The organism is Streptomyces sp. NPDC056296 (assembly GCF_042268605.1).
GTDB lineage: Bacteria > Actinomycetota > Actinomycetes > Streptomycetales > Streptomycetaceae > Streptomyces.
The window spans coordinates 20,350-64,169 of sequence record NZ_JBHJRX010000044.1 but is presented as its reverse complement, the minus strand read 5'-3'; the positions used below and the strand labels follow the sequence as shown (position 1 = coordinate 64,169).

Sequence of the window (43,820 nt, the reverse complement as noted above, 5' to 3'; positions counted from 1 at the left end):
AACTCCAACTGGCGGGGTGCCGCACGAAAAAAAGAAAAGGACCCGACCAAGAGCGAAACACCGACGGATGGGGCCCCCCCCCCCGCCTCCCCCCCCCACTGCCGTGCATGAGGCGCCGCTGACTACGCCTCCTCTGGTAGCTGTTGCAGCCCCGGGACCACCCTTACTCCGTATGCCCCTCAGCGAGTGTGACCGTGCAAGAGAACAGCCCGCGGCCGCCCTGGCTGCCGGTTACGGAGAACCGCGAACGCCCCATGGCGTCCCGCCCGGACCGTCGAGCCTCGATCCAGCTGGGGGCGTCCAGTTCCGCGTACCGCTGGAACCGCGTGTCCATCGCCGTCACGCACGCGGCCTGCCGGTCCGCCAGGGCATGGACCGCCTGCCTCGCCGCTTCGAGCATGAGCATGCCCGGCGCATGATCGACAGGATGATCGAAGAGCACGGGATGCCCGGTGTCGACCCTCAACTGCCAGCGGTGCGGGGCGTCGCCGGGCGCCAGGACGACGTGACGGGGGTCTGTCCGGCCCGTTACGTAGGCGGGGATGCCGGACGGCACCGGTATGGGCCGCACAGCGGCCGGGTCGCCATGGTCACCCCGCAGCCGCAGGTAGACATGCGGAGTCTGGACCGTGAAACGGCTCGTGGCTGCCGCCAGCGGCATCCCGTCGCGCACGACGTCATAGGTGAGCGATAGCGCCACGACGCTCCCCCGGCGGCGCACCACCTCGTTCGCCGCCACCTGGAGTTCGAACTCGGTTGACGCGCCATCGGCGCGCAGCACCTCGGGGTTCGCGCACCAGGAGTACGTGTCCCAGACCAGGTGGTGACCGAAAGGGACTCCGTACGCCTCGTGACAGAGCAGCGGGAACGTCTGGCGTATGGTCTCACTGAGCAGCAAGGGGTCGCGACGGCCGTCGCGCACCGTGTAGAAGGAGTGGTCCCCCGGCCAGCGTGCGGTGACGACGAACCGGTCTTCCCCGGTACACCGCCATCCGGTGAGCAATACCTCCGCGGCGTTCCTCTTGTGCACGGACTGCTGCGACACCCTGGACAGGCTCTGAACGACAGGAACGAGGGTCAACGGCCTGGACAACGTCACTCCCAACCGAGCGGAACACGGCATAAACGGTGACTGCGCTGGACTGCGTGATCAGTCGGTGTAAACATAAAGGACGTTCTATTTGCTGTCGAGGATGGTCCAGGCGGAACGATGACGCGACCGACCCAAGAGAGAGCTCTGCGCACCCGCGAGGCGTTGATGCACGCCGCGGCGGAGGTGTTCGACGAGTACGGCTACGCGGGAGCGGGCATCAACCGCATTCTCGAGCGGGCGGGAGTCACAGCCGGGGCCCTGTACTTCCACTTCAAGTCCAAGGAGGGCCTGGCCATCGCCATCATGGGCGCACAGCCCCAGCAGATAGAGTCGAAGCTGACCTCCCACGGACTGCAGCGGCTGGTCGACATCACCTTCGTGTGGGCACTCGAACTGCAGGTGAACCCCCTTCTCCGCGCGGGTGTCCGCCTCTCGGTGGAGCAGGGGAGCTTCGGTGTCCACGACACCTCTTCGTATCTGGGCTGGCGGGAAATAATGGCCGCATGCCTTCAGGTGGCCGAAGACGAGGGCGAGTTGCTGCCCGGGGCGCGTACCGAGGACATCGCGGAGTTCCTGGTCGGCGCGTGTACGGGCATCCAGCTGTACTCCCAGCTGGTAAGCGCCCGACGGGACCTGCCGGAGCGCACCGTGCGCATGTGGCGGATGCTCCTGCCCGGGATCGCCTCCTCCGAAACGATCGCCCGCATGGACCTGGACGTCCACCGAGGTGAGGGGAGGTGAGCCTGCGCATCGCCGTCGCCGGGGCAGGTGGCACCGTCGGGCGCCGCCTCACCTCGATACTGGCCGCCGACCACGACGTACTGGCCTTGACCAGATCCCCGGTACGGGCGGCGCGGCTCGGGGTCAGGGGCCGCCTCGTCCCCGCGGACTTCGGTGTCCGCGCCGGCCTGGACCGCGCCCTGGACGGGGCGGACGCGCTGTTCGTCGCGACCTTCGATCCGATGGACCCGCGTCACGACGAGCATCTGGCGTCCGCGGCCAGGGCTGCCGGGGTGGCGCATGTGGTGAAGCTGAGCGCCCTCGCCGTCACCGACCCGGCCGCACAGGACCTCGTCACCCGCTGGCAACGGGACTGCGAGCAGCTCTGGCAGGCTTCGGGGCTGACATGGACGTTCCTGCGGGCCCGCGCCTTCATGTCCAACTGCCTGGCCTGGGCGGGCGCCGTGCGCTCCGGTGCGCCGGTGGCGACTCTCTACGGTGACGCTCCCAACGCCTGTGTCCACCCGGCGGACCTCGCCGAGACCGCAGCCCGCGCGCTCACCGGCCCCGGGCACGCCGGCCGCGCGTACGCCTTGACCGGGCCGGCGGCCGTCTCGGCTCGCGAGCAGGTGGCGCACCTCGCGCAGTTGCTCGACCGTCCGCTGCGCCACCAGGAACTGTCCGAGCAACAGGCCCTCGACAGGTGGTACGCCCGGTATCCGCAGGCGCTCGCCCACGCGCTGCTGGAGAGCGCCCGCCGCCAGGCCGCAGGCGCGAAGGCGTCCGTCGCGCCGGACGTGAGACTAGTCACCGGTCGCGCGCCGGCCACCTTCGGCACCTGGGCACGCCGACACCTCGACGCGTTCCGCTGAGCACGCGGCACGAGTGCGAACGACGGCCGCACGGCACGAACCGGCGGCGAGCACAGGACATTCGACGACCCCGCCGGGGTGAGGCCCCGGCGGGTGGAGGGACCCACCCATGTTGCTGGACGGCAAGACCATCATGATCACCGGGTGCTCCAGTGGTATCGGAGCGGCCGCGGCCCGGCTCTTCGCGGCCGAGGGTGCCAACGTGGTGCTGATGGCCCGGCGCGAGGAGCGACTGCGCGCCCTGGCGCAGGAGATCGCGGATGAGGGCAGCGAGGCACTGGTGGCGGCGGGTGACGTGTCGCGCACGGACGACGTCGACCGCGCGGTGACGGCCGCGGTGGAACGGTTCGGTCGGCTCGACGCGGCGTTCAACAACGCCGGGTGGGCATCGGTCGGCCGTCTGCTGCACGAGACCGACGATGCGGACTTCGACCGTGTCATGGACGTGAACGTCCGGGGGGTGTGGAACTGCCTGCGCCGGCAGATACCCGCGATGCTCGCCGACGGGCGGGGCGGGTCGATCGTGAACGTTTCCAGCGTGGCGGGGGTCCAGGCACCCGGTTCGGGCGCGCCCTACGTTGCCGCGAAGCACGCGGTCCTGGGGCTGACGCGCGCGGCGGCGGCCGAGTACGGCGAGCGGGGCGTCAGGGTCAACGCGCTTGTGATGGGCAGCGTCCGGACCGAGCTGATGGACCAAGTCCTCGACAAGGCCCCCGAGCTGGAACACGCGTTTGTGCACCGTTCCGTCCAGAAGCGCATGGCGGCGCCGCGCGAGGCCGCCGAGGCAGCCGCCTGGCTGTGCAGCGACCGGGCGTCATTCGTCACCGGGGCCGCCATGGCGGTCGACGGGGGCTGGACCGCAGCGTGATCCCCGCCCCGTCACGCGCTCAGGCGATCCATCACGGGACGGGGCAGCCTGCTGTAGGCGTACGCGGCGGACACCATCGTCATGTGATGGTGCCAGCCCGGGAAGGACCGCCCCTCGAAGTCCGTCAGCCCGAAGCCTTCACCGAGGACGCGGACGGTGGACCGCACCGCCCGCAGCCGACGCATCAGTGACAGCACGTACCCCGAGTCCCGCCGACGCAGCGAGCTGATCCAGTACTGAGGCTCGTGCGGTCCGCCCGGGAGACCGAGGGCGAACAGCCGGTAGACGGGCTCGACATTGCCGGGGGTGGCGTGATGGGCCCCGGGCAGGCGCACCGGCGCGGAGCGCAGCCGTGACGGCCCAGCTCCGGCGGCGTATCGCGCCGGCACGCCCTGGGGCCGTTCGGCGCCGCCCCGGCCGATCAGCTGCTCGGCCGTCGACACAGCGGCGAAGACGGGTGAGCCCACCCTGCGGGCGAGTTCCACGGGCTGGTCCGGGTGGACCCGCGCGAGGATCTCCCGAGTGCGGTCTGCCATGGCGGCAGTGAAGCCGGTGAAGTCCCCGGTGGCCGTCAGGTCGACGACGAGCGGCGCCCGTCTCCCGCCCGACAGCGCGTCGGCGGCGTGCGCCATACCGACGGCTCGCTCCCATGCCGACGCGGCACCGACCGTGTCGGGGATCCGCGCCCGCCGCCGCAGCGCCTCGTCGTCGCACCACCCTCCGTCCAGTACGAGGCTCCAGTCCACGGGAATCGCCTCCGCCTCGGAGGCCAGGAACAGGCCGATGCCCACCTGGCAGTTGACCGTCGCTCCCAGTTCGGGCACGAAGCGGCGGTGTACGCCGACCGACCGGTCCCCTCGTTTCACGGACACGAAGGTCCCCGTGACCCAGGCGTGGTCCGGGAGACGCTGGGCCGCCGCCCGCGCCAACGCGGCCCGGGGGTCGCGCCAGTCCCACGGGCTGGACGTAATGAACTGCTGCAGTGCCTGCGCGATGTCCGCCTTTCCGGACGCCTGAAGCGCGATCCGCTTCATCGTCTTGCGGCCCGGTGTGTTCAGCAGCCCGCACAGGTACACGCCTGCCCAGCGCCTTTGGTCGGCGCGAGGCAGACTACCGAACACGGTCTGTGTGAACTCGGCCAGCGGCCGCCCGCCGCGCTCCGGCAATGGTCCTGCCATGCAGGGAGTGAGCATGGTGTGCGCGTCCCCCTCGAAGCGGTTATGAGATCCTCGACCGCCAAGAACATAGCAAACATTCTCTTTCTTTGAGGTCCCGTTTCAGCCGATTGCTCGCCGATCCGCCCTACTGGACTTGCCATGAGCGACAAGTAGGTGGAATGTTTGTCTCAACATTCGGACTTCCGTCATGGGCCCGTCACCCGCGCGTACCGCAACACGCCCGGCCCGCACCGAGCAGCGCACGAGGGCATCCGTTGGGAGAGAAAGTCGCAGTGAAGCAGGTACGAGCCCTGCGTACGCGTCGCCTGATCCTGCAGGCCGCTGCCGACGAGTTCGACCGCCAGGGTTACGCCGGCACACCGCTGACCTGCGTGATAAAGGCCGCCGGCATCTCCATGGGCGCGCTGACCTTCCACTTCCCCGCCAAGCAGGACCTCGCGGACGCCGTCCAGGCGGCGGGCATCGAGATGACCCGACAAGGTACGGCCCACGCCCTCGATCTGCCGGTCTCCCCTCTGGCCAAGGCGCGTGCGCTCGCCCTGGCGATCGCCCGGCTCCTTGAGCAGTCCACCATGGTCCGGGCGGCGGCACGGCTGACCCGGGAGCGCTCGGCCGACCGCCCGTGGACGGGCGCATGGCTCATGTGCATGACCGAGCTGCTGAGCAGAGCACACGAGGAGGGGCGGCTGCGCGGCGAGGTGACGCCGGAGGCATTTGTCGAATCCGTTCAGTTCCTCATCACGGGCATCGAGGAATACGCGCGGTGTGCCGTTCCGGGCGCGAAGGGGGGCGGCACGGCCGTATGCCGCGCTGCACGCGCATGGGACCTGCTGCTGTACGGCGCCGCGTGTACCAACCGGGCCGGTTAACGGTCAACTTGACCAAGTAGACGCGAGCTCACCGTCCGCGCTTGCGCCGTAGCCTGCCCCGCGTGAACGTTTACTCGGCAACGACGCCGACGTACGGCCTTTCGCACCGCCATCACCTCTTAGCGGTGACCGCCCTGGCGCACCCTCGACCGACCAGAGCACTGGCTCTACGACCCAGTTCTCCTCTTCCATTCCTTGTCGACAGAAGGTGGCTGACACGTGAACACAGTACTGGAGGCCGGACCACGCCCTCTACACGGTCGCGTACCGGTGGTCTCCGCGCTTCGTCATGCGATCCGGTCCGCGCACCGGACGGGTGGCCTGCGGATCTCCTTCGAAGGGACACCGGGCCTGGGCAAGTCCCGCCTACTCGCAGAGGCGGGCGCCATAGCGGAGGCGGCCGACGCGACGGTGATCCGCAGCCTGCACCGAACTCCGGAAGTCTTCGACAGCCCCCTCGTCGTGCTGCTGGACGACATCCATTGCTCGGACACGGCTGATGTGCGAGCGCTGGCCCAGATGCAGCTAAAGGCTACGGGAGTACCCGTCGTGTGGTGCACCGCCCGGCGTTGGGGCAGGCCCAACAGCCCGTTGGACGTTGCTCTGAGCTCTCTGCCGGAACCCCACCGGCTGTTCCGGCTAGGCCCACTGGACGACCGGGCGGCCCGGGAGATGGCCCACGACCTACTCGGCGCAGAGCCGGAGGCGGCAATCGCCCGTATGGTGTCGTGCGTGTCCGGCCACCCCCAGGCCCTGCGGGTCCTCCTCGAAGGGTTCCTGGAGGAGGGCCGGGTGGAGGTCGGCTCGTTCGCGCGCCTGACGAGCACCGGGCTCCCCGAGCAGTTCCGTGGACTGGTACGACGGTATCTGCAGGACTGCTCGCCGTCCTGCAGTCATATGCTCCTTGTCGCCTCCGTTCTGGGCACCCACTTGGCCTTCGGAGAACTCGCAGAGGCGCTCGGGGCGAAGCCGTCGCGTCTGCTGCCCGATCTCCAAGAGGCCGTCGTCTCCGGCCTGTTGGTCCAGGACGGCGACGACGTGCGGTTCGCGAACGGGCTGTTCCGCAACGTGATCCTGAGCGGCGTCCCCGCCACAGCGCAAGCTGCCGTGCGCGAGCAGGCACACCACCACCGTGCGACTCACAGAGACGAGACGACCGAGCACTCAGGCAGGCACACACGACATAGGGCATGGGACTTCTCGGCCCGCCCTGCGAGAGCCCTGACGGCGCTGCCTCCGCTCAACGGGGACATCGCCGCACCCGCCATGCGGCCCGTCCCCAAGGTCGTGACCGTCCTGAACGAGCACTTCGCAGCCACGGCCGGGAACGCCTCCGCGGAGGGCTACGCGGTACCGACCCCGACCGGCATACCGGGCTGGGACCTGCTGACGGAGAAGCAGGTCGTCATCGCCGACCTCACGGTGCAGGGGCTGACGAACAAGGAGATCGCCGAGCGCCTCTACCTGTCCCCTCACACGGTCAATTACCACCTACGCAAGATCTTCCAGGCCCTGTCGATCCGCTCCCGGACCGACCTGGTGCGCCTCACCCACACCGAATCCGCCAGCCCTGCCCCAGCTCACGAATCCCGTCCGGCGGCCGGCTAGCGACAGGCGCCCGGCAGCCCTTTGCCACCGACGGAGGACACGCGGCGCAGCCGGGTCGAGGCACCCGGCCGAGCGTCGGTCCCCGTGCCGAAGGCCCGGTCCGCCTCCAGCGGGGGGCGGTCAGGCGGACTCGCCGAGAGAAACCGTTCCATGCCGATCACTAAGGCCCCTCTGCACGGTCGCAACGCTGCGTCTCGCGGTACTCGACTGCCAGCGCGACGTCGTTGGCGATTTCGGTGTCGAGCGCACGGCTACAGGCCACGCACGGAATTCCCCGCACCCCTCCGCCCCCCGTAGACCGAACCAGCCCCGGACCAGGCTGCTCCGCAAACCACCGGCAACTCCGACCGCCCCGCCGGGCACGACGGTGGCTGGAGGGCCGCGTGTACGGTCAGCCATCCACGAGCATAGACAGTGCATTGGAGTTGCAGGAGCGAAGGGCGTGTGTCAGTCGATCAGCGTGGAGTTGCCGGGCCACACCTGCGCGGCTTCTCGTCGAACGTCTCTCTCACACACCGATCACCAACTACGTCGACTCCGCTGGACTTAATCGCTCTGACCTGGGTCTATACGGTCACCTTGGACTGACCTAGACGCCCGAAGACGGCATCTACAACCTGTGCCATGTGATACCGAGGGACGGCCCCAGGATCAGAACCGGAGCGTCCTCCGGCCCGTCAAAGCGGTATTGCAGGGTGTTCGGCGGTGTCTCACTCACGCCCCAGAGCCTCTCACGTCTCATCTTCAGTTCTACCGCCAGGGCCAGAAGGTCTGGGGAGACGCGGGCATGGACGCCATGTGGTCCGCTTCGACCGTCAAGGTCATCGGCTCCGGCATCGACGACCCCGACTTCGCGGACAAGCTCAGCCGCTTGATCGGTGACCACGATGTGCAGACCACGTCCACCTCTCACTCGGAGTCCGGGAATTCGACCTCGGTCGACATGCGGCAGGAACGGATCCTGCCCGCCGACGCGATCCGCGCCCTGCCCAAGGGCACCGCACTGTGCTTCGCCCGGTGATCGCCTTCGAGGCGCGGGCAGACGCCGCGGACAGCTCCTCCGCTCCTGGCTCCCGGTACCACGGCCGCAGGTCGAGCAGCGAGGCCCGCATGCCGGTCCGCTCCCGTGAGGCGAAGGACTTCGTGCGCGCCTGGCACCGTCACCACTCGCCGCCTGCGGGACAGATCTCCGCGGTCGGCGCCGCCGACGAGACCGGCACGCTGCGCGCGGTGGCCATCGTCGGCCGACCTGTGGCCCGTCACCTTGGACGACGGCGCCACCCTCGAAGTCACCCGGACCGCCGGCGACGGCGCCCGCAACGCCAACTCGGCGCTCTATGGCACCGCGTGGCGGGTGGCGAAGGCCCTCGGGTACCGACGGCTGGTCACCTACACGCGGGACGGCGAGAGCGGCGCATCACTGCGCGGCGCCGGGTGGCGCGGGATCGCCGGCCGGCCGCGTGGCTGCGAACGCGTCGAGCCAGCTGCCAGTCCGAGTTGCCCAGGTGCAGTCAGCTGTGACGTGACGCTGTGTGAGGCATTCCTGGGTCGTAGAAGGTGCTCAACCGATAGAGGGACGCGGATCGTTCTGGCAGTTGATGTCGCGCCGCTGCGGTCGGTGCGACGTTCGGTGCATGGACGGTGCGACAGAGACGACGAGAGCGCGTTGGCGCACGTGGGGGCAGCAGTGGCCATGCTGGGTGGGCCGGGCCACGCTGGCGTGGGCGGTGGTGTACGCCGGCTTCGGCCTGGCATGCGCACTCAGTGGGACGCCGCTGTTCTACCTGGGCGGCGACCACCCGGGGCCCTCGGCGCTGGGCTGGGGGGTCGTGGCGGTGGGGTCGCTGGCGGCGGTCGCATGCGGTGCGGTGGCGCGGCTGGGGCCGCGGCCAACTCTGCGGGTGCTGCTGTGGGTGGGCTGTGTGCTGGCCGGGATCGCCGCGTTCGGCCTGTTGATGGACGTCGTCACACTGGCATTCGGTCAGGGGGTGGACAGCGGGGTGGCCGCCGCGCATCACGTACTGGCGGCGGCCGGGGCCCTGCTGCTCGCTGCCACCGCCCGATCCGTCCGCCGCCCGTCCGCCGCGACCCTGGTAGCAGCCTCGTCCGCCGCGTCCCGGCCGGTGCTACTCACCGCCTGCGCCGGGACGGTGGCCTTCCTCCCCTACGCGGCGATGAAGCTCATCTGGACATCCGGCGGCACCTTCGCCGGGATCACCGGCGAGGAGATGCTCGCGATCTCCAAGCGCAACGGTGCGTCGGGAATCTGGCTCACCCTAGAGTCCTGGGGCTTGGATGCCACCGTGCTGCTGGCCGCGCTCGGCGTCTTCCTGCTGTGGGGCCTGGTCCGCCCGTGGGGCCGGACCTTCCCGCGCTGGACGCTGTGGCTGCGCGGTCGGCGCGTCCCCCGCTGGCTCCTCCTGGCCCCGGCCTTGATCGGCGCTGCCACCCTGGCTCCGTACGGGGTCTTCGGGGTCGGCTACGCAGCCCTGGCCACGGCCGGCGTGGTCACGATGCGGCGCGGCGACTTCCACTCCTCGAGCGATGCGCTGCTGGTCGGCTGGATCGGCATGGCCGCGTTCGCCGTCTACGGGGTCGCGCTGATTGTCGCTACCCGCTCGTACTGGCTCCGGACCCGTTCCATGCTTCCGGCATGACCAGTGCCTTTCACTAGGAGCATCCCGATGCTGCCCTGGCAAGAGACCACGGTGCCTCCCGAACTCATCCGGCCACCGCTGAAAACCGGCGAGAGGCCACATCCCCTGTCTCGATTCTCAATAACTCGGCCCTGTTCTCGTACAGCTACGGCCAACGGACAAGTAGCGCTGCGTGACGGCGGGCCGGTATGAACCGCGTCACCAGCCGCGGACGGCGGTGATCATTCCCTGGACTGTGATCTTCGTGGGCTGGGCGGCTCGTACACTGACGAAAATGGAGGACCACACGGCCACCGGGATCGGTGCACGTCCGGCGCGCGCCTTGCGGGAGTACGTCGACTCGTATGTCGGCTTCGACCTCCGCGGACTCCCGGCGGGGGTGCACTGCGGCCCGCCGGGCCGCGCGCTCACCGCGGTGATCAGCCTGTCAGATCCTTTGGAGGTGGCGGCGGGTGTTGACGACGGGTCACCGGTCACCCGATTCGGCAGCGTGGCCGGCGGTCTGATGTGCCGGTCCGTTGCGATTCACCACGACGGACGCCAGCAAGGTGTTCAGGTATCGCTGACACCGCTCGGGGCCCGGGCCATCTACGGCATGCCGTCCGCCGAGCTCGCCCACCGGCTGGTCCCACTCGACGAGCTTCTCGGAGCGCTTGCCTTCGAGTTGGTCGACCGGCTCCGATCGGCGAAAACATGGGCGGTGCGGTTCGCCGCGCTGGACGAATTGCTCCTCCGAGCTGTCGGCCGTGGCGCCTGCGGCGACCATGTGCGTTGGGTGCGCCCCGAGGTAGCCGAGGCATGGCGCCGCCTCGTCGCCGCGCGGGGTTGCGTCCAGGTTGGTGCGGTCGCCGCGGAACTCGGCTGGAGCCGTCGGTACCTCACCGAGCGGTTTCGCGATGAGGTGGGCCTGTCGCCGAAGACCTTCGCCCGAGTCCTGCGCTTCGAGCACGCGCATGAACTGGCAGCGACGCAGGATCCGCTCCCGTGGGGCGATGTGGCAACCGTCTCCGGCTACGCCGACCAGGCCCATCTCGTCCGGGACTGGCGCGAGTTCACGGGCCGATCGCCGACGGCCTGGCGTCGCGGCGAGGTCCTCCTCGGAGCCGGGTAGCCGCCAACCGTCCGCCCTTCGCGTCGGCTTCTCTTCCCTTTTCTTCAAGACCGCCCGATCGCTGTCGTGGACGATCGTCGGCATGAGACTCGTCAGCCACGAACGCAATGCCATGGACCTGCGGTCCACCCCCGTGCACCTCGGACTGGGATCGAGTGCGAAACCCGTCGAGGGTTTCTCCTGGGACCCGGAGGTGCTCCAGGCCTACAGCGCCGCGGTCGCGGCAGACGGCGCCGAGGGCCGGATGGTGACGATCTTCGACGGCGACGGGCTCGGCGACCATTGGGAGAGCCACCCTGCAGGCGACGAACTGGTCGTTTGCCTCAGCGGGTCCGTGACGGTCACCCGCGACGTGGACGGGGTGCCCGACCACGTTCTGCTCGGGCCGGGCGAGGCCACCATCAACCCGGCCGGGGTATGGCACGTGGTCGACATGGAGGGGCCGACGTCCATCCTGGCCATCACCGCGACCCTCGGCACCGACCACCGTCCGCGGACCGACACCCGCCCGACCGAACGCGTCGGCACGCCCAGCCCGGAGGAAGCGCCGTGACGACACGCATCGCGTGCCTCGGCGACAGCCTCACCCGCGCGCAGTTCAGCGTCGACTACCTGGATCTTCTCGGACGACGCCACCCGCCCGGTGACGTGCGGCTTGCCCGTTTCGGCGCCAACGGCGACTTCGCCTACAACCTCTTGCAGCGCCTCGATGCCGTCGTCACGGACCCACCCGATGTGATCACCGTGTTGATCGGGACCAACGACGCCCGAGCGAGCCTTGCCGGCTACCCCGTCGAGCAGGCCATGAAGCGCAAACAGCTCCCCGATCGCCCGTCGGCCGGCTGGTTCCAACAGTGCCTGGGAGCCGTCGTCGTACGGCTGCGAGCGGAGACCGACGCGACGATCGGTCTGCTGTCGCTACCGGTACTCGGCCAACAACTCGACGGAGCAGCGGCACAGGCATCGCAGGCGTACAGCCGGATGATCGCCGAGGTCGCCGTCACCAACGAGGTGGCCTACCTTCCGCTCCACGAACGCCAGCTCGAGGAACTGCGCCAAGCGGACCCGCCGCCGATTTCCTACCGCGAGGCGACACCCGCAGCGGTCCTCGGCGTCCTCGTACAGCACGCAGTGCTGCGCCGCAGCCTCGACACGATCTCGCGGCGGCGAGGTCTAGTGCTCACGACCGACCACATCCACCAGAACAGCCGCGGCGCCACCCTTGTCGCTGAGGTCATCGACGCCGGTCTGCTGACCCGGAGCGCGTAGCTGGTTCCGGCGCCCGGCCAGTCGGATGCCATCCACCGCGCGGAGGTGGCATCCGACCCAGGCGGTCAACGCCTACGACATCCGGCTCGTCTGGCGTAACGACCTGGCAGCAGAGTTGGCGCAGCGCCTGGAGCTGGACCCCGATACCGATCCATACCCGCGGCTAGCCGCCAGGATGGCGCTCACGACCAATCACGCCGTACTGCAACGGTGGAGCGGAAGCGGCTGAGTATCGGTATCGGCCCGTAGCTCCGGCCGCACATGCCTCGGCCGCCGCGGTTCGACGAGTGCAAACGGCAGTCAGGCCCAGGTGCGGGTGAGGAAGTCGGCAATCAGTACGGCGATTTCGGGCAAGTGGTCTTCCAGGGCGAAGTGACCGGTGTCGAACAGGTGAAGTTCGGCGTCCTGCAGGTCGGAGAGGTAGGCAAGGGCACCGGGTTCGGGGAAGAACGGGTCTCGGCTGCCCCAGGTGATCAGAGTCGGCGGTTTGTGTTCGCGCAGCCACGCCTGCCAGTCGGGGTAGGCGGCGATGTTGCTCTTGTAGTCGTAGGCAAGCGCGCGCTGCGCCTGCTTGCGACCGGGTAGATCAAGAAAGTGCTGGTCGAGCAGCCAGCCCTCGGGGGCGATCAGTTCGGGGTCGGCGGTGCCTCCCTCGTACTGGGCTCGGGTGGCGTCCAGGGTGAACAGGTCGAGGACAGCCTGCTCGGCGCCGGGGGTGTCGGGGGTGAGCGCGGTGAACTCGCGGGCCGCCTCCGACAGCCCCTCGGTGTACGCGTTGCCGTTCTGCACGATGAGGCCCGCGACACGATCCGGGCGTCGGAGCGCCAGACGGAAGCCGACGGGGGCGCCGAAGTCGAAAAGGTACATCGCGAAACGGGTCAGGCCCAGACGTTCGGTGAAGCGCTCGACGATATCCGCGAGCCGCTCGAAGGAGTAGGTGAACCCGTCCGGGGCGCGGGTGTGTCCGAAGCCCGGGTAGTCGGGAGCAATGAGCCGGTAGTGGCGGCCGAGGGTGTCGATGAGGCGGCGGAACTGGTGCGAGGCGGAGGGAAAGCCGTGCAGGAGCAGCACCACCGGGGCGTCGGGACGCTCGGGCAGGGACTCCCGGTAGAAGACCTTCACCTGATCGATCTCGACGAACCGGTGGACGGTCCGGGCCGGAACAGCGATGCGGGGTGGTGTCACGGACATCAAATCACATGCCTCTTCAGCGTGTAGTTGCATTAGTCTTAGCCCTGTCGCGGCTAACGCGTCAAGTGCGCGATGTAGCATTAGGGCATGGCTGACAGTGCACCACTGACCGGTGAGGTCCTGGCCCTGGACTTGGTCAACACCCGCCCGGTGGGCGCCTACGGGCGGGTGGATCTGCTCGCCACCCCGCGGCAGTTGTCCGACTGGTTGATCCTGGAGCGGGGCCGCCTCCAGGGAGAGGTCCGGGACACCGCACCGACCCGGGCCGACCTCGCCCCCGTCCACGCCGTCCGAGCACACACCGAAGCCGCCGTCCGGGCTTTGCTGGACCGAACGGAACCCCCCGGGTCCGCCCTGCTCGGACTCACCGAGGCCCAACGCGCAGCACCACCCGTACGCGAACTCGACTGGGACGGCACCGCAGTCACGGCCGTCCTCCGCCGCACCGGCCCCCTCGGCACCCGCCTCGCCGCACTGCTGGCGGAGGCCGCTGCCGAGCTGCTCAGCGCCCCCGCGATCGGCAGGCTCAAGGAATGCGAGGCCGACGACTGCGTCATGGTGTTCCTGTCGTCGCACCCCCGCCGTCGCTGGTGCTCCCCCACCCGCTGCGGCAACCGGACCCGCGTCGCCCGCTACTACCGGCGCCACAATCCGTAGCAGCGTGAGACACCGGCGTGCCGGGCCAGGCAGTGCACGCAGCCATACTCGCGGAACCAGGGCAGGACCAGGACCGCCTGACGGAATGTGCCCAGGGCTCGCGACCCGCGCGGAGTGTAGAGACGGCGACGCTGCGCGACGAGCAGTCGGGAGAGGTAGACGACGATGCGTCGGGGCACGTCGAGCGTGTCAGCATAGGTGGCCAACGAGAAGCTGCTGGTGGTTCGGACGTGATCTTGTGGTGAGACCTGTCCTACCAGGGACTTCACGCCCTCTCCTGAAGAGGGATCGCCGTCTGTACACGAGAGGTTCCGGTGGGCATCGAACTGGGTTCCGCAGTCGTCCTGATCACCGGTGTCATGGCGGCAGGGAAGTCCACCGTGGCGGAATTGCTGGCCGGGCAGCTGCCTCGTGCCGCCCACGTGCGCGGCGACGTCTTCCGGCGGATGGTGGTATCCGGCCGGGAGGAACTGCTGCCGGAAGAGACCGCCGAGGCCAGAGCCCAACTGGAACTACGGTACCGGCTGTCCGCGCTGGTGGCCGACGAGTACGCGGACCACGGTTGGACCGCGGTCGTGCAGGACATCGTCCTGGGGGAAGACCTGGACGGGTATGTCGCCAGGGTGCGTACACGACCCCTGTACGTCGTCGTGCTGACACCTTCCACGGCAACCGTGCAGAGTAGAGAAGCTCAACGCCAGAAGACCGGATATGGCGGCGCTTGGACGGTCGACGCCCTCGACCGGACTCTACGCGAGGAGACGCCGCGTATCGGGCTCTGGCTGGACACGTCGGAGCAAACCCCGGTCCAGACAGTCTCGTCGATTCTCGACAACCTCTCCACCGCCCGAGTACAGGCCGACTGACCGAGGCTGACGACCTCTCGGACGGCATACGGCTCGAGGTGTCGGTTGGTCTCTGCCCGAACAGCCCAGCGGCCACCCGGTAACCCGACTGCCGAACTCACGGCCCGGCATCAGTCGCAGGGCGACCCGTGAGCCAGTGTTCCAGCGCCTGGGAGGGCGTGATCACGGGGTAGTTGGTGCCGAACAGCACCCTCCTCCGGCCTCGGTCACGCAAGTAGTCGACGAGCTCGCGCGGGTAACGGCGGGCGGTGTAGGCGCTGGTGTCGATGTGGACGTGCGCGTGCTTGTCGGCCACCGCGATCATTTCCGCGGTCCACGGGTAGCCGATGTGACCACACACCTGACAGGCCGGCAACGGCAGCAGGGCCCAAGCGCACGGCGAGTGGAAGGACGTGGCGCACTTCTGACTGGCATGTCAGTCAGGATCTCAATCCTGCCTTTCAGCAGCAGCTTCTCGTCCCGGGTTGTTGAGTTTTTCGCATCGCACCTCTAAGGTCGTGCCTGTGGAAACCGACGATGTTCGCGAAGGCGCACCGACCGCCGACGCCGCCGCCCGCGTCCGCGAGGTCATCGCGGCCGCCGGCGTCAGCCAGCGCGAGTTCGCGCGCCGTGTCGTCATGGATCCGTCCAAGCTCTCGCGTTCGCTGAGCGGCACCCGCCGCTTCACGGCCGCGGAGCTGGCGCGGATCGCCGACGAGGGCCGGGTCGACGCGGGCTGGCTGCTCGGCACCCGTCCCCGCGAGGAGGCCACGGCGCCGGCCACCGGCGTCGAGGGCGGGCGACCGCTGCAGATCGTCCGCGAGACGGTCCGGCTGATCGCGGAGCACGGCTTCCACGCGGTGCGGGTCGCCGACATCGCCCGCGCCTGCGCCACCAGCAGCGCAGCGATCCATTACCACTTCCCGGGCCGCGCCGAACTCCTGGAGGCGGCCGTGCGCTGGTGCATGGACGAGGACACCTCGCGCCGTGCCGCCCGTCTCGCCGAGGCGGACGACGCGGCGGCGGAGCTGCGCCAACTCATCGCGCTGCAGACGCCGCGCACCGCGCAGCAGCGCCGACAGTGGGCGGTGTGGCTCGACCTCTGGGCCGAGGCCGCGCGCTCCACGGCGGTGGGCCGACTGCATTCCGAGTACTACCGGCAGTGGCGGGAGACCGTCGCCGACGTCGTACGCCGAGGTGTCGGACAGGGCGTGTTCCGCGCCGAGGTGGATCCGCAGGCGGCGGCACTGACGCTGACCGCGCTGATCGACGGCCTGGCGACACACGTCCTCTCGGTGAGCGGGCCCTCGTCCGCCGGTGCCGCGGACGCGATGCACGAGGCGCTGACCACCCACGTCACCCACACGATCCTGGCTCGGTAGGCCAGAGGCCACCGAAGTCCCGTACCCGCCCCTGCCCTTCCGGGAGGCTCCCCCATGCCCATGCCCATGCCCATGACCGAGAACGTCATCATCACCTGTGCGCTCACCGGCGCCGGCGACACCGTCCGCAAGAGTCCCCACGTCCCCGTCACCCCGGAGCAGATAGCCAGGAACGCCGTGGAGGCGGCCGCCGCCGGAGCGGCCGTCGTCCACATCCACGTACGCGACCCGGAGACCGGCGATCCGTCCCGCGACCCGAAGCTGTACCGGGAGGTCGTCGAGCGCATCAAGGAGACCGGCACCGACGTCGTCATCAACCTCACCGCCGGCATGGGCGGCGACCTGGTCATCGACCCGGAGGACCCGCTCACCCACCTCCCCGGCACCGATCTCGTCAGCGGTCTGGAGCGCCTTCCGCACGTCGAGGACCTGCTTCCCGACATCTGCACGCTGGACTGCGGCTCGCTCAACTTCGGCGACGGCTCGAACCTCTACGTCTCGACGCCCGACATGCTGCGCGCGGGCGCGCGGCGCATCCAGGAGCTGGGCGTGCGGCCCGAGCTGGAGATCTTCGACACGGGTCAGCTCTGGTTCGCCAAGCAGTTGCTCGCGGAGGGCCTGCTCGACGACCCGACCGTGTTCCAGCTGTGCATGGGCATTCCGTGGGGCGCGCCGGCGGATCCTGGAGTGCTTCAGTCGATGGTCAACATGCTGCCGGAAGGGGCGCGTTGGGCGAGCTTCGCGCTCGGCCGGATGCAGATGCCGTGGGTCGCGCAGTCGATCCTGCTCGGCGGGCACGTCCGCGTGGGCCTGGAGGACAACCTGTACCTCGGCAAGGGCAACAAGGCGACCAACGCCCAGCTCGTCGAGCGGGCCGTGACCCTCACCGAGTCGATCGGCGCACGCGTCGCGACTCCGGACGAGGCTCGCGCCACTCTCGGCCTCAAGCCGCGCCAGTAGTCCGCCGCGACGACGAAGGATCTTTTCCGTGAACTCACCCGAGACGACCTCACCCGAGAACGTCCGCCGTGTCGCCTGTGTCGGCGCCGGAGTCATCGGCGGCGGCTGGGTCGCCCACTTCCTGGCGCGCGGCTACGACGTGACCGCCTGGGACCCGGCGCCCGACGCCGGGCGGAAGCTGCGCCGCCTGGTCGACGCGGCGTGGCCGGCGCTCACCTTGCTGGGTCTGGCCGAGGGTGCGTCGACCGACCGGCTCACCGTGACCGACACCCTCGAACAGGCCGTGGCCGACGCCGAGTTCGTCCAGGAGAGCGCGCCCGAGAAGCTCGACCTCAAGCGTGATCTGCTGGCCCGCCTGGACGCGGCGACACCGCCCGGCGTCGTCATCGCCTCCTCCACCTCCGGCTACCCGATGACCGACATGCAGACGACGGCCGCGGACCCGTCGCGCCTGGTCGTCGGCCACCCGTTCAACCCGCCGTATCTCATCCCGCTCGTCGAGGTAGTCGGCGGCGAGCGCACCGACGCGACGGCGGTCGCCTGGGCCTCCCGCTTCTACGAGGTCGCGGGCAAGTCCGTCATCACGATGGACAACGAGGTACCGGGCTTCATAGCGAACCGCCTCCAGGAGGCCCTGTGGCGCGAGGCGCTGCACATGGTCGCGAGTGGCGAGGCGACGGTCCGGGACATCGACCTGTCGATCACCGAGGGTCCCGGGCTGCGCTGGGCGGTGATGGGGCCGATGCTGACCTTCGCGCTGGCGGGCGGCGAGGGCGGCATGGCGCACATGCTGGACCACTTCGGCCCGTCCCTGAAGTCGCCGTGGACGCGCCTCGAAGCGCCGGAGCTGGACAAGGAGTTGTACGACGCCGTGGTGAGCGGCTGTGACGAGGCGGCGGACGGCCGCTCCATCGCGGACCTGGTGGCCGAACGCGACCGGGGCGTCATCGAAGTGCTGCGCGCCACCGGCCGCCTGGACCGCGAGGAGGGCTCCCGGTGACGAGGCTCCCCCTGTTCCACAGCACGGTCCGCCAGGAGTGGATCGACTACAACGGCCACATGAGCGAGGCCTTCTACGTCCTCGTCTTCGGTCATGCCACGGACGCGCTGATGATCGAGACGGGTCTGGACTCCGGGTACCGCGAGTCCACGGGCTGCTCCCTCTACACGGTCGAGTCCCACATCCGCTTCCTCCGGGACGTGCCCGAGGCCGCCCATCTGGCCATTTGTACACGCGTGTTGGGAGCTGCGGCACGCAAGGCGCGCTTCGTGCACGAGATGTACGTGGTGTCCGAACCGGAGTCGGCGCCGGCGCCGGACGCGGCCCCGGTGGCGACGACCGAGCTGCTCGCGGTCCACGTCGACCAGCAGGCGGGCCGGGCCGCCGAGTTCCCGGCCGCGGTCCGGCACCGCTTCACGGAGCTGACCGAACCGGCTCCGGACTGGGCGGGCCGCTCCATCGCCGCCGTGGCCTGACGCGCAGGGCGGCGAAGGGCGCCTCGGTGTTCAGCTCCTTCCGGTGACCTCACCGGTACGAGGAGCGCGGCCGGGTCGGCTACCGACCGGCATGGTGTACACCGGACTCGTCGTGCTCCGCGCCCTCGGCTGCCACCTGTGTCTCCGCCGCCTGCCCGCGAGCCGCCCGGCGACCGGGCAGGACCGCGAGGACGATCACCGCTCCGGCGGCCATGACGATGCCGCCGATGAGGCTGGTGTGCGCGACACCGTGGGCGAACGACTCGTGCACGGCGGCGAGGAGCGTCTGCGCCTGCTGGGCGCCACCGGCCGGGTCCTTGGCCACCTGCTCGGCGACCGCCAGTCCGCTGCCCACCGAGTCCTGGGCCGCCTCCAGCGCCGGGCCCGGCAGGCGGCCGCCGGCCAGGTCGCCCAGCTTGTCCTGGTACGCCGTGGCCAGCAGGGAGCCGAGGACGGCGATGCCGAGGGAGCCGCCGAGTTCCAGCGAGGTGTCGTTGGCGCCGCCGCCGACGCCCAGTTGGGACTCGGGGAAGGAGTCCATGATCGTGTCGGTGGCCGGGGAGACGCTCAGGCCGATCGCGAAGCCCAGCAGCAGGAGCGACGGCAGGAAGTCGCCGTACGCCGAGCCCTTGTCGATCTGCGTCAGCAGGAAGACAGCCACGGTCCCGATCACCATGCCGGGCACGATCACGGCCTTCACCCCGAGCTTCGGCGTCAGCTTACCGGTGACTGCGGCGCCGGCGAACACGGCTCCGGCCAACGGCAGTAGCCGGACGCCGGTCTCCAGGGCGTCGTAGCCGAGCACGAACTGCAGGAACTGGGTGGCGTAGTAGATCGAGCCGAAGATGCCGAAGAAGAAGAACAGCACCGCGAGCATCGAGCCGCTGAAGCCGCGCAGCCTGAACTTCCGCACGTCCAGCATCGGGTGCGGGTGCCGCAGCTCCCACAGGGTGAAGGCGACGATGCCCACGCCCGCGACCACGGCCGCGGCGACCGGGGCGGTGCCCCAGCCGAAGTGCGGTCCCTCGATGATGGCGTAGACGAGCGCGCCGACGGAGACGATCGACAGCAGACCGCCCACGTAGTCGATCCGGCCCATGCCCTCCGCCTTCGACGGCGGCACGAGGAGCACGGCGCCGATGACGGCGGCCACCGCGATCGGCACGTTGATCAGGAAGGTCGAGCCCCAGGCGTGCTTCTCCAGCAGCCAGCCGGCGACGACGGGGCCGACGGCGATGGCGAGACCTGAGGTCGCGGTCCAGGCCGTGATGGCCTTCGCCCGCTCACTCCTGGGAAACATGGCCACCAGCAGGGAGAGCGTGGCGGGCATGACCACCGCGGCTCCCACACCCATGATCGCGCGCGCGGTGATGACCAGGTCGGTCCCATCGACCACACTGCCCATCACGGAACCGCCGGCGAAGACCAGCAGGCCCGTGACGAGGGCGCCGCGGCGGCTGTACTTGTCGCCGATCGCACCGAGTACGAGCATCAGCGCGGCGTACGGAACGGTGTAACCGTCGATCACCCACTGCAGGTCACTGCTGCTCAGCCGCAGATCCCGGGTCATGTCGGGGGCGGCGACGATCAGGGACGTATTGGCCATGACCACGATCAGCAGGCTCAGGCACAGAACGCCCAGCGCCCACCAGCGCCGTGGGTACGGCCCTGCCATCCGGTCGACAGGTGTATTGGCCGGCAGAGGCACGGAGACTCCAAGGGGACGCATTACTTGCACATCAATGAGCAGAGTAATTGCCTGCACATTGATGTGCAAATAATCGTTCCGGCGATGCCGCGACGAGAGGGCGGCGGGATCAGGCACTCGCCGCGTTCGGTTCAGTTCGGGTTCGGTTCGGCCGCGCAGGCGATGTCGGTACGCGGGAGTTCCCCGGTGACGAGGAAGTTCGTCGTCATGTCGTTGAGGCAGCGGTTCTTCAGGAAGAGGTAAGCGAGGTGTCCGCCCTGGTCCGCGGTGATCATCCGTGCCCGTTCGCCGAAGGCCCTGCGCAGTTCACGGGCGCCGGACAGCGGCGTCGACGGGTCGCGCAGGTTCTGCACGATCAGCACGTTCGACGGCCCTCGGCTGTTGATCCTCACCGGGGGCTCGGACGGTTCCGTCGGCCAGAACGCACAGGGCCAGATGTTCGCCGCGGCCGCACCGAACATCGGGTGGCGGGAACGGTCGACCTCGACGTTGCGCTGGTACGTGGCGACGGACTCCGGCCAGTCGCGGTCGTTGCAGAACACCGCGAGCTGGCCGGCGACGGCGTTGTCGGCCGACTGCCGGGCGGGCGCCTCGGGCGGTGAGGTCCGCGGGAGGGGCTGCCCGGTCTCGACGGCACGCCAGATCTCGGCCAGTTCGGGCAGCCACTGGTCCAGGTAGAGCTTCTCGAACGTGACCTTGCGGAACCGCTTGCCGTCGAAGCCGTCCGACCTCGGCTCCGCGTCCAGCCGGGCGGCGATCTCGAAGTACTTCGTCCTGATCTCTTCCACCGAGGTGCCGAAACCGTACTCGGGATGCTCGGCGAGGAACTTCGCGAAGTCCGGGAACCTGTCCTCGACGCCCTCCCCGAAGCCGCGGGAGGCCGATGGGGCGCTGCCCTCCGGACCCATCGCACTGTCGAGGACGAACTGGGCGCTGCGGCGCGGGAACAGCGTCGTGTAGACCGAACCGAGGTAGGTGCCGTAGGAGATGCCGAGGTAGGAGATCTTCGGTTCGCCCAGCGCCGCGCGGATCCGGTCCATGTCGCGCGCGGTGTTCGCCGTGCTGATGTGCGGCAGCATCGGCGCTGTCGCCGCGGATCCGCACTTCTCGGCGACCTCGGCCGCGTACTCGGCCCGCTCGGCCACGTCCGCCGAGTCCAGTGCGTACTCCGGGATGTTCGCCGTCGCCGTCGACTCACCCTCCAGGTCGCAGGTCACCGGCGCGCTGTGGCCGACCCCGCGCGGATCGAAGCCGATCACGTCGTAGGTGTCCAGGACGCTCTGCGGCATGCCGTAGTACTTCAGCACCAACGGGTAGTTCAGGCCTGGTTCGCCCGGTCCGCCGGCGTTCGTCAGCAGCACGCCGCGGCGCTTGTGGGGGTTGGGGCCGGCCATACGCGAGATCGCGAGATCGATCTGCTTCCCCTCGGGGTCGCGGTAGTCCAGCGGCACCTTGAGCGTGCCGCACTCCAGTCCCGGCAGTGAGGTGCCGTCCGGGCATGCGCCCCAGCTCACCCGCTCGGGTGACGCGCTCGGCGCCGTTTCAGCGGAGGCCCCCTGCCAGGTGAGCAGCGCCATCATGACGGTGGCGAGGACGGCGACGACGTACTTTCGCATTCGGTGTCCTTATCGGTGTAACAGGAAGCGACGGGGCTGCCTCCGCCCGGACCGGTCCGAGGAAGCCGGGTCAGCCCGCCGCGCCGTCGAGCAGTCGGCTGTAGCGCAGCCGCAGCGCTCGCTCCGTGCTGGCCGTCAGAGTGATGAGCCCGAGCACGGTGTTGCTCCACGCCGCCAGATCGACGGGTGAGGTGAAGGTCCCGACGTGCTGGGAGATGCCCGGCGAAAGGGTGAGCTGCTCGATGAGCTGTGCGAGGAGGAGGAACAGGGCGCCGACGAGCACGATCGACGAGAGGAACCCGACCCCGCGGCTCAGTGCGGGGTGCCTGCGGTCGAAGTGGGCGCGACGCCCTTCGGCCGAGTCACGGTCCGGGACGAGTTGATACTCGGCCCCGTCGGCGGTGACGTAGTGGCAGCGCTTGAGCCCGAACGCGCTCATCCTCACCTCGATGGTGCCGCCCGGGACGGGGAAGGCGGCAGGGAGCCTGGAGCGGGCGTGTTGCCTGTCATCGAGGTACAGGTCGGCTTTGACGTTGCCGGAAGAGTTGTTCTGCCAATGCCTGACGTCGACGGCGTAGATCGTCCGCCGGCCGTCATCGTTCGTCAGCCGGAGATAGAACAGTGCCCGGAAAGTCATCTGCCACCAGCGGAACCGCTTCAGTGCCCGTCCGTCCCCGGGCGTGACCCGCCTCGCGGCCCGTCGACGCCGTGTCTCCTCGAACATGCCTCCCACTCCCTCTGCCTGCCGGCTCTCGCGGTCTGCCACGAGCGCGACGAACAGGAACGAGTCTGTCCGTGCGGCACGGCCGGCACATCATCCCGGCGGCTCGACACGTCTTCGACCACGGGCGAGGTAGTGATGCGACTTTGGTCCAGGTGTGCGGTCGGGACCGTTGGACACTGTGGTCAGGCGGGGCATCCGGGGTCCGCGACCACGTAGTGGCCGGGTGCGGTCTGCTGGAGAGTGCGGGTGGTGAACGTGTTCCACAGGCCCATGGACTGCCCGGAGCCCTGTGCGTAGGTGTACCCGCCGTCCGCGTAGGCCCGTCCGGCGACGGTGTGGGCGTAGTTGCTCGCCGTGTGGCACGTGGGCGTGAACCCGGTGGTGGTCGCGGTGACCGCGGACGAGGCCGGGCCCGCCGCGCCCGCGGAGTCGACGGCGGCCACGGTGTAGCCGTACGCGGTGCCGGTGGTCAGGCCGGTGTCGGTGTAGGTGGTCGACGTGGTGGTTGCCACCTTGGTGCCGTCCCGGAGGACGGCGTACGAGGTCGCTCCGGCGACACCGGTCCAGCTCAGGGAGGCGGTGGAGCCGGTGGTCGCGGTGACGGTCAGCCCCGTGGGGGCGGGCAGCGTACCGGGCTCCTCGCCGCCGCCGTCGCCGTCCAGCCCCCAGAAGAGAGCCGTGTGGTAGCTGGAGCAGATGGTGTCGAGGTAGTAGGTGCCGGCGGTGCCGCACTGCTCGGCGCCGCTGCCGGGGTCGACCGCGAGGCCGTGGGCCATGCCGGAGATCGAGTAGACCTCGACCGCGGGCCGGCCGGAGGCGTCGGCGTAGACGCTTCGCGTGGTGCCCCCGGGGAGGCTCTCGGTGCGGGAGGGAGTCTGGCCCGTGCCCCACACGTCGGTCCACTGGTCGCGCAACTCGGTGGCGTTGGCGGGCCGGACGGTGGTGTCGGCGGTGCCCTGCCAGATCGCCACACGCGGCCAGGAGGTGGTGCCCGCGGGGGCGGCGGAACGCACCAGGTTCCCCCACTGGGCCGGTGTCCTGTCGGGCGGGCTGTACATACAGGTGTAGGCCGCGGTCACGCTGTCGGCGCAGGAAGCGGGCAGTCCGGAGTCGACGGCACCGCCCGCGAAGACGTCGGGGTAGGCGGCGAGCATGTTCGCCGTCATGCCGCCGCCGGCCGACAGGCCCGTGATGAAGACGCGCCCGGGGTCGCTGCCGTACCGCGAGATCGCCTCGTCCACCATCTGCTTGATCGACAGTGCCTCGCCACGCCCGCGGGCGCTGTCGCCCGGCTGGAACCAGTTGAAGCAGGAGTTGGCGTTGTTCGCGCCGCTCGTCTGGGGGAAGACCGCCGCGAAGCCGTAGCGATCGGCGAACTTCGGCCAGCCCGAGTGCGCGTAGTAGTCGTTCGCGCTCTGCGTGCAGCCGTGCAGGGCGACCACGAGCGGCGCGCCGGCGGGCAGGGCGTCGGGCACGTAGGCGTACATGGACAGGTTGCCGGGGTTGCTACCGAACCCGGTGACCGGGGTGAGGCTCGCGGCGGACGCCGGCGGGCCCGCGGCCACGAGCGCGGCGGTCAGGGCGAGGGCGCCGGCCGCGGCGGTGACCCAGCGGCGGACGCCTCCGAGGAGGCGGCGGCGGTTCTGCGGGGCGCGGTGCGGAGGGTGCGGCTGTCCCATGTCGGCTGCCTCCTGGGGGTGGACGCGCTCTCGGAGCGATGCCAGGTGCGTGGTGCGTGGGGCGTGGTGCCTGGTGCCTGGTCATCGATGTGTGCGATGTGTGCGCTGTGTGCGCATCATCCGGCGCCCGTGCCGCTGTTGGCATGGTCGGAACAACCAGGGTGGTCGTGGACCGTGTGTGACGGTGGTCCATGGTCCTGGTTCGGCTCCGGCGTGTATGGGGGACCGTGCTCCGGGCGGTCCTGCGCCGGTGCGGCTCCGTACGTCAGCCGTCGTGCGTCGACGTGCTGAGTTCGCGCAGTGTTCCGGTCACCTCGTCGTCGCTCACCTGCTCGAAGTCCTCGTACCAGAGGCCGACCGCTTGGAAGTCCGACGGCTGGTACAGGCAGACGACGTCGTCGGCCACCGAGCGCATCTCGGCGCAGGACTCGGGAGCGCCGACGGGAACCGCCAGGAGCAAACGTGCGGGGGCCAGGCGGCGCAGGTGCCGCAGGGCGGCGCGGGCGGTGGCCCCGGTGGCCAGACCGTCGTCGACGAGGATCACGGTCCGGTCCCTGACCTCAGGCGCGGACCGGTCGCCCCGGTAGAGCAGAGCGCGACGGTGCAGTTCGGCGCGCTCGCGTTCCACATCGGGGGCGAGGCGGTTTTCGCTCAGGCCGAGCATCTCCAGGGCCCGTCGGTCGAACAGCGGCGGGTCGTCGCCCACGATCGCACCGATGCCCGCCTCCGGCCGGCCGGGAAGGCCGATCTTGCGTACGACCAGCACGTCCAGCGGGGCATCGAGCGCCCGCGCGACCTGGGCGGCCACGGGGACACCGCCTCGGGGCAGCGCGAGAACGACGGGGTCCGGGAACTCGCCGCCGGACGCCCGTTCCCTCAGCCGGAGGGCGAGTTCCCGGCCGGCCTCTCTGCGGTCGCGGAATCGCATGGCCTGGTGTCCGCCCTTCTCGAGCGAGGTGAAGAGTGTGCGTCCCCTCCGGAGTTTCCTGTCGGACGCCGGTGAAACCGTGGCGGGCCGACCGGCGCCTCAGCCGGAATCGGGCAGGTGGTCACGGAACCAGCCGGCGGCGGCCTCGGTCACCTGCTCCAGGGCGCCGGGTTCCGCGAAGAGGTGCGTGGCGCCCGGTACGACGTGGATCCGGTGGGGCGCCGACAGTTCTTCTGCGGCCTCCCGGTTGAGATCGAGTACCGCCGTGTCGCTGCCACCGACGACGAGCAGGACCGGGGCTGTGACCAGCGGCAGTACGTCGCCGGCCAGGTCCGGCCGCCCTCCCCGCGACACCACGGCGGACACCCGCTTCGGCCGATTCGCGGCCGCCGCCAGCGCGGCCGCCGCTCCCGTACTCGCCCCGAACAGGCCCACGGACAGGTCCGCGGTGTCCGGGCGCCGCTGCAGCCAGTCGACGGCGTCCGTCAGGCGCCGGGTCAGTAGGGCGATGTCGAAGCGGTGCCGGGCCGTGGCGGCGTCCTCGCGCTCCTCGTCCTCGGTCAGCAGGTCCAGCAGCAGCGTGCCGAACCCGGCCCGGTGCAGACCGGCGGCGACCGCGCGGTTGCGCGGGCTGAGGCGTGAGCTGCCGCTGCCGTGTGCGAACAGAACCACCCCCCGCGCCCCGGCGGGAAGCGTCAGGTCGCCGTCCAGGCTCGCGTCTCCCGAGGGGACCTTCGCGGTTTGCGAGACGGTCTGCGAGACCATGAGCACTCATCTCCCCTGAGCTGTGCGGAGTCCGGAACCGTGCGTGATCCGGAGCCCGGGGTGTGGGCGCCGGGTCCGGGATCCGGAGTCCGGGTACCCGCTTGGGCCGCCGGCTCTACAGGCAGGTGGTGGCGGTGGGCCGTCGGTCAGAGGTCGCCGGGGCCGCCCAGGCCCGTCAGGGCGCCGACCGGGTCGAGGTCGGGGGTGCCGCGCGGCCACCAGTCGTCGCGGCCGGGTTCCGACTCGTAGGCGTACCAGAGCCCTGCCCGGCCGAGTCTGAGCTGGACGTGGCCTTGGGGGTGGGTGAGGCGGTTGCGCCAGGGGCGGAAGGCGGGGAGGTCGGCGGCGAGCAGCAGCGGCCGGGCTCGGTCGAAGCGGCCGGCCGGCGGGTCCCAGGGCTCCTCCAGGACATCGAGGCCCTCCGGTCCGCCCTGGCGCCAGGCGGCCACGGCACGCGCCAGCTCCGCCGTATCGCGGTCGGCGGCCTTCGCGAGGGACGCGTAGAGCGCTCGGGTGCCGACGGTGAGGCCGGAACCGGGGCGGGCCGCGGCGAGGCGGACGGCGTCCTGCCACAGCGTCAGCCCGCCGACCGGGTCGCGGCCCGTGGTGAGCAGGGCGTGGGCGCGGGCGGCGGCGTCGGTGGCCAGCTGGTCCAGCGCGAAGGGGTCGGGGCCGCCCGGTGCCGCCGGGTAGGCCGGGGGCTGTTCGGGGTGCGGGGGCGGGGGCAGCGGCGCCGGGAGGGGCGGCAGGGCGCGCGCCGTCAGTGCCGCGGCGGCCCGGACACCGGGCAGGGGCGCCGGTCCCCGATCCTGGGCGGCGCGGGCCGCGCGGGCCGCGTTCAGCCGGGACAGGGCGTCGAGCAGTTCACGTTCGCCCCGACCGCGCAGCAGGAGCAGGACGAAGGGGTCGGCGTCGAGCAGACGTGCCGTCTGGTAGCAGAGGGCGGCGGCGTGCTTGCAGGGGTGCCCGGAATCGGGGCAACTGCACTGCGGGGCGAGGTCGCCGGGGCCGGGGAGCAGGGGGACACCGCAGTCGGCCAGGGAGTGGGGCAGCTCCTTGTCGAGGAGCGCGGCGATGTGGCCGGGGCGCTCGACGGCCGCGTCCAGGAACCGCTCCCAGTCGGCGTCGTCGAGCGTGCGCAGCCGCATCTGCACCCGGTACGGCCGGGGCCGGCTGCCCTGCACATAGGCGAGGACCAGGCCGGGCGTCACGGTGATGGCGTCGACGTGTCCCCGCTCGGCGTACCCGCGCCCGCGCGCCAGCCTCGCGGTGTCCAGGGCGCCCTCCTCCAACGCGGTCACCCACGCGTTTCCCCACCAGGTCCCGGCGAGGCTCCCGTCCGCCGCTGTGCGGGGCGGGAGGGCGGGGAAGGTACGACGGAGTTCGCCGTCCCGGCCCGGCGCGGCCATCGAGCGGGGGGTGCGAGGGTTCGCGGGCGGTGGGGTGAACGTCCGGCCGTGCGCCACCGGATGCGGAGCCCGGGCCGGCGCCGCCGGGGCACGCCCGGGCCGCGATGCCGCCTGCTGCCGTGGAGGCGGTGGCTCGTACGACCACGCGGACGGAAGCCACGGTTCACCGGCGGCAGGCGTCGGGCTCTCGGCGGGGCTCTCTGAGCGCGCCGCGCGAGACGACGTGGGAGTGGGCTCGGAGGCGGGCTCGGAGCCGGGCTCGGAGCCGGGCTCGGAGCCGGGCTCGGAGCCGGGCGCGGAGGCGGGCTCGGAGCCGGGCGCGGAGCCGGGCGCGGAGCCGGGCGCGGAGGCGGGCGCGGAGCCGGGCGCGGAGGCGGGCTCGTCCGGGGTCAGGGCCTCCCCGTCGGGGTCCGCCTCCGGGGGGAGACGGAACGCGTCCGCTGCGAAGTCCCGTACGGCACGTGCGCGGGCGTCGGCGGTGCGCGAACCGCCGCGCCCCTGCGGACTACGGGCCGGGCGGGACAGCCGCCGCGTGCCCTCCGCCCCCTTGGTCGCGGTGTCCGCCGTCGCCTGCCGCCGAGCCGCCCGCAACGCCTCACGCGCCACATCCCCCGGCCGGCTGTCGCGCGCGTCCGCGGAGCCGGGGCGTGCCGCGGGGGCCGCATCGGAGGGAGGGAGCGTCGGAGCAGAGGCGGCCGCGTCACCGGGAAGGGGCGCCGGGTCGGAGGCAGGGGCCACGGCATCGTCGGAGTGATCCGCCGAGGTAGCGGCTGTTGTTCCGTCAGAAGCAGTGGGCCGCCCAGCGGAGCGAGTCGCTTCTTCGGGCCGGTTGGCTTCTTCCCCCGTCGCGCCGCCCGCGGTCCGCGCGCTGCGCAGCGCCGCGCGTGCGACGTCCCCGGGGCGGGGCCGTCCGGTGTGCTCTTCCGGCTGCCGATCCCGGCCCCAGCCATGGTCTCGGTCAGGGTGCTGGTCCTGCCGATGCTGGTCCTGGTCCTGGTCCTGGTCCTGGTCCTGGTCCTGGTCCTGGTCCTGGTCCTGGTCCTGGTCCTGGTGCTGGTGCTGGTGCTGGTGCTGGTGCTGGTCATGACCTTGCGCCTGTGCCGGCTCGCGTTCGGGGGCGTCCGCTCCGGCCTCGGCTTCGGCTTCGGCCTCGACGGTGGGGCCCGGCGTCTCGTCTCGCTCGCGTGCCTCGCGCAGGGCGCGGCGGGCCTCGTCGGCGGGCCGGGGGGTCATGACGGCCTCCGCAGGGACACCAGGTCGGACAGTTCGCGGGCCGTCAGTTCGGTCAGGGCCGCCTCGCCGGAGCCGAGGACCGCGTCGGCCAGGGCACGCTTGGACTGGAGCATCTCAGCGATGCGATCCTCGACCGTGCCCTCGGTGATGAGGCGGTGGACCTGTACCGGCTGGGTCTGGCCGATGCGGTAGGCGCGGTCGGTGGCCTGCTCCTCGACCGCCGGATTCCACCAGCGGTCGAAGTGCACGACGTGGCCCGCGCGGGTGAGGTTCAGACCGGTGCCGGCGGCCTTCAAGGAGAGGACGAGGACCGGAGTGGCCCCGCTCTGGAAGCGGTCCACCATGTGCTCGCGCTCAGGGACCGGCGTACCGCCGTGCAGCAGGTCGACCGGGATCGCGCGGGCGATCAGGTGGGAGGTGATGAGGCGGGCCATGCCGACGTACTGCGTGAAGACGATCGCCGAACCGTCCTCCGCGAGGACCGTGTCCAACAGCTCGTCCAGCAGGGCGAGTTTGCCGGAGCGAGCGGTCAGTCGCTCCGCTCCGCCCGGCGGGTGTTCCTCCTTGAGGAACAGTGCCGGGTGGTCGCAGATCTGCTTCAGCGAGGTCAGGAGCTTGAGCACCAGACCCCGGCGGCCCATGCCCTCGGCGGACTCGATGGCGAGCATCGACTCGCGCACCACCGCCTCGTACAGCGCGGCCTGTTCGCGGGTGAGCGGGACGGGGTGGTCCGTCTCGGTCTTCGGCGGCAGCTCCGGGACGATGCCCGGGTCGGATTTCTTGCGGCGCAGCAGGAAGGGGCGGATGAGACCGGCGAGGCGCTCCACCGCCTCCTCGTCCTCGCCGTTCTCCACCGCGCGCGCGTGCCGGGCGCGGAAGGACTTCAAGGGGCCGAGGAGCCCGGGGGTGGTCCAGTCGAGCAGCGCCCACAGCTCGGAGAGGTTGTTCTCCACCGGTGTGCCGGTCAGCGCCACGCGCGCGGGGGACGGGATCGTGCGCAGGGCTTTCGCCGTCGCCGAGAACGGGTTCTTGACGTGCTGCGCCTCGTCCGCGACGACCATGCCCCAGGGCCGCTCGGCCAGTGTCGCCGCGGCGGACCGCATCGTGCCGTACGTGGTGAGGACGAAGCCGCCGGTCAGGTCGTCCAGGGTGCGGTCGGGGCCGTGGAAGCGGCGGACGGGGACGTCGGGCGCGAAGCGGGTGATCTCCCGCTGCCAATTGCCCAGCAGCGAGGCCGGGCAGACCACCAGGGTCGGTTCGGTGCGGGCCCGCTTGAGGTGCAGGGCGATGACGGTGACCGTCTTGCCGAGGCCCATGTCGTCGGCGAGGCAGCCGCCGAGGCCGAGGGAGGTCATGAGGTCGAGCCAGGCCAGGCCGCGCAGCTGGTAGTCGCGGAGGGTGGCGTGCAGGCCGGGCGGCGGTTCGGCGGGGCGTACACCGGCCGTGAGCCGGTCTCGCAGGGCGGCCAGCGCGCCGACCGGCACCACCTCGACCGTCTCGCCGTCGGCCTCCGCGGTGCCGGTCAGGGCGACGGACAGGGCGTCGACCGGGTCGAGCAGGCCGAGGTCGCGCTTGCGGGCGCGGCGGACCAGGGCAGGATCGACCAGCACCCACTGGTCGCGCAGCCGGACGACCGGACGGTGGGCCTCGGCGAGGGTGTCCATCTCGGCCTCGGTGAGCGGGTCGCCGCCGATCGCCAACTGCCAGCGGAACTGGAGGAGATCCTCACTCTCGAAGAAGCCGGTGCCGTCGGTCGCGGAGCCGGGCGCGGGCCGGACCACCGCGGTCGCGGTGAGATCCTGGGCGAGGTCGCGGGGCCAGTGCACGGCGACCCCGGCGGCGGCGAGCCGGCCGGCCGCCACGCCCAGCAGGTCGATGACCTCCTCCTCGGACAGGCTGAGGACGTCGGGTACGTCCTGCTCGGTGAGCCGGTCGAAGGGCGGCCAGACCCGCGCCGCGCGCCGCACCGCGAGGGCGGCGTCCACGCGCGCGCGGGGACCGAACGCCGCGTCGGCCGCTCCGGACCACAGGTCCGCCGCGTCGGCCACGAGGGTGGGGTCGGCGAGGCTGTGCACCTGGACGATCGCCGCCCCCGCGCTGCGCGCGCCCCCATTGCCGTCGTCCCCGTCGAACAGGTCGTACGCCGACAGATCCAGGCGGAGCGAGATGCGCACGCCCGCGTCCATGCCGGCGGCGACCTCCGCGGCCCAGTCGTGGGCGTCGGGCAGGCGCTGGGCCCCGCGTGCGGCGAAGGGGCGGCCCGAGGCGTGGGGCGCGGCCGGGGTGCGGGGCAGGGTGTCGGCGACCGCGTCCAGGAAGGCACGGAGGAGTGCTTCCGGTTCCGGCAGCCGGATCGGGCCGGGGCCGTCCAGCGGGACCGCGTGGCCCTCCGGGGGCAGCGCGGCGGCCACCGCCCGCAGGTGCGCGACGTCGTCGGGGTCCAGCGGGCCGGCCCGCCAGGCGTCGTGTCCGGTCGCCGTCAGGCCGGGCAGGAACCGGCCGCGCGCGGCGAGCCGCAGGGCGTGCAGGGCCGCGGCGCCCCAGCAGGCGGTGGCCGGGTGGGCTGCCGGGTCGTGCCGGGCGCGCACCAGCAGAGGCAGCGCCTCGCCGAGCGGGAGCGAAAACGCGGGCGTCGTCCGGCGTCGCACTCCGGCGCCGTGCCGCCGTACGACGGTGAGGTCCGTGGGCCCGGCGGGCCGGGCACCGTGTCCGGGAGACGAGGCCGCAGACCCACCGTCCCCGGGAGACGAGGCCGCAGACCCGCCGTCCCCGCGAGGGGAGGCCCCAGGCCCGCCGTCCCCGGGAGACGAGGCGGCAGACCCACCGTCCCGGTGAGGGGAGGCCGCAGCAGCCCCGCCGTTCGATGACGCGGCGGCAGCCTCGTCCTCGGGAGTCGCGACGGCAGCGGACCAGCCAGCGGAAGGCGGCCCGGCGTCTGCAACCCCGTCTTCCGGCGTCGCGGCTGCAACCCCGTACTCGGGAAAGGCGGTGGCCACGGCCCCGTCCTCGGGGTCCCAGAAGGCGATTCGCCCGTCGCGCGGGAGAGGTGCGGGCAGGAAGACGGCCGCGAGCCGGACGGGGACGGACGGAGTGGTGCCCTCCGGCTGCGTCGCCGCTTCCCACTCCCCTGCTCGCCCGGCGGCCATCGTGCCCGCCACGGCCATGTCGCTCATACGTCCTGTCACCTCCCGCCCGTGTGCCGGATCAGATGTCTTCGACTCTACGGGCGGGGTCTGACAATCGGCCCCGGCGCCCTGCCGGGGCCCGGTCGGCGCACGTGCGTGGTCAGGGAACCGTGCGCGAGACGACGTACACCATCGGATAGTCCGGGTCGTCCATGTTCACCACGACGTCCTGGGTGGGCGCCGGGTTCCGCTGCTCGTTGACGAGGCCGTACCAGGAGCCGGACCCGCCGAACTCCCAGCCGGTGACCCGCTGGGCGCGGTCGCTGATGGCGATCTTGTCGCTCTCCAGTGCGTCCCGGTCGACGCCCAGCCCCGCCAGGAAGGCGTCCAGGCCGGCGCCGGTGGTCTCGAACTGGACGTAGAGGCGACTGGTCTTCCAGTTGTTCGTCTCGTAGTAGGCGACCTCTTCGGACGGGACCGGGACGGGCACCTCGTAGACGCGGCGCTGCAGTTTGGACGGCCAGCCCTCGGTCATGCCGGTCGCCGCGTACTTCGCCTCCTTCTCCCGGCCGCTGTCGCGGCTCTGGTTGGCGGAGATCATGAGGTAGCCGGCCGGGATGCCGATGAGCAGCACGATGATGAGCAGGGTGAGCGACCGGCGGCGGATCATGTGCCGGCGGTCCTCCGCCGGGGGCCGGGGCTCGTCCGGGGGCCCGGCCTGGTGGGGCAGGGAATCCGTCACAGCGACTCCCGGGGCGTGCGGCGGGCCTCCGCGTACCGCTCGTAGCGCTCGTACCGCTCCACCCGGCGCCGTTTGGCGCGGCGGAATCTGCGGGCGACCAGCCGGGACAGGTCGGCGGCGCCCACCATCCCGGCCTCGGGGCCGAGCTGCGCGCGGACGATGCGGGCCTCGGGGCGGTAGCCGCGGCCGGTGAGCTGGCGCTTGAAGGCGTCGCGCGCGGGGCCGATCAGCAGGTCGTCGGCCGCGCTGACCCCGCCGCCGATCACGAAGCAGGACGGGTCGAGGGCCGCGGCGAGGTTCGCGATGCCGACGCCGAGCCACTGCCCGATGTCCTGGAGCAGCTCGACGCACATGGCGTCGCCGTCGCGGGCCAGCTCGGTGATCATCGGGCCGGTGATGTCGCCGATGCTGCCCTTGACGTGCTCGATGATCCCGTACGCCACCGGCGAGTCGGCGGCGGCCAGCTCGCGGGCCTCCCTGACCAGGGCGTTGCCGGAGCTGTACTGCTCCCAGCAGCCGCGGTTGCCGCACGGGCAGCGGTGGCCGCCGGGGACCACCTGCATGTGGCCGAACTCTCCGGCGACCCCGTACTTGCCGCGCTTGACCTGCCCGTCCTCCAGGATCGCGCCGCCGATGCCGGTGCCGAGCGTGATCATGACCAGGTGGTCCTCGCCACGGCCGGCACCGAAGCGCCACTCGGCCCAGGCGGCGGTGTTGGCGTCGTTGTCCACCAGGACGGGCACGGCGAGTCGGCCGGCGATGCGGTCGCGCAGCGGTTCGTTGCGCCAGGACAGGTGGGGGGCGAACAGCACGCGGTTGCGGTCGGCGTCGACCCAGCCGGCCGCGCCGATGCCGACGGCGTGCACGTCGTGCCGGTCGGAGAGGTCCAGCACCAGTTCGACGATGGTGTCCTCGACGACCTTGGGGCTCTTGGACTTGTCCGGGGTCTCCGTGCGGAGCTTCTCCAGGATGTTGCCGTCGGCGTCGACGACACCCGCCATGACTTTCGTGCCGCCGATGTCGATGCCGACCGTCGGCACCCGGGGTGCCGTGAGGTGCGAGCGGCGTTCCCTCGTGCCCACGGTGCGCAGGACCGGGGCGCGGCGGGAGCCGATGGGGGCGGTGAAGTCGCGGTAGGTGCTCATCGGGTGCGATTGTGCCGCACGCGTGTGCCGGGTGCCGAATGGGACAGGGGGTGGGTGGAGCGGTTCATTGCCGGGTGCGGGTGCATCGTGGTTGATCGCGCAGTTCCCCGCGCCCCTAGCGGCGTTCGAGTTCGTGGCGTAGATCGTCCAGCTCCGTACCACCGGCCATCTGCTGGGTCAGCTCGTCCAACGTGACCTCGTCACGCAACTGATTGGCCACCATCGTTCCGCGCTTCAGCAGGACGAATCTGTCTCCCACCAGGTACGCGTGGTGCGGGTTGTGGGTGATCAGTACGACGCCCAGGCCCTGGTCCCGTGCCGCAGCCACGTACTTCAGGACCACGCCCGACTGCTTCACGCCCAGTGCCGCCGTCGGCTCGTCCAGTACCAGGACCTTGGCGCCGAAGTGCACCGCGCGGGCGATCGCCACGCACTGGCGTTCGCCGCCGGAGAGGGTGCCGATGGGCTGATCGACGTCGCGCAGGTCGATGCCCATGCGCAGGAGCTCCGCGTGGGTGGTGCGGCGCATGTGGTCGACGTCCATGCGCTTGAAGGGGGCGACGCCCTTGCGCGGCTCGGAGCCCAGGAAGAAGTTGCGCCAGACCGGCATGAGGGGGACGACGGCCAGGTCCTGGTAGACGGTGGCGATGCCGCGGTCCAGGGCCTCGCGCGGGGAGGAGAGGCGGGTCTCCTCGCCGTCGAGGCTCAGGGTGCCGCCGTCGTGCCGGTGCAGGCCGGCGATGATCTTGATGAGCGTCGACTTGCCGGCGCCGTTGTCGCCGAGCACGCAGGTGATCTCGCCGGCGTGGACCTCCAGGGACACGCCTTCGAGGGCGCGGACGTTGCCGTAGTTCTTGCTGACGTCGGTCAGCTCGACGAGCGCCGTGCGGCTGCGCGGCGTACCGCTTTCGGGCTGCGTCACTTGGTGGCCTCCGCGCGCTTGCGGACCCAGGCGTTGAGCAGGGTCGCGAGGAGCAGCATCGCTCCGAGGAAGAACTTGAACCAGTCGGGGTTCCACTCGGCGAAGACGATGCCCTTGCTGGTCATGCCGAAGATGAACGCGCCGACCGCCGACCCGACGGCGCTGCCGTAGCCGCCGGTGATCAGACAGCCGCCGATGACGGCCGCGATGATGTAGATCAGCTCGTTGCCCACGCCCTCGCCGGACTGGACGACGTCGTAGGAGAAGAGCAGGTGCTGGCCCGAGATCCAGGCGCCGAGGCCGACGCCCATGTAGAGGCCGATCTTGGTCTTGGTGACCGGGACGCCCACCGCGCGGGCGGCGTCCTTGTTGCCGCCGACGGCGAAGATCCAGTTGCCGGCGCGGGTGCGCAGCAGGATCCAGCTGGCGACGGCGACCAGGGCGAGCCACCACAGGATGGTGACCTTGAAACCGACGCCGCCGACGGTGATCGTGGAGGCGAAGACCTCGCGGGCGGAGTCGAAGCCCTCCATGTCGGCGATCGTCTTGGTGGAGACGGTGCCGTCGATGAGCTTGGTGAAGCCCAGGTTCAGGCCGGTCAGCATGAGGAAGGTGCCCAGCGTGATGATGAAGCTGGGCAGCTTGGTGCGGGTGAGCATGAAGCCGTTGAAGGCGCCGATCGCCAGGGTGACCAGCAGGGAGACGCCGACGCCGACCCAGACGTTGGCGGTCATCTGATAGCTGAACATCGACGACACCAGGGCCGACGAGGTGACCATGACGCCCGCGGACAGGTCGAACTCGCCGCCGATCATCAGCAGCGCCACCGGGACGGCCATGATGCCGATCGTGGAGGCGGCGTAGAGGACCGTGCTGAGGCTGGTCGCGCGCAGGAAGCTGTCGGCGAAGAACGCGAAGAAGACGAAGACGGCGATCGCGCCGACCACGGAGCCCAGCTCGGGACGGCCCAGGAGTTTCCGCAGCGGAGAGGTCTGCAGAATCCTTTCGTCAGCGGTCGCCACATCCGTGCCCGCGCTCATCGGGTGCCCCGCCTGGTGTAATCGGCCAGCTCGGCGGCGTCGTCCTTGGTGATGATCTGCGGACCGGTGAGCACCGGCCGGCCGCCGCCGAGGACGTCGGCGTTGTACTTGTACAGCCACAGCAGGTCGACCGCCTCGTAGCCCTGGAGGTAGGGCTGCTGGTCGACGGCGAAGCCGAGGGTGCCGTCCTCCAGTCCGGCGGCCACCTTGGCGTTGAGGTCGAAGGTGTCGATCTCGGCCTTGCTGCCCGCGCCCTGCTTGGCCTTCACGGCGGTGTCGGCGTAGGGGGCGCCCAGGGTGACCACGGCGTCGACGGCCTTGTCGGTCTGCAGCTTGGCCTCGATGGCGGACTGCACGTCCGGCATGCTGGTGCCGTTGACGTAGAGCCGCTGGACCTTGCCGTCGAAGGTCTTCTCGACGCCGTCGCAGCGCTGCTCGTGGCCGACGTTGCCCTGCTCGTGCAGGACGCAGATCGCCTTCTCGCGCCCGCGCTCGTTCAGCTCCTCGCCGACCGCCTCGCCGGCGATGGTCTCGTCCTGGCCGACGTGGGTGAGGGCGCCGAACTTCTTGGACTCCGCCGAGCCGGAGTTCACGGTGATCACCGGGATGCCGGCCTTCCGCGCGCGGTCCAGGGCGGACTTCATCGCGGTGGGCTTGGCGAGCGTGACGATGATCCCGTCGACCTTCTTGTCGATGGCCGCGTTCACGAGCTGGGCCTGCTGCTGGGCCTCGTCGTCCTGGGAGTACAGGAAGTTGATGTTGTCCTTCACCGCGGCCTGCTCGGCGCCGCTCTGGACGATGTCCCAGAACGAGTCGCCGTCACCCGAGTGCGTGATCATCGCGAAGGTCCAGCGGGGCGTGTTCACCGCCGCCTTTCCCTGGGCCGACGCGGCCTTGCGGGCGTCCTCGGCGCGCTTGCCGCCGGTGCTGCTGCAGCCGGCCAGGGACAGCGACAGTGTCCCTGCCAGCGCGATGCCCACCCATGTCCGAAACCGTGCCACGAGGCCGTGCCCTTCTTGCTGTGCCGTGCTGTGCGTGCCGGGGCTCCGCGGGAACCCCGGCCGGGTTCTCGAAACCCCAAACGCCCCATTGTCCGACATGGCAATCGATCACTCGGCGCCGGGGAGCAGGCGTCGGTCACATTGTCCGGACATTGGCACGAACTCGCACGGCGAGCCGCAGGCGAGCCGCACGGGGACCACACAGCGCCCCCCGGGCCGCCGGTCGGCGCGGGTCGGCGCGGGTCAGGACCGTACGAGTAGCTGGAACTCGAAGGAGTAGCGGGACGGCCGGTAGGTGTGCGTGCCGAACTCGACCGCGCGCCCCGTGTCGTCGAACGTCGTGCGCTCCATGGTGAGCAGGGGGGCGCCCTCGTCCTCGCCGAGCCGCTCGGCCTCGTCGGCGGTGGCGGCGCGGGCGCCGATGGACTGGCGGGCGCTGTGCAGGGTGATCCCGGCGGCGCGCATCAGCCGGTACAGGCCGGTGGCCTCCAGCTGCTCGGTGTCCAGGTCGACGAGACCGGGCGGCAGGTGGTTGCACAGGTACGCCATCGGCTCTCCGTGCGTCAGCCGCAGGCGCTCCACCCGGTGCACGTCGCTCTCCTCGGCGACGCCGAGCGCGGCGGCGACCTCGGCGGTCGCGGGGACGACGGTGTTGACCAGGACCTTCGTGGCCGGGCGCTGGCCCGCCGCCTCCAGGTCGTCGTAGAGACTGCTGAGTTCGAGCGGGCGCTTGACCTTGCTGTGCACGACCTGGGTGCCGACGCCCCGGCGGCGCACCAGCAGGCCCTTGTCGACGAGCGACTGAATGGCCTGGCGGACGGTGGGCCGGGACAGGCCGAGCCGCGCGGCGAGCTCGATCTCGTTGCCCAGCAGGCTGCCGGGGGTCAGCGCGCCGTGCTCGATCGCCGCCTCCAGTTGCTGCGACAGCTGGAAGTACAGCGGCACGGGGCTGCTGCGATCCACGCTGAGGTCCAGCGACACGGTGGGGTCCACTTCTGGTTTCGGCACGGGCCGAGCGTAGCTCCGTGCGCTGTTGACGGGAAGTTGTGTAGTTCGATTGTCCGGACATACGCATTGACAGCGCGCGGGCTGTGAGCCCACTTTGATTCCATGCGCATCGGGGTCATCGGAACGGGCCGCATCGGCACCGTTCACGCCAACACGCTCAGCCGTCATCGCGACGTCGGATCCCTGATCCTCACGGACGCCGACATCGCGCGGGCCCAGGACCTGGCCCACCGGCTGGGCGAGACGGCGGCACCAGGAGTGGACGAGATCTTCCAGTGGGGTGTGGACGCGGTGGTGATCACCACGGCGACGCCGGCCCACGCCGAACTGATCGGTCGGGCAGCACGCTCGGGTTTACCGGTGTTCTGCGAGAAGCCCATCGCGCTGGACCTGCCCGGCACGCTGCAGGCCATCGCCGAGGTGGAAGCCGCCGGGACGATTCTGCAGATGGGGTTCCAACGCCGCTTCGACGCCGGCTACAAGGGGGCCCGCGAGGCGGTACGGTCCGGGCGGCTCGGCCGGCTGCACACCGTCCGGGCGGTGACCAGCGACCAGGCGCCACCGCCGGCCGCGTATCTGCCGCAGTCCGGCGGGCTCTACCGGGACACGCTCATCCACGACTTCGACATCCTGCGCTGGGTGACCGGCCGGGAGATCACCGACGTCTACGCCGCCGGGTCCGACGCCGGGCCGCCGATGTTCCGCGCCGCGGACGACGTGGACACGGGCGCGGCACTCCTCACACTGGACGACGGCACGCTGGCCACGGTGACGGCGACACGGCTGAACGGCGCGGGGTACGACGTGCGCATGGAGCTGGCCGGGGAGCTGGACCAGATCGTCGTCGGCCTGGACGACCGTACGCCGATCGCCTCGACGGAGCCCACCGGACCGCCGGCCGCGGACAAGCCGTGGACCGGCTTCGTGGAGCGGTTCGGCCCCGCCTACGAGGCGGAGCTGACCACGTTCGTGGAGGTTGTGCGCGGCGAGCGGGCCAACCCGTGCGACGGGCGCGAGGCGCTGCAGGCGCTGCGCGTCGCCGAGGCCTGTGAGATCTCACGGCGCGAGCGCAGACCGGTGCGGCTGGCGGAGGTCCCGGGGGCCGAGGCGTCCGTGGCGGGGTGAGCGGGTTCCCCGATGCCCCTTCCCGACAACGCCCGTGCCTCTCGGCAACGCCCGTGCCTCCCGGCTGGGGCCCGTGCCTCCCGGCTAGGGCCCGTCCTCCCGGCTAGGGCCCGTGCCTCCCGGCTAGGGCCCGTCCTCCCGGCTAGGGCCCGTGCCTCCCGGCTAGGGCCCGTCCTCCCGGCTAGGGCCCGTGCCTCCCGGCTAGGGCCCGTGCCTCCCGGCTAGGGCCCGTGCCTCCCGGCTAGGGCCCGTCCTCCCCGTCCTCGTCCAGCAGGCCCGCGTCGTAGACCAGGAGGGCAACCTGGACCCGGTTGTTGAGGTCGAGCTTGGCCAGGATGCGGGAGACGTGGGTCTTGACGGTGGCGACGCTCATGAAGAGTTCCGCCGCGATGGCGGCGTTGGCCATGCCCCGGCCGACCGCGACGGCGACCTCGCGCTCACGGTCGTTGAGGGCGCTGACGCGCGTACGCGCGCGCGTACGCCGGGTGTCGGCGGCGGTACCGGCCGCGTGCTCCATCAGCCGCCGGGTCACGGCGGGCGACAGGACGGGGTCGCCCGCCGCGACCTTGCGCACCGCGTCGAGGATCTCCGCGGGCGGGGTGTCCTTGAGGACGAAGCCGGCGGCGCCCACGCGCAGGGCCCGCAGCACCTGCTCGTCCGCGTGGAAGGTGGTGAGCACGACCACCTGCGGGGCGTCCGGGCGGCCCCGCAGCCGCTCGGTGGCCGTCAGACCGTCCACCACCGGCATCCGGATGTCCATGAGGACGACGTCCGGGCGGGTGCGGTCGACGAGCGCCTCCACCTCGTCGCCGTCGGCGGCCTCGCCGACGATCTCTACGTCGTCGGCGCCGCCCAGCATGAAGGAGAGCCCGGCCCGCACCAGCGGGTCGTCGTCGACGAGGAGCAGTCTGATCGCAGTCATGGCCCTTACGAAATCACGGTTGCCGACAGGCGACTCGGTTCCTTTGGCGACTCGGTTCCTACAGCGACTTCGGGGACTTCAGCGCTTCGACGCCTCCGGCGCCTGCGGGCGGCTCCGACGCTTCCGGGCGGCATCGGCGACTTCGGCGGCTCCGGCGCCTCCGGGCGGCATCGGCGACTTCGGCGGCGGCCGTCCGGGCGCCGACTCCCGGCTCACCCCCACGGCAGCCGTGCCCGTACCTCGAAGCCGCCCTCGGGCGTGGGGCCGTGGTCCAGGGTGCCGCCGGCCAGCGTGGCGCGCTCGGTCAGCCCGATCAGGCCCTGCCCGGAGCCGGGCACGCGTGGCACCTCGCCCTCGGGCGGGGCGTTGCGCACGGACATCGCGAGACCGTCGCCCGGGGCTCCGGTGACGGAGACGGTGACCTCGGTGCCGGGGGCGTGCTTGCGCGCGTTGGTCAGGGCCTCCTGGGCGATGCGGTAGGCGGTGCGGCCGACGGAGGCGGGCACGGCGGCGGGGTCGGTGACACGGCCGGTGAGGGCGACCTTCATGCCGGCCTCCCGGGACTCGGCGACCAGCGCGTCCAGTGCCGCGAGCGTCGGCTGGGGGCGGCCCGCGTCGTCGGACTCCCCGGCCCGCAGGACGCCGATGATCTCCCGCAGGTCCTGGAGAGCCTCGTGCGCGCTCTCGCGGATGACACCGGCGGCCCGCGCCACGTCCTCGCGGGGCGCGTCCGGCCGGAACTCCAGGGCGCCCGCGTGGACGCTGAGCAGCGTCAGCCGGTGCGCGAGGACGTCGTGCATCTCACGGGCGATGGCCTCCCGGGCCAGCCGTTGCGCCTGCTCGGCCCGCAATCGCGCCTCCGTCTCGGCGCGTCGGGCCCGGTCGCGCAGGCTGAGCAGGAGCTGGCGCTTGGACCGGACGAGCAGGCCCCAGCCGACGACCGCGACCGCGAGCAACAGGGCGATGACGATCGACGCCAGGTAGGGCAGGCCGGGTTCCGGGCGCATCAAGTAGTACAGGGGCGTCAGGGCGAGACTCGCGCCACCGGTCCAGGCCACGTACCGGAAGGGCCGGTGTACGGCGAGCGTGAACAGGGAGGCGAGGACGGCGCCTCCCGCGGTGGCCGAGACGAGGGAGACGGGCACCATCGCCACGGCCAGCCCGACCGGCCACCGGCGCCGGAGCCAGACGGCGGCGCAGGCCAGGGCGCCGACCACCTGGTCGGCGACCTCCATGGCCGGTGAGAGGCCCGGTTCCTCCTGGAGTGCGTCGGCCGCCAGCAGACCGATGACGACCGCGAGCAGGAAGCACGCGAAGTCGACGATCCAGTCGCGCGCGGTGCGCCGGGGCCGCCCGCCGGGCCGCCGCGGTTCCGGATACAGGTCCTCGACCAGCGCCGCCGGCAGCACCCAGCGCCGCCTCTCGAAGGCGGGGGGTGTCGTGGCCTGCTTGTCACTGTTCACAGTCGACAAATCTACGCAGCGACGGCAGACGTGACGGCCGGGAGGACGGGATCAGCGACCAAAGTCGCGGGACCGGCGACTTTCGGCGCGCCGGGTCGCTCAGGACGGCGCCTTCCGTCGGGCAGGGCTCGCCCCGCGGCCGATGTGTGTGGGGGGACCGCGGGGCGAGAGTCGGGGACATGAAGGAATTGCTGGAGTTCCTGGGCCTGATGGCCGTGATTCAGGGTGTGGCGGGTTTGGTCCACGAGTTCACCGACTGGAACTGGGGCCTGGTGCAGCGGATCGGTCCCCTCGATGGCTACGAGGTCTACGCGAGTGTCGTGCTGCTCGCTCTCGGCGGCGCGCTGTTCGCCGCCGCCGAGAGTCGGAAGTCGGGGTGAGCCGGGCCCCGGACCCTGTGTCCGCCGCCTTCAGCAGCCGTGGTCGACGAGGTCGAACGAGGCGTAGTGGTCGGCGGTGTAGTAGTCCTCCTGGGCGGCGTCACCGGTGACGATCCGGCGGGCGCCGCGCGTGTCGGAGCCCGGGGTGATCACCGTGTACTCGTGGTAGTAGCCGGTGGACCGGCTGGGCAGGAGGCCCTCCCTGTTCTGGAAGACGGTGCCGTCCTGTTCGAAGGGGTAGGGACCGCCCTGCTCGATCAGGTCCAGCGTGTCGTGCGCCTGTGAGGGCAGGTCGCTGTAGCAGATGTCGCCGACCGCCGCGGGGGCGGCGCCCGCCGTGGTCGCGGAGACGGTGCCGCCCACCAGAAGGGCGGACAGGACTGCGGCTGCTGCGCCGAGCCGAGCGGCGCGTGGGGGGAATCGCATGACCTCATGATGACGCGCGTAGACAGTGGCATGTCAATGACAAGGTCGTGGAGTTTACCGGGAAGTCATATGTGTTTTCGGCGAGTTCACAGCTCGTAGGAGCCGTACTCGGGGCGCCCGGCCAGGTCGTACGACTGGATGGAGACCCCCGCGGCCGTCACCCGCCCGCCGGTGTGCCGGAAGGCCGTCGGCAGGGCGCCCTCCGCGAAGAGGCGGCGTCCGGCGCCGAGCACCACGGGGAAGGTCAGCAGGTGGACGGTGTCGACGAGGTCGAGCGCCAGCAGCGAATCCGCGAGAGCTCCGCTGCCGTGCACCTGGAGCTCTCCGTCGGTGCGCTCCTTCAGCGCGGTGACCTCCTTGGCCAGGTCGCCGCCGAGCACGGTGGTGCCCGCCCAGCCGGGGTCGGTGAGGGTGGTGGAGGCGACGTACTTCGGCAGACCGTTCAGCTTGGACGCGACGGGGTCGGCCGGGTCGGTCATCTTCGGCCAGTACGAGGCGAAGATGTCGTACGTGCGACGGCCGAGGAGGAACGCTCCGACGCGGCCGAAGACCTCGTCGACGAACCGGCCGAAGTCCTCGTCGCCGTACGGGACGCTCCAGCCGCCCTGCTCGAAGCCGTCGCGGGTGTCCTCCCGGGGCCCGCCGGGGGCCTGATAGACGCCGTCGAGGGTGATGAACGTGGTGAGTACGAGCTTGCCCATGAGGGGTGCCTGCTTTCCGGTGCCGTGGTTTCGCTGTCCATGGATCAGACTCCGCCGGCGCCCGCGACTCATCGGTCAGGTCGACGTCCGTTCGCCGCCAGCGTGCGGGGGCCCGGCCCGGTGGGATGGACCCATGAACACGAACACGGACACACTTACTCACTTCTCGGCACCCCTGACCGGCCGCACCGCCCTGGTGACGGGCGGCAGTCGCGGTATCGGCGCGGCGACCGCGCTGCGGCTGGCGAGGGAAGGCGCCGATGTGGCCCTCACCTACGTGAACGGCAAGGACGCGGCCGAGGACGTCGTACGGGCCGTCGAGGCGCTGGGGCGACGGGCGGTGGCCCTGCGGGCGGACTCCGCCGACGCCGACGAGGCGGCCGGTGTGGTGGAGCGGGCGGCGCGGGCGCTCGGCGGACGCCTCGACGTGCTGGTCAACAACGTGGGCCTGGGCCTGCTCGGCCCGCTGGAGGACCTGTCGCTCGCCGACGTCGACCGGCTGCTGGCCGTGAACGTCCGCGGAGTCTTCCTGACCTCGCAGGCGGCCGCGTCCCACATGTCCGAGGGCGGCCGGATCATCACGGTCGGCACCTGCATGACCCAGCGGGTGCCCGGACCGGGCGGGACGCTCTACGCGACGAGCAAGTCGGCGCTGATCGGGCTGACCAAGGCCCTGGCCAGGGAGCTGGGCCCGCGAGAGATCACGGCGAACATCGTCCACCCCGGGCCGATCGACACCGACATGAACCCGGCGGACGGTCCCTACGCGGACGGGCAGGCTGCCCTGACGGCGCTGGGCCGCTTCGGCACGGCGGACGAGGTCGCGTCGACGGTGGCGTACCTGGCGGCTGCCTCGTACGTCACGGGCGCGGAGTTCGCCGTGGACGGCGGGCACGCGGCGTAAGCGGCGGAACCGCTGCGGGGACGGCACCGGCGTGGGTGACGCGCTCGCCGGCGAACACAGACGCGGGGCGCACCGGTGCTGTTCCGCCGGTGCGCCCC

Annotated in this window: 40 protein-coding genes and 4 pseudogenes; 21 read left to right on the top strand and 23 right to left on the bottom strand. The window is 71.2% G+C overall.

What is annotated here, in order from left to right; genetic code table 11:
• Window positions 1-163: 163 nt before the first annotated feature.
• Entirely contained in the window at window positions 164-1,045 is an 882-nt protein-coding gene (locus ACFCZF_RS28775) for a ScbA/BarX family gamma-butyrolactone biosynthesis protein (protein WP_376674103.1), read from the bottom strand.
• A 165-nt stretch (window positions 1,046-1,210) separates the two neighbouring features.
• On the opposite strand from ACFCZF_RS28775, the gene ACFCZF_RS28770 reads away from it, so the two are divergent.
• From ACFCZF_RS28770 to ACFCZF_RS28760, 3 genes are all read left to right on the top strand, one after another.
• A complete protein-coding gene (locus tag ACFCZF_RS28770; protein WP_376674102.1) occupies window positions 1,211-1,834 on the top strand; it encodes a ScbR family autoregulator-binding transcription factor in 624 nt (207 codons plus the stop codon).
• Complete coding sequence (locus ACFCZF_RS28765; RefSeq protein ID WP_376674101.1) at window positions 1,831-2,685, top strand: NAD(P)H-binding protein; 855 nt, start codon at window positions 1,831-1,833, stop codon at window positions 2,683-2,685. Before ACFCZF_RS28770 ends, ACFCZF_RS28765 begins: the two co-directional genes overlap by 4 nt.
• 109 nt (window positions 2,686-2,794) lie before the next feature.
• Window positions 2,795-3,553 (top strand): SDR family NAD(P)-dependent oxidoreductase, encoded by a 759-nt coding sequence (locus tag ACFCZF_RS28760; RefSeq protein WP_376674100.1) that lies wholly within the window; start codon window positions 2,795-2,797, stop codon window positions 3,551-3,553.
• 11 nt (window positions 3,554-3,564) lie between these two features.
• On the opposite strand, the gene ACFCZF_RS28755 is transcribed toward ACFCZF_RS28760, so the two are convergent.
• Window positions 3,565-4,731 (bottom strand): IS701 family transposase, encoded by a 1,167-nt coding sequence (locus ACFCZF_RS28755; protein WP_376674099.1) that lies wholly within the window; start codon window positions 4,729-4,731, stop codon window positions 3,565-3,567.
• A 272-nt stretch (window positions 4,732-5,003) separates the two neighbouring features.
• Here ACFCZF_RS28755 and ACFCZF_RS28750 point away from each other — a divergent pair, with 272 nt between their 5' ends.
• The 9 genes and pseudogenes from ACFCZF_RS28750 to ACFCZF_RS28710 all read left to right on the top strand — a co-directional run bounded on the left by ACFCZF_RS28750 (window position 5,004) and on the right by ACFCZF_RS28710 (window position 12,245).
• Window positions 5,004-5,600, top strand: a complete 597-nt coding sequence (locus ACFCZF_RS28750) for a TetR family transcriptional regulator (protein ID WP_376674098.1) — start codon at window positions 5,004-5,006, stop codon at window positions 5,598-5,600.
• Window positions 5,601-5,819: 219 nt separating this feature from the next.
• Complete coding sequence (locus tag ACFCZF_RS28745; RefSeq protein WP_376674097.1) at window positions 5,820-7,208, top strand: LuxR C-terminal-related transcriptional regulator; 1,389 nt, start codon at window positions 5,820-5,822, stop codon at window positions 7,206-7,208.
• A gap of 742 nt (window positions 7,209-7,950) precedes the next feature.
• A pseudogene (locus ACFCZF_RS28740) lies at window positions 7,951-8,223 on the top strand (TraM recognition domain-containing protein); the annotation flags it as partial.
• 95 nt (window positions 8,224-8,318) lie between these two features.
• Window positions 8,319-8,414 (top strand): annotated as a pseudogene (locus tag ACFCZF_RS28735) (hypothetical protein); the annotation flags it as partial.
• A gap of 58 nt (window positions 8,415-8,472) precedes the next feature.
• A pseudogene (locus ACFCZF_RS28730) lies at window positions 8,473-8,604 on the top strand (XF1762 family protein); the annotation flags it as partial.
• A 238-nt stretch (window positions 8,605-8,842) separates the two neighbouring features.
• On the top strand, window positions 8,843-9,865 hold the full coding sequence (locus ACFCZF_RS28725) for a hypothetical protein (RefSeq protein WP_376674096.1): 1,023 nt from the start codon (window positions 8,843-8,845) through the stop codon (window positions 9,863-9,865).
• Between the two features lie 274 nt (window positions 9,866-10,139).
• Entirely contained in the window at window positions 10,140-10,976 is an 837-nt protein-coding gene (locus tag ACFCZF_RS28720; RefSeq protein ID WP_376674095.1) for a helix-turn-helix domain-containing protein, read from the top strand.
• An 82-nt stretch (window positions 10,977-11,058) separates the two neighbouring features.
• Window positions 11,059-11,529 (top strand): cupin domain-containing protein, encoded by a 471-nt coding sequence (locus ACFCZF_RS28715; protein WP_376674094.1) that lies wholly within the window; start codon window positions 11,059-11,061, stop codon window positions 11,527-11,529.
• Window positions 11,526-12,245 (top strand): SGNH/GDSL hydrolase family protein, encoded by a 720-nt coding sequence (locus ACFCZF_RS28710; RefSeq protein WP_376674093.1) that lies wholly within the window; start codon window positions 11,526-11,528, stop codon window positions 12,243-12,245. The genes ACFCZF_RS28715 and ACFCZF_RS28710 overlap by 4 nt, the downstream gene beginning before the upstream one ends.
• Window positions 12,246-12,545: 300 nt before the next feature.
• Here ACFCZF_RS28710 and ACFCZF_RS28705 read toward each other — a convergent pair whose 3' ends face one another.
• Window positions 12,546-13,436, bottom strand: coding sequence for an alpha/beta fold hydrolase (locus tag ACFCZF_RS28705; RefSeq protein ID WP_376674092.1), 891 nt, complete (start codon window positions 13,434-13,436; stop codon window positions 12,546-12,548).
• Between the two features lie 87 nt (window positions 13,437-13,523).
• Here ACFCZF_RS28705 and ACFCZF_RS28700 point away from each other — a divergent pair, with 87 nt between their 5' ends.
• Complete coding sequence (locus ACFCZF_RS28700; RefSeq protein WP_376674091.1) at window positions 13,524-14,093, top strand: CGNR zinc finger domain-containing protein; 570 nt, start codon at window positions 13,524-13,526, stop codon at window positions 14,091-14,093.
• A 53-nt stretch (window positions 14,094-14,146) separates the two neighbouring features.
• Here ACFCZF_RS28700 and ACFCZF_RS28695 read toward each other — a convergent pair.
• Window positions 14,147-14,272: pseudogene (locus tag ACFCZF_RS28695) on the bottom strand (IS5/IS1182 family transposase); the annotation flags it as partial.
• 135 nt (window positions 14,273-14,407) lie between these two features.
• Between ACFCZF_RS28695 and ACFCZF_RS28690 the strand changes: the two are divergent.
• Entirely contained in the window at window positions 14,408-14,959 is a 552-nt protein-coding gene (locus tag ACFCZF_RS28690) for an AAA family ATPase (RefSeq protein ID WP_376674090.1), read from the top strand.
• A 97-nt stretch (window positions 14,960-15,056) separates the two neighbouring features.
• Here ACFCZF_RS28690 and ACFCZF_RS28685 read toward each other — a convergent pair whose 3' ends face one another.
• Complete coding sequence (locus ACFCZF_RS28685) at window positions 15,057-15,299, bottom strand: amidohydrolase family protein (RefSeq protein WP_376674122.1); 243 nt, start codon at window positions 15,297-15,299, stop codon at window positions 15,057-15,059.
• A 163-nt stretch (window positions 15,300-15,462) separates the two neighbouring features.
• Between ACFCZF_RS28685 and ACFCZF_RS28680 the strand changes: the two genes are divergently transcribed.
• The 4 genes from ACFCZF_RS28680 (at window position 15,463) to ACFCZF_RS28665 (ending at window position 18,756) form a co-directional block, all read left to right on the top strand.
• On the top strand, window positions 15,463-16,320 hold the full coding sequence (locus ACFCZF_RS28680) for a TetR family transcriptional regulator C-terminal domain-containing protein (protein WP_376674089.1): 858 nt from the start codon (window positions 15,463-15,465) through the stop codon (window positions 16,318-16,320).
• A gap of 66 nt (window positions 16,321-16,386) precedes the next feature.
• Complete coding sequence (locus ACFCZF_RS28675) at window positions 16,387-17,280, top strand: 3-keto-5-aminohexanoate cleavage protein (RefSeq protein ID WP_376674121.1); 894 nt, start codon at window positions 16,387-16,389, stop codon at window positions 17,278-17,280.
• Window positions 17,281-17,308: 28 nt separating this feature from the next.
• The gene (locus tag ACFCZF_RS28670; protein ID WP_376674088.1) at window positions 17,309-18,280 is read left to right on the top strand and encodes a 3-hydroxyacyl-CoA dehydrogenase NAD-binding domain-containing protein; all 972 of its coding nucleotides are present in this window, start codon (window positions 17,309-17,311) and stop codon (window positions 18,278-18,280) included.
• Entirely contained in the window at window positions 18,277-18,756 is a 480-nt protein-coding gene (locus ACFCZF_RS28665; RefSeq protein ID WP_376674087.1) for a thioesterase family protein, read from the top strand. Before ACFCZF_RS28670 ends, ACFCZF_RS28665 begins: the two co-directional genes overlap by 4 nt.
• Window positions 18,757-18,835: 79 nt before the next feature.
• Here ACFCZF_RS28665 and ACFCZF_RS28660 read toward each other — a convergent pair whose 3' ends face one another.
• The 14 genes from ACFCZF_RS28660 to ACFCZF_RS28595 form a co-directional block, all read right to left on the bottom strand.
• On the bottom strand, window positions 18,836-20,464 hold the full coding sequence (locus ACFCZF_RS28660) for an MFS transporter (RefSeq protein WP_376674086.1): 1,629 nt from the start codon (window positions 20,462-20,464) through the stop codon (window positions 18,836-18,838).
• Window positions 20,465-20,595: 131 nt separating this feature from the next.
• The gene (locus tag ACFCZF_RS28655) at window positions 20,596-22,080 is read right to left on the bottom strand and encodes an alpha/beta hydrolase (RefSeq protein ID WP_376674085.1); all 1,485 of its coding nucleotides are present in this window, start codon (window positions 22,078-22,080) and stop codon (window positions 20,596-20,598) included.
• Window positions 22,081-22,150: 70 nt separating this feature from the next.
• A complete protein-coding gene (locus tag ACFCZF_RS28650) occupies window positions 22,151-22,804 on the bottom strand; it encodes a hypothetical protein (RefSeq protein WP_376674084.1) in 654 nt (217 codons plus the stop codon).
• Window positions 22,805-22,986: 182 nt separating this feature from the next.
• Entirely contained in the window at window positions 22,987-24,483 is a 1,497-nt protein-coding gene (locus ACFCZF_RS28645; protein ID WP_376674083.1) for an alpha/beta hydrolase family esterase, read from the bottom strand.
• A 265-nt stretch (window positions 24,484-24,748) separates the two neighbouring features.
• Entirely contained in the window at window positions 24,749-25,411 is a 663-nt protein-coding gene (locus tag ACFCZF_RS28640; RefSeq protein WP_376674082.1) for a phosphoribosyltransferase, read from the bottom strand.
• Window positions 25,412-25,510: 99 nt separating this feature from the next.
• Window positions 25,511-26,176, bottom strand: coding sequence for a dienelactone hydrolase family protein (locus ACFCZF_RS28635; protein ID WP_376674081.1), 666 nt, complete (start codon window positions 26,174-26,176; stop codon window positions 25,511-25,513).
• A 146-nt stretch (window positions 26,177-26,322) separates the two neighbouring features.
• Complete coding sequence (locus tag ACFCZF_RS28630; RefSeq protein ID WP_376674080.1) at window positions 26,323-28,818, bottom strand: SWIM zinc finger family protein; 2,496 nt, start codon at window positions 28,816-28,818, stop codon at window positions 26,323-26,325.
• Window positions 28,815-31,964 carry an SNF2-related protein gene (locus ACFCZF_RS28625; RefSeq protein WP_376674120.1) on the bottom strand — a complete coding sequence of 1,050 codons (3,150 nt, stop codon included), beginning with the start codon at window positions 31,962-31,964 and terminating at the stop codon, window positions 28,815-28,817. The genes ACFCZF_RS28630 and ACFCZF_RS28625 overlap by 4 nt, the downstream gene beginning before the upstream one ends.
• A gap of 139 nt (window positions 31,965-32,103) precedes the next feature.
• The gene (locus ACFCZF_RS28620; protein ID WP_375915321.1) at window positions 32,104-32,685 is read right to left on the bottom strand and encodes a sugar kinase; all 582 of its coding nucleotides are present in this window, start codon (window positions 32,683-32,685) and stop codon (window positions 32,104-32,106) included.
• Complete coding sequence (locus ACFCZF_RS28615; protein ID WP_376674079.1) at window positions 32,682-33,830, bottom strand: ROK family glucokinase; 1,149 nt, start codon at window positions 33,828-33,830, stop codon at window positions 32,682-32,684. The genes ACFCZF_RS28620 and ACFCZF_RS28615 overlap by 4 nt, the downstream gene beginning before the upstream one ends.
• Window positions 33,831-33,945: 115 nt before the next feature.
• Complete coding sequence (locus tag ACFCZF_RS28610) at window positions 33,946-34,752, bottom strand: ATP-binding cassette domain-containing protein (protein ID WP_376674078.1); 807 nt, start codon at window positions 34,750-34,752, stop codon at window positions 33,946-33,948.
• Window positions 34,749-35,792 (bottom strand): ABC transporter permease, encoded by a 1,044-nt coding sequence (locus ACFCZF_RS28605; protein ID WP_376674077.1) that lies wholly within the window; start codon window positions 35,790-35,792, stop codon window positions 34,749-34,751. Before ACFCZF_RS28605 ends, ACFCZF_RS28610 begins: the two co-directional genes overlap by 4 nt.
• The gene (locus ACFCZF_RS28600) at window positions 35,789-36,793 is read right to left on the bottom strand and encodes a sugar ABC transporter substrate-binding protein (RefSeq protein ID WP_376674076.1); all 1,005 of its coding nucleotides are present in this window, start codon (window positions 36,791-36,793) and stop codon (window positions 35,789-35,791) included. The genes ACFCZF_RS28605 and ACFCZF_RS28600 overlap by 4 nt, the downstream gene beginning before the upstream one ends.
• A gap of 243 nt (window positions 36,794-37,036) precedes the next feature.
• Window positions 37,037-37,774, bottom strand: coding sequence for a myo-inositol degradation transcriptional regulator (locus ACFCZF_RS28595; RefSeq protein ID WP_375915409.1), 738 nt, complete (start codon window positions 37,772-37,774; stop codon window positions 37,037-37,039).
• A 129-nt stretch (window positions 37,775-37,903) separates the two neighbouring features.
• Here ACFCZF_RS28595 and ACFCZF_RS28590 point away from each other — a divergent pair, with 129 nt between their 5' ends.
• Window positions 37,904-38,926, top strand: coding sequence for a Gfo/Idh/MocA family oxidoreductase (locus tag ACFCZF_RS28590; RefSeq protein WP_376674075.1), 1,023 nt, complete (start codon window positions 37,904-37,906; stop codon window positions 38,924-38,926).
• A gap of 241 nt (window positions 38,927-39,167) precedes the next feature.
• Here ACFCZF_RS28590 and ACFCZF_RS28585 read toward each other — a convergent pair whose 3' ends face one another.
• Window positions 39,168-39,848: a response regulator gene (locus ACFCZF_RS28585; RefSeq protein ID WP_376674074.1), complete on the bottom strand. Its 681-nt coding sequence runs from the start codon at window positions 39,846-39,848 to the stop codon at window positions 39,168-39,170.
• A gap of 212 nt (window positions 39,849-40,060) precedes the next feature.
• Window positions 40,061-41,311, bottom strand: a complete 1,251-nt coding sequence (locus ACFCZF_RS28580; protein WP_376674073.1) for a sensor histidine kinase — start codon at window positions 41,309-41,311, stop codon at window positions 40,061-40,063.
• 179 nt (window positions 41,312-41,490) lie between these two features.
• Here ACFCZF_RS28580 and ACFCZF_RS28575 point away from each other — a divergent pair, with 179 nt between their 5' ends.
• Complete coding sequence (locus ACFCZF_RS28575) at window positions 41,491-41,691, top strand: hypothetical protein (protein ID WP_375915298.1); 201 nt, start codon at window positions 41,491-41,493, stop codon at window positions 41,689-41,691.
• Between the two features lie 30 nt (window positions 41,692-41,721).
• Here ACFCZF_RS28575 and ACFCZF_RS28570 read toward each other — a convergent pair whose 3' ends face one another.
• A complete protein-coding gene (locus tag ACFCZF_RS28570) occupies window positions 41,722-42,117 on the bottom strand; it encodes a ribonuclease domain-containing protein (RefSeq protein ID WP_376674072.1) in 396 nt (131 codons plus the stop codon).
• Between the two features lie 86 nt (window positions 42,118-42,203).
• Window positions 42,204-42,818, bottom strand: a complete 615-nt coding sequence (locus ACFCZF_RS28565) for a dihydrofolate reductase family protein (RefSeq protein ID WP_376674071.1) — start codon at window positions 42,816-42,818, stop codon at window positions 42,204-42,206.
• A gap of 133 nt (window positions 42,819-42,951) precedes the next feature.
• On the opposite strand from ACFCZF_RS28565, the gene ACFCZF_RS28560 reads away from it, so the two are divergent.
• Window positions 42,952-43,722, top strand: a complete 771-nt coding sequence (locus ACFCZF_RS28560) for an SDR family NAD(P)-dependent oxidoreductase (RefSeq protein WP_376674070.1) — start codon at window positions 42,952-42,954, stop codon at window positions 43,720-43,722.
• The last annotated feature ends 98 nt before the right edge of the window (window positions 43,723-43,820 follow it).

Bases quoted from the DNA above. Each gene is read 5' to 3' on its own strand.
- ACFCZF_RS28640 (WP_376674082.1), bottom strand. From the start codon at position 25,411: ATGCGATTCCGCGACCGCAGAGAGGCCGGCCGGGAACTCGCCCTCCGG.
- ACFCZF_RS28700 (WP_376674091.1), top strand. From the start codon at position 13,524: ATGGCTGACAGTGCACCACTGACCGGTGAGGTCCTGGCCCTGGACTTG.
- ACFCZF_RS28705 (WP_376674092.1), bottom strand. From the start codon at position 13,436: ATGTCCGTGACACCACCCCGCATCGCTGTTCCGGCCCGGACCGTCCAC.
- ACFCZF_RS28585 (WP_376674074.1), bottom strand. From the start codon at position 39,848: ATGACTGCGATCAGACTGCTCCTCGTCGACGACGACCCGCTGGTGCGG.
- ACFCZF_RS28575 (WP_375915298.1), top strand. From the start codon at position 41,491: ATGAAGGAATTGCTGGAGTTCCTGGGCCTGATGGCCGTGATTCAGGGT.
- ACFCZF_RS28760 (WP_376674100.1), top strand. From the start codon at position 2,795: ATGTTGCTGGACGGCAAGACCATCATGATCACCGGGTGCTCCAGTGGT.
- ACFCZF_RS28645 (WP_376674083.1), bottom strand. From the start codon at position 24,483: ATGGGACAGCCGCACCCTCCGCACCGCGCCCCGCAGAACCGCCGCCGC.
- ACFCZF_RS28675 (WP_376674121.1), top strand. From the start codon at position 16,387: ATGCCCATGACCGAGAACGTCATCATCACCTGTGCGCTCACCGGCGCC.
- ACFCZF_RS28560 (WP_376674070.1), top strand. From the start codon at position 42,952: ATGAACACGAACACGGACACACTTACTCACTTCTCGGCACCCCTGACC.
- ACFCZF_RS28725 (WP_376674096.1), top strand. From the start codon at position 8,843: ATGGACGGTGCGACAGAGACGACGAGAGCGCGTTGGCGCACGTGGGGG.
- ACFCZF_RS28615 (WP_376674079.1), bottom strand. From the start codon at position 33,830: ATGAGCACCTACCGCGACTTCACCGCCCCCATCGGCTCCCGCCGCGCC.
- ACFCZF_RS28635 (WP_376674081.1), bottom strand. From the start codon at position 26,176: ATGGTCTCGCAGACCGTCTCGCAAACCGCGAAGGTCCCCTCGGGAGAC.
- ACFCZF_RS28715 (WP_376674094.1), top strand. From the start codon at position 11,059: ATGAGACTCGTCAGCCACGAACGCAATGCCATGGACCTGCGGTCCACC.
- ACFCZF_RS28630 (WP_376674080.1), bottom strand. From the start codon at position 28,818: ATGACCCCCCGGCCCGCCGACGAGGCCCGCCGCGCCCTGCGCGAGGCA.
- ACFCZF_RS28605 (WP_376674077.1), bottom strand. From the start codon at position 35,792: ATGAGCGCGGGCACGGATGTGGCGACCGCTGACGAAAGGATTCTGCAG.
- ACFCZF_RS28720 (WP_376674095.1), top strand. From the start codon at position 10,140: ATGGAGGACCACACGGCCACCGGGATCGGTGCACGTCCGGCGCGCGCC.
- ACFCZF_RS28755 (WP_376674099.1), bottom strand. From the start codon at position 4,731: ATGGCAGGACCATTGCCGGAGCGCGGCGGGCGGCCGCTGGCCGAGTTC.
- ACFCZF_RS28625 (WP_376674120.1), bottom strand. From the start codon at position 31,964: ATGGCCGCCGGGCGAGCAGGGGAGTGGGAAGCGGCGACGCAGCCGGAG.
- ACFCZF_RS28565 (WP_376674071.1), bottom strand. From the start codon at position 42,818: ATGGGCAAGCTCGTACTCACCACGTTCATCACCCTCGACGGCGTCTAT.
- ACFCZF_RS28655 (WP_376674085.1), bottom strand. From the start codon at position 22,080: ATGCGAAAGTACGTCGTCGCCGTCCTCGCCACCGTCATGATGGCGCTG.
- ACFCZF_RS28650 (WP_376674084.1), bottom strand. From the start codon at position 22,804: ATGTTCGAGGAGACACGGCGTCGACGGGCCGCGAGGCGGGTCACGCCC.
- ACFCZF_RS28570 (WP_376674072.1), bottom strand. From the start codon at position 42,117: ATGCGATTCCCCCCACGCGCCGCTCGGCTCGGCGCAGCAGCCGCAGTC.
- ACFCZF_RS28770 (WP_376674102.1), top strand. From the start codon at position 1,211: ATGACGCGACCGACCCAAGAGAGAGCTCTGCGCACCCGCGAGGCGTTG.
- ACFCZF_RS28590 (WP_376674075.1), top strand. From the start codon at position 37,904: ATGCGCATCGGGGTCATCGGAACGGGCCGCATCGGCACCGTTCACGCC.